The organism is Psychrobacter sp. KFRI-CH2-11, assembly GCF_038239325.1.
GTDB classification, from domain to species: domain Bacteria; phylum Pseudomonadota; class Gammaproteobacteria; order Pseudomonadales; family Moraxellaceae; genus Psychrobacter; species Psychrobacter celer.
In genome coordinates this window covers 1,268,771-1,326,441 of record NZ_CP151283.1, presented here as the reverse complement: position 1 = coordinate 1,326,441, position 57,671 = coordinate 1,268,771, and the positions used below count along the sequence as shown (strand labels likewise).

Here is a 57,671-nt window from a genome sequence, read left to right as displayed (position 1 = left end):
AAATGGGACATTATGAACCCTGACAACACCGAAGCACGGGCGCTATATGTTGCAGCACCGGGCGGTGTACGTACCACTCAAGCGTTTTCGCAGGCAAAAGAGTGGCCAAACCTTGATGTCAATCGCGAGTCAGGCTGTATCCGTAGTGTCAAGCACGCCTACTCAACAGATGGCGGCCTTGCGGTGCTTTATGGCAACATCGCCGAGCGTGGCTGTGTGGTCAAAACCGCAGGTGTTGATGAGAGTATTTTAACCTTTACAGGTCGCGCGCGTATTTTTGAGTCACAAGACGCGGCCGTCGCCGCCATATTGGCAGATGAAATCGTCGCAGGTGATGTGGTCATCATTCGCTATGAAGGACCAAAAGGCGGCCCTGGTATGCAGGAGATGCTATACCCTACTACGTATCTTAAATCTAAAGGCTTGGGCAAAGAGTGTGCGCTGCTGACTGACGGCCGCTTCTCTGGTGGTACCTCTGGCCTCTCTATTGGTCACGCCAGCCCAGAAGCGGCGGAAGGCGGCGCGATTGGTTTGGTTATGGAGGGCGACACCATTCATATCGATATCCCAAATCGCACCATCAACATGCAAGTCAGTGATGCCGAGCTGGCGGCGCGCTGCGAAGAAATGGAAGCACGTGGCCGTGATGCGTGGAAGCCTGTCAGCCGTGAGCGTTATGTGACACCAGCCTTACGCGCTTATGCTGCCATGACCACCAGTGCAGATACGGGGGCGATACGCGACGTGAGTCAAGTTGAGCGCTAACGACATCCCTACTCTCTAAAACATCAAGCTGTTGAGAAAAGCCTGCATCGTGCAGGCTTTTTTTTCACCAAAAAACAACGCAGCATGCGTTTTGATAACGATTTTTTGCGGTAATAATATATTTTTGGCGTCATCATAAGACTGACTCAGAGCAACACCGCTGACGACTTTTAGACAAACTGCCAGTCAGATAACTTAGGTGACAGATAACTGAGGTGAGCTGGTTATCGATTAGGCTGTCATACATTAAGTATTTTTAAATAGTTATCGATAAGAATTTTTATAACATAGTCGCGTGCACCCCTTTATGATTGAGAACTACAACGTCTTCTTATTGGTCTGCAGTATCGCCTTTTTGTTTGGGGCGCTGTTTCCTATCGTGTTTAAACGCACCCCGATCTCATTGCCGATGCTGCAGGTAAGCTTTGGGTCGCTGATGGGTTATTGGTGGACGACGTTATCGTTTTTGGATCCGATTGACAATGGCCTTGTCATCGAAAAACTCACAGAAATCGTGGTCTTGGTATCACTGGTTGGCGCGGGTATCAAGATTGATACCGAGCTTTCTTGGCGGCTGTGGCGACCGACGATCAGGCTGCTGCTCATCACCATGCCGATTGGTATTTTTGCCATGGCAGCGTTGGGCTACTATGCTTTTGGTTTGAGTTTGGGGGCGGCGATTTTGTTGGGTGCGGTGTTGGCACCGACCGATCCTGTCTTGGCGTCTAGCATTCAGGTCGGCCCACCAAACACTGGCGGTGAGGACACACCGCGCTTTACCTTGACTTCAGAAGCAGGGTTAAATGACGGATTGGCGTTTCCGTTTGTTTATTTGGCCATCAAGATGGCAGAAGCGTTGAGCGCAGGTCAGCGTTTCGATGGCGAGATGCTCTGGTCATGGTTTACCCATGATGTTTTGTGGAAGATAGGCGCAGGATTGGTGGTGGGTATCGTCGTTGGCAAAGCCATGGCCAAGCTTGTGTTTTCTAAATACAGTCAAGAAACGCCCATCTCGCAAGGCTATGTGGTGATCGCTCTGACGCTGGTTGCTTATGGACTGGCCGAGTATGTAGAGAGCTATGGTTTTATCGCGGTGTTTGTCGCAGCCTTTGCCTTTCGCCGCTCAGAGCACCAGCACAATTACCATCAAAAACTCCATGATTTCGCTGAGCAGTCAGAAGGCTTACTCATGTCGCTGGTACTGGTGGTATTTGGGATGCTGCTCGGTCAAGGCTTACAGTCAGGCATCGAGCTGACATGGCGAGTCTACATCGTCAGCTTTGTATTTTTACTTCTGATACGTCCTATCGGCGGGTTTATCGCCCTATCGGGGCTAGGCCTACCTCATTCCGAAAAATACGCAATCTCGGCCTTGGGCATTCGCGGTATCGGCACCTTGTATTACTTATCCTATGCGCTCAATCACGGCTACTTTGCAGACGATGATGCGCTCAAGTTATGGGTGGTCTGCTCTATTGTGATTTTGATATCTATCTTTATGCATGGCTTGAGTGCGCCAAAGCTGCTCAAAATAACACCCAGTAAGCCGCCTTCGACATAAGCATTATCGAACATGTTAGCAACTTATACACTAGCTACGTGCTACTAAGGCGCTATCAACGCGAGTACTGCTTCGGTCAAAGCAAACTGACGAACGTCATTGAGCATCGTAGTATCGAAGTTATGAATAAAAGCAAACGACAATTGCCGCGATGGATCACACCATGCCACTGAGCCGTTATAGCCCATGTGACCAAAACCCGCCGCAGTATCAGCACAGACACTAAACAGACGATGATAACCCAAGCGCCAATGCATAGGCGCTGGCATGACTGCGTCTAACCCTGTGACTTGGGGCGTGGATAACTGCTCAAAAGTAGCGCGATCGATTAGAGTCTGACCTTGCCATACCCCGCCATTGGCAAGCATGGCATATATCGTCGCCAGCGCCTCAGCCGATGCAACCCCATTAGCAGCAGGGATGACGGCTTGTAGCGTTTGTCGTTGATAGTAATCAATAGGCTGCTTGCCGGCTGGGATAAGCGCTGATTTGTAGTTTTTTAGATTGAGATGGCTGGTATCAAAATACAGACGACTGATACCTGCAGTGGTTAACGCCGGCTGGCGGTGATCTCCTTTATCCGTCCCAGAAGCAGCTACAGAGCGCTGCATCTGCAAGGCTTGCTGCTGCCAACACGCCGCACTTGGTAGATGATTATAGACAAATAAGGTATTTGCCGAGTCTGGTTTTAATGTGGGTTTTTGTCGTTTTTGCCGCAGCTTAGGGGTTGCCATCTCGTCTGTATCAAAGTCTTTGGCCAGCGTGGCGACAAGGTCGACTTTATCATCTGGCACCCCAAAATAGCAGCTATCGGCAATCCCTAATGGCGTTGTCAAATAATGGCTTAGCGCTTGCGCAAGCGGCATCTTGGTGACGATTTCTACCAAGCCGCCCAGCACCCAGCCGTAGATCAGCGCACTATAAGCGGAGTCGTAAGCGTCGGCTTGGTCAGGTTGAGTCATGGTCATGTCGGCAACTTTTTTGCGCATATACGACCAGTCTAGTACCGCCTCGCTATCTGCCTCAATACTGGTAATTGCAAAGAGATCAGCTTGGTGCGACATCACCTGCCGCAGCGTAACATGCGCTTTGCCATTAGCCGCAAATGCCGGCCAATACTGGGCAATGGAGACGTCATAAGCGAGTAGCTTTTTGGAGACCAATACATGAACCAGAGCCGCGAGCACCCCTTTGCCCGTCGAAAAGTTAATCGCTAGGGTTTGCGGTTGCCATGCCATCTCTGGACGCGCCAAGCCCACACTAGCACGAGCGATACACTCGCCTGCCTGATAGACTACTAGCGCCCCGCCAGCTGGCGCATCATCAAGCTGCAATTTTGTCAGCAATTGCTGTAGGCGCTGCTGCAGGGTAGTATTTATTTGAGCGTCATCGCGTTCGTTGGTTTTGTTCATTGTCTCAGTCATGGCAGCCTTACTCTATTATCATAAAAAGGCCACCGTCTGGTCGCCTTTTGTTCTATTAACCGATTACTCTAGGGTATGTCTTATTAGCGCGGGACCAACAAACGATTATACACCTCATCTTCTAGCTTGCTCAGACCGTGACTACGTCCCCGTGCCATGGCTGTATCCATTTTGCGGCCGCGCAGCCAGCCGGCGCGCAATGCCGTTACTGCACCCACTCTATTGCCAGAGCCACAGTGCAGGGCTACTTTTTTGCCATGATACTGGCGCAGGATATTATCAAACGCCAATACTTTTAGCTGCTTTAAATCAGCAGCGCCGCTGATAGGCAGCTGCTCATAATACATGCCTGCGCGCTTGACGGCGGCGGCTTCATCAAAGCTCAGCTCGTCATCAGGCTGCAAGTTGATGACCAGCTCGACGCCAGCCTTTGCCAATGCGTCAACTTTTTGTTCATCCAGAGCGCCGCATACGATGGTATTGGCATCAGGACGAAAATAAGGCTCAAAGATGGTCGAAAGCTCGATGCCATTGTCCACATTGTCCGCATCAGCTGTGGCGCTGTCGCCTGCTGCAGCGTCATTGGCAGCAGCGGTGTTAGTCGCTGCGACATCATTGATTTGATCTGGATTTGGGGTTGTTACTATAGTATGTGAGGTCATAATAATAAAAAGATTCGTTAGTCTGTCTACGTAGGATATATATAAAGACCAACGCGCTTTAGTTCTTAAACGCGTTTGATCCGTTCGCCATAACTTTCGATAGCAGTTACGCGAGAGCCCCAGCTGTATTTACTTAGCGGTCTTGAGCGTCACCAAACCCGCTAGATGAGGCTTGTCATTTTTGGCACTAAATAGACCAAACTCACAACCATCATCCGCGTTTTGTAGCTGTGATACCGGCTCGGCAATCAGCTCTACTTCAGCAGGCAAAAAGATAGGGAGCTTAAAGGACACATCGACAGTACAGGCATCAGGCAGCTCATCCATCAGCGCGAGACATTTGGCTTTCGACCACATACCATGAGCGATCGCTTTTGGAAAACCAAAGGCCCGTGCCGATAGTGGATGCAAGTGAATGAGGTTAAAATCCCCTGAGACAAACGCATAACGACGGCCAATATCTTCTGGTACTTCAAAAACACTGTGGGTCCCATTGTCATCGACAGTCGGTTTTACGGTAACCGGACGCGGTTTGCTTTTTTTGTCTTTACTGCTGCTGGGTTTTTTGCCACGTGATAGATAGGTTGATGTCCCCTCCCACACCACCTCGTCTTTTGATTTGACGGTTGTGACAAAATCAAACTGTTGACCTTGGGCATGGTCACGCAGATTATCAAAAGTCACAGACATCGCCACTGTTTCACGCTCACCGATAGGACGATACTGCGTCACACTGTTGTCTACGTGTACGAGACCGAGCATCGCAAAGGGAAACGGCTCTTTGACCATCATGTTCATTTGCAGCGTCTGCGACAACACAGAAAAATAAGTAATAGGCACTTTGCCATTATCTGCAAAACCACAAATCTTACGATAATCGTCTAAATTCTCTTGATCAATATGGAGGTCATCGACGTAGTAAGTCGCTTGTGGTAACTGATCTTTACTGACTTTGCCACTGTTGCCGATAGGTAATAGGCTTTTGACGATATTGGCATAAGTTGTATGCGCTTTTGGCAACGCATCATAGTGTTTGTCTGACATAAATAAATCCTAAGTGGGGCTGGAGCAAACCTTTTGGGGCATTGTTATCATGAATTCTACGTTTTTATCATAAAAAAGCCACCCTTGGGCAGCTTTATTACAATTTATCAGCAATTTTTTCGTAAGCATATGTTAGGCAATCAAGAAAAAACCTCACATTATGATGTGAGCACCGCTTTATTCTTTAGCGATACTTACCTTTGCCACAGTTTCGCTATGCACGGACAATTGCTTGTATTAAGCACCCAGTAAGCTTTGACCACAAACGCGAACGATGTTGCCATTTAAGCCACCCGATGCAGGAGAGGCAAACCAAGCGATGGTCTCGGCCACGTCTACTGGTAGACCGCCTTGGCTCATGGAGTTCATGCGGCGACCTGCTTCACGAATAGCAAAAGGGATGGCCTCTGTCATTTGCGTCTCGATAAAGCCTGGTGCCACAGCGTTGATGGTCATACCCTTGGCATTGTCTTCTAACTGTTTGGCGGTAGCATTGACCAGTCCGATGACGCCCGCTTTAGAAGTAGCATAGTTGGTTTGTCCCATGTTGCCTGCGATGCCTGAGATAGACGACACACATACGATACGTGCGTTGTCTTTTAATACATCGTTTTCTAATAGATAGCGGTTGAGTCGTGCGATGCTAGCTAGGTTGATATTGATGACCATATCCCACTTTTTTTCATCCATTTTTGCCAACGTCTTATCGCGCGTGACCCCAGCATTGTGAATGATTGAATCAAGCCCGCCGCGCTTTTGTGCCGCCTCTGCGATTTGTTTGCCTGCATCCTCGCTGGTGATATCGACTGTCAGCACAGAGCCGCTGATTTCGCTTGCGACTTTTTGTAGATCTGCCTGCTGCTGCGGCACATCTAGACAGATAACATGGGCGCCTTCACGAGCCAATACGCGCGCGATTGCTTCACCGATACCGCGGCTGGCACCTGTCACCAGCATGGTTTTGCCACCTAAAGGCTGTGTCCAATCGACATCCACTGTGTCACCTTTACTGACACGTACCACTTGTCCTGACACATACGCTGAGCGCGCTGAGGTAAAGAAACGCAGCGTTGAATCAAGATTTTGCTCAGCACCTTCTTCGACGTAGACCAACTGGGCGGTGATACCGCGCTTAAACTCTTTACCAACAGACTTCACAAAACCCTCAAGCGCACGCTGTGCCAAGGCAGCTTCGATGTCTGTGAGGTTCTCTGGCGTACGGCCAATGATGATGACACGGCCTGATTTTTCGACACGGCGCGCCACTGTATGAAAAAATGCATATACTGCTTTTAGCTGGTCGGCATTACTGATATTACTGGCATCAAATAGCAATACTTTAAACTTATCATCGCCGCCCGTATTGGCTTTTGCGTCTACACCAGCATCAGCCAGCGCATCTTTGATATCGTCGCTACTATTGACGTACACATCTGCATGGACCTCTGATAAGATGCGGGCTACTGCAGCGCTTACGCTTTTGTCGTCGCCATCAGCGCGACCGACCAACACACTGCCACGTACCAAAGGCTCGCCGCTCTCAAAACGATCTAACGTCACTGGCAGTGGTAGACCTAAATTTTTGGCCACTTTTTTACCAATAGACGACTGAACAAAATCACCATAACGGTCTGACATAATATAATCCCTATAATAAATGGTTAAAATAATTAAAAATGCAATGCGCCTATTATATAGACTCACCGGACGCATCATTATTGATATTTAGTAAATGCATTAAAATCTGGCTTAACTATACACTTCCGCTATAAACAAGTCCAAAAACTGACAAAGTCTACAACAATCTGTAAACAAGCCAGTATACAAGATGGCAACTTTTTTTCGCGTCACCGCGCCTGATACTGTGTTAAAATCAGACCCATAAGTTATGGAAAATGCAATTATCGATAACAATATATTATCAAATACATTATTATGCAATGGTAATAATCGAGACGCCTGAGTTTACAAAAATAGTCTGGGTTTTAAAGCTGTTTTTTTGCTTCTAAAAATCCTGACCAAGCGGCGACAAGTAAGCGTCACATCGTTTGCCAAAGACATACATTATGCTGGTAAAAACGTCTTATCATAGATGACCATAGTAAGTAATAAATAATGGCCAGCAGCCACCTTTTTTCTTTTGTACCCATACTCTTTAAGGATAATATTATGAGTAATAAAAACAATCACCCTGATAGTCCAGTCGTTGAAAGCACTGTCGTAAAATCTACCGATAGCAGCAAAAAAGACACTACAACCAAAGGCGCTGACAGCAAAAAAACCACTGAGTGCGCAGCCGTCGGCAAAACAGCAGCTGCTACCCAATCAAAAAAGGCCAAACCAGCCTCAAACCTAAACCGCGTCGCAATCTTGGGCGGCAACCGTATCCCCTTTGCCCGCTCAAACGGCACTTATGCTGACGTCAGCAATACGGACATGCTAACCGCTGCATTAGATGGTTTGGTCGAGCGTTATAACCTACAAGACGAAATCATCGGAGAAGTCGTCTCTGGTGCGGTCATGAAGCTGAGCCGCGACATCAACTTAACGCGCGAGGCGACGCTAAATACAGCTCTAAACCCTCATACGCCAACATACGATATCTCACAAGCCTGTGGTACTGGCTTACAAGCGACCTTTGCCTCTGCCAACAAAATCGCCCTTGGTTTGATTGACTCAGCCATCACAGGCGGTGTCGATACCACCTCTGATGCGCCTATCGCTATCGGTGATGGTCTACGCAAAGTCCTTATCAAACTCGGTGCGGCAAAAGACAACAAGCAGCGCCTAAAAGCACTAATGGGGCTAAACCCTAAAGATTTGATCGACACCCCACAAAACGGTGAGCCACGCACCGGCCTATCAATGGGTGAGCACCAAGCCATCACCGCGCTTGAGTGGAATATCAGCCGCGAAGCCCAAGACGAGCTGGCGTTTAACAGCCACAAAAACCTAGCACGTGCTTATGACGAAGGCTTCTTTGACGACCTTATCACGCCATATAAAGGCTTGACTCGTGACAACAACTTGCGCCCAGACACCACGCTCGAAAAGTTGGGCAAGCTAAAGCCAGTATTTGGTAAAAAGAACGCCAACCCAACCATGACAGCGGCCAACTCTACCCCACTCACTGATGGTGCCTCTTGCGTCCTACTCGGTACGGATGAGTGGGCAAAAGAACACGGCCTCAAGCCATTGGCGTACATCGCGCACCAAGAAACAGCAGCTGTTGATTTCATCGGCAAGTCAGGTACTACTGAAGGCTTGCTAATGGCACCTGCCTATGCGGTACCGCGTATGCTTGAGCGTGCTGGCCTAACGCTGCAAGACTTCGACTTTTATGAAATCCACGAAGCGTTTGCGTCACAAGTACTCTCAACGCTTGCAGCATGGGAAGATGAGACATTCTGTCAAGAACGTCTGGGTCTTGATGCGCCACTTGGCTCCATCGATCGCAGCAAGCTAAACGTAAATGGCTCATCATTGGCAGCAGGCCATCCATTTGCAGCGACAGGTGGCCGTATCCTAGCCACTGCAGCTAAGCTACTGGATCAAAAAGGCTCAGGCCGCGCTCTGATCTCTATCTGTGCAGCAGGTGGCCAAGGTGTCACGTGTATCCTAGAAAAATAATACCGCCATTGTCTGTTTAACAGACAGATAGCTTCGGTTGTCTAAAGCACCCGTTAATCACGCGATTAATGGGTGTTTTTTTGTGCATACAATCAGCCAATAAAACCGATGACCGTTGTCTTATCAAAGGCCACTTCACACAATAATCAAACGCACCTACCGCCTAGTCCCCCTGCCAGATGTGCTAAAGTAAAGACCACAACAAACAAAATCATAATAATATTTGGCAGGAGCTTTTTATGAGTAAAATTCCTTCGGCGATTGACCTAAGACTCTTAACCACACAAGAGCGTCAAAAGCTTAGCCCACCCGAGCAAAACAGCTTTATCAGTCGGATGGACAAGGAAGTGTTTGATGATGAGCTACGCCGTAAAATGCACGAAGACCTTATCGACACCTATGATGAAGAGCTAGAAAACGAAATAGATGATTATGTGCGTGATTTTCGTTTTGATGGGCGGGAGATGAGCGAACAAGAAAGGCTGGATCGCCGACTGTACTTTCAGGAGCTGGTGCGCCTGCAGCGCGAGCTTATCAAGCTACAAGACTGGGTGGTCGATCGCGGCGAGCGTATCGTCGTGATATTTGAAGGACGCGACTCGGCGGGCAAAGGCGGCGCGATCAAGCGCATCACCCAGCGTCTAAACCCACGGGTATGCCGCGTCGCTGCTCTGCCCGCACCGACAGAGCGTGAGCAGTCGCAGTGGTACTTTCAGCGTTATGTCGCTCACTTACCAGCGGCTGGCGAGATCGTCTTGTTTGATCGCAGCTGGTACAACCGCGTCGGGGTTGAGCGCGTCATGGGGTTTTGTACCGATGCTCAGTATGAGGAGTTTTTTCAGTCGGTGCCTGAGTTTGAACGCATGCTCGTGCGCTCGGGTATTCGCTTGGTCAAATACTGGTTTTCGATCACCGATGACGAGCAGCACTCACGCTTTATGAGCCGTATTCATGACCCACTCAAGCAGTGGAAGCTCTCCCCAATGGATTTGGAATCGCGGCGACGCTGGGAGGACTATACCAAAGCCAAAGAAACCATGTTTGAGCGCACTCATATTCCTGAAGCGCCGTGGTGGGTGGTAGAAGGCAATAACAAAAAACGCGCGCGTCTTAATTGTATCGCCCATTTGCTCGAGCAAATCCCTTATAAAGAAGTACCGCGTGATGAGGTCGAGCTACCAGAGCGCAAACGCGATGATGAATACTACCGCGAGCCTATCCCAGATGATATGTACGTGCCGCCGCGTTATTAACGACTTATGATTATCTTGCCCTACTCTGTCTTAAACAAAAAGGCCGCGGTATCTCATTTAAGATACCGCGGCCTTTTTTATACGCCTAGCATAGCGTGCCAGTCATCACCATAACGCGTCAGCTACATGGTATAAGTAGACTGCAAACTGTCGATTTTGCCAGCCAATAAACGCTCTACTTCGTTTTTGATTCTTTGCCCTGCGATATCGGTGCCGATTTGTACCGCAAAACCGGCTGGCCGGCCACTTTGGGTTTTAGAGTTGATCCATACCACCTTACCATTCATAGGTAAGCGCTCGCTGGAATTTGGCAACGTGATGGCAATAAACACTTCATCGCCCAACTGATGTGGATGACCAGACGGTACAAATAACGCTCCATTGGTCACAAAAGATAAGTAGCTGGCATATAGCGTTTCGATGTCTTCAATATGGCAGGTTAAGACCCCGCCGCGTCCTGGCATGGCCATAGTCAGCTTCCTTTAGTCATTGGGTTAAATGTTTATGAGTGAGCGCTCGTTTTAAATGTTGGTTTATAAACGCGCCAATTCTTGCATCAGCTTATCATAGGCAAATTTTTCTTGCACATTTTGTTGTAGCGCAACTTTGCTTTGCTGCAAGCGATGAAAAAATGCCTCTATAGCACTGTCGTCAGGGGTACGGCCATCAGCCTGATCGCTCGTAAGCGCTGTCCAATTGATGTCTTGCTGTAGCACTGCCAGACCTAAACAGACGCGGCGTATGTCGAGCAGCATCAGCTCAGAGAGCTGAATAAATTCTATAATACTAAGTTGTGATTGCCAATAGTCACTAGCCGCCACGCTACTACGTTTGCCACTTCGCAGCGCCAGCCAAGTCGTCATCCACAAGGCACGCTTGCTATACCATGGGGCGTTAGCCAAGGCGATCGCAGCAAGCGGCGCGCCATTGGCCAGTTGTATAAGCTGGCGAAGCGCGGCTGGGCTAACGGCTTCACGGTTGACCGTCGCCCCAAGTGCCTGCGTTACATAATCCATGGCGACTGCAGGCTCAATCGTCTGTAACGCCAATTGCTGGACGCGGCTTTTGATCGTGGGTAACAGTTGGGCTGGACTGTCGCTAATCAAAAACAAATGTACCTGCGCTTGCGGCTCCTCCAAGGTCTTGAGCAGCGCGTTGGCAGCAGCGACCGTCATTTGCTCTGCATGGTCTAACACACAGATGCGCAGGCCTTGGCCACCTTGATAAATAAAGGGCTGTAGCGCGCGGATGTCATCTACTTTTATTTTTAAGGCGCTATTGCTTGTGGTCTTGGTGTTTTTTTTACCGGCTTTTTCTGTAGCTTCTGTATTGTCGATACTGACTGGCATACTGATAAGTGGCAGCGTCTGCAAGCTTGGATGTGTACCAGATCTGAGCCACTGACAGCTTTCGCACGTGGCGCACGCCCCTTGCGGATGGGTTGCACGCTCGCGGCATAACAGCCACGCCACCAGACGCCAAACAAAAGCACGTTTGCCCATGCCTTGCATGCCTGCGGCCAGTAGAGCATGCGGCAAAGTCTGCTGCCGAGTGACGCGGTCAGTGAGCTGCGACCATAGTGCTTGCTGCCATGGCAATAATGGCGCAAAGTAAATATCATCTGCAGTCTTTGATGCACCTATATTTTCCATTGTATAACCTATCGCTCCAGCTTTATAAAATGACTTGAAAGCTTAATAGTAGTTTTGCTTAGGCTATTTTAGTTAGTCATGCTGCTCGGGCTCTGAAAGTCGGTGAACGCCATCGCATTGAGGCGATCCAAATCCTCTTGGGTATCGACCCCAGCCGGCAGATGACACGCTGCAGTCGCGATGGAAATATGACCACCGTTTTCTAGTACGCGTAGTTGTTCCAGACTCTCTAAGGTCTCAAGCGGGGTCTGTGGCCAATGTACAAACTGCTGTAGTAAGTTCACGCGGTACGCATAAAGCCCCAAATGCCGATAAGCGTTTTTGGGTGGTTGCTTGTTTGGCTCGTCTGCCAATACCACGTCACGGTCACAAGGAATAGGCGCGCGGCTAAAATATAGCGCGCGCTGCAGCGCATTGGTATATTGACTGACGACCTTGACCACTGAAGGACGCAAAAAAGTCTCATAATCATCGATCGGCTCACACAAGGTGGCCATGACGCTGGCTTTATCCGCGACCAATAGATCCTTTACTTGTTCTAATAATAAAGGCGGCACCAGCGGCTCATCGCCTTGCATGTTGATGACGATATCCTGATCGGCCCAGCCTTTGATGGCTGCAACTTCCGCTAAACGATCTGTACCCGAAGCATGCTCGCGGCTGGTCATCACCACCTCAAACCCTGCGTCCACACACACCTGAGCAATGCGCTCATCATCAGTTGCGATACACATGTCATCAGCAAAATGTGCCGCTTGCGCCTTTTCAGCGACCCACAAAATCATCGGTTTGCCATGAATAGCTAACAACGGCTTGCCAGGTAATCGAGTACTCTTAAAGCGGGCAGGAATCACAATGTGAGTTTTGGTAGCAGCCATAGATGCAGTAGCAGGGTCAATGACAGACTCAATGTTAGACATGGTTACTTCCTTAGCAGATTTGATGTGACGTACCGTCTTATATGTTTTTGATAATGACTATCTTTGATAATGACTGTTTTTAGAGCCGCTTTATTTTTTTGTTTATTTTAGGGCTTGATGAGATTTGATATCGATATCCAGTCTCTGTAATTGCTCTGTCAATAAGTGGTAGCAATCATCAGAGAGCACTGCGGTAACTGGCAATACCCAGAGCCTACTCACCAGCGCTTGGTAGTCATCATCTAGCGCATTATCAGCCATGGCCTTTGAGAGTAATGCTTTGATTTTTACAGCGTCTTTTGTGGTAACGACAATAGGATGCTGACGATACTGTAGCAGCTCCGCCAAAGTAAATTCATAGTGATCTGGATAAGGATGAGCGATGACCTCAAAGCCTAAATCTGTGAGCGTCTCAAAAAAACGCTGCGGATAACCGATGCCGCTGACTGCATGTACTTGACTGCCTGTCTTTGGCGCTACCAGAGGGTCTTGCTGCTCGCTCGTCTGTATATCGGCCTTCGCAGCGTTTGGTTTTTGGGTATTCGCCAATGCAGGTCTCCATAAAGGCTGCATGCTGTCCGCTTGCATATACATAAGCAGGCGCTGATTCGCCTGCTTTTGCTTGCTTGCGTGCTCGGGGGCTGGACTTATCTGTTGCTTGCTATGGTATACCACAGTAGCACCCTTAAGCCGAGACAATGGCTCACGTAAAAACCCTGTCGGTAGTAGCTGCTTATTACCAAAACCGCGAGCGGTGTCCACGACGATCCACTCTATATCACGCTGCAGTGCATAATGCTGCAAGCCATCATCGGCAATGATCAGTTGCAAGTCTGGGTGAGCGGCCAATAACGTTGTGATCGCTTGCTGCCGATTGGGACTGACCGCCATCGGTGCGCCTGTCATATTGACTATCAAACACGGCTCATCGCCGACCACGCTAGGGGTGCTGCTGGCATCGACCAGTGCTGGCATCTGACTGGTGTCGCCGCCATAGCCGCGACTAATCACCCCCACCTTGATACGATGTACCGCTTGTAGATGGCTCACCAACTCAATAATCAATGGCGTCTTGCCGCTACCGCCCACACTGATATTACCGATGACCATGACAGGTATGGGCGCCCGATAGCTGGCAAACACCCCCCATCGATAAGCCTGGCGGCGCAGCGTGATGATGAGACCATACAGCCAACTAATAGGCAACAGCAGCCATAGCCAAGCGGCTTTGCGTTGCCATGCACGCGTCACTGTCGTCTCAATACTCAAGGCTGATTGCTCACTTATTCGTTGATTTGAAGCTTTGCACGCACCAATGGCTACTCAAAATCGCGGGCATACATCTGGGCATAATGACCTTGCTTTTGCATCAGCTCATCATGGGTGCCCAGCTCTACAAGCTGACCACCATCTAAGACTGCGATACGATCAGCGGACTCAATGGTCGTCAATCGATGAGCAATGACCAATGTCGTCCGGTCTTTCATAACATTATCAAGTGCCTGCTGGATATAGTACTCTGACTCATTGTCCAGCGCGCTGGTCGCCTCATCTAGTATAAGAATCGGTGCGTCTTTTAGCAGTGCCCGAGCGATAGACAAACGCTGACGCTGACCACCTGACAGCTGCAGACCTTCCGCACCGATTTCGCTTTGATAGCCATTTGGTAGCTTCATAATAAAATCATGAGCAAACGCATCTTTGGCTGCTTTTTCTACCTCTGCTTGGCTTTTATTGGCCAAACTGCCATAAGCGATGTTATTAAAAACAGTGGTATTAAATAGCACCACCTGCTGATTGACCATCGCAATCTGCGCGCGCAGACTCTCAAGTTTGATATCCTCAATCGGCCGTCCATCCAAGGTAATCTGCCCCGAGGAGGTCGACAAGGTACGCGTCAACAAGTTGACCAATGAAGACTTACCAGCGCCGCTGCGCCCTACCAAGGCTACCGTCTCCCCTGCTCGCACATCCAGCGTAAAGTCGCGCAGCGCTACGGTCGAATCGGGATACACCAAACTGATATTGTCCAGAGATATCTCCCCAGACAACGCTGGGCTGACTGTGCCGGTGTCTTTTTCTTCTGGCTCATCAAGTAGCGCAAAGATGGACTCACCCGCGGCAATGCCTTTTTGCAATTTTTGATTGACATCGGTCAGGGATCGAACCGGCTTACTGAGCAGTCCTGCCGCGGCGATATACGAGATAAACTCACCGGCAGAGATATTGTCGATTACCGATGGTCTAAGGGCCAGCCAAACCACCACCGACATCGCCATGGCCATCAGCAGCTGTACCGCTGGGGTATTGATACTGTTGGTCACGACGACCTTCATACCTTGGCGCAGGTTCTTTTTGGAGGTTTTATCAAAACGCTCGGCTTCGTAAGCTTGGCCGCCGTAGTTTTTGACCACCTGATAGCCACCGATGACTTCATTGGTGATATGACTGACATCCCCCATGGTTTCTTGGATGCCTTTTGACAACTTGAGATAACGCTTGGATGCGATGCGAATCAGCCATAATATGGGCGGCAACACCACAAACAAAATCAAGGTCAAACGCCAATTACTATAAAGCAAAAACCCAATCAGACCAATCACAGTCAAACCATCTCGCAACACCGTTTTCATCGAGTCGGTACTGGCAGCGGTGACTTGCTCGACGTCAAATATCAGCTTTGAGGAGATAGTGCCAGCCGGATTGGCCAAATAAAACGCACTCGGCAAACGCAGCAGCTTATTAAACACCTCCACACGCAGCTCATACACCAAGTTGCGCGACACCAACGCGGAGTAATAGTTACCCAAAAAGCTACCCACACCGCGAACAAAGAACAGACCAATAATAAGCAGTGGAAACAAATCTTGCTTACTTTGGTCATTTTGATTGATGGCATCAGTGATGTATTGCAGCAGTTTGGCAATCCAAATCTCGGTTGCCGCATTGATCGCAAACCCCACAACCGTCAGCAGCAACGCCCACCAGTACGGCTTAAGATAGCGTAGCAGCCGCAGCAATGTCTGGTATTTTGGCGTACCTGAGGGCGCAGCCGACTGTTTTTTTGCAGACGGTTTTTTAGCGTTTGATGAATAAGCTTGGCTCATAAAAGCCTCAATTTGGGTGTCATAACATGAATGGACTGCATCTATACTGCACCTTCACAGAACTACAGCTGTACAGATAAGTGCGGCATCGAGCAGGCCATATATTATTGCGGTAACGATTGGCCAAGCGGCACAACCGTACTGATATTTAGGTTCAAAAACCCCATTTTGCCAGCGACATCCATCACACGCACGACTGATTGGTGCGTGGCATTGGCATCTGCCGCGATGACAAAGAGCATCTCACGATTGCTGCCGGCTTCTTGCTGAAGCATACTGGTCAGCTCCGCTTCATTGCTGCTCGCAAGTGTGATGCCATTGACAAGATAATTGCCATCTTCTTGCACTGCCACTTCGATGGTACTGTTTTGCTCTGTCAGCGCCACCCCTTCTGCCTCAGGGAGAATGATATTTAAACGGCTAAAATGATTGAACGAGGTGGCCAACAACAAAAACACGATTAGGAATAATAAACAATCAATCATCGGTGTCAGATTGATTTCAAGGGGCTCGACCGTCGGTTTTCTAAAGCGCATACCATTCTCTTTAATTGACTCAATACCACACTTGGTAGAATACTGATAACGTAGAATACTGATAACCACTGACGCAGATTATGAGGTCATGGCTGCTTCAGCATTGACCTCTAACCCATGCATAGCAGGCGCTGAGTCTGCCGCGCCCTCTACTGCAGCAGAAGGAAACTGACGCATATCCGCCAGATTACTATCTGCTAACAGGTGATAGTCGTATAGCTCTTGAATCATCAAACCCGCTTGGGTCTCAAACTGTGCATTGATATCAATGATACGGCGCTGAAAATAGCGATAGGCCACCAGTGCAGGGATGGCCACAATCATCCCTGCAGCTGTGGTTATCAGTGCTTGTGATACCCCAGCAGCTAGCATCGTCGGGTCCTGCATCGCGCCATCAGTAATCGCCAAAAACGATGAAATAATACCCAGTACAGTACCCAATAGCCCAAGCAGTGGGGCAATCGCGCCGATGGTGCCGAGCATATTGATGTTTTTTTCTAACTGATGGATTTGCACACTGGCACGGTTTTGCATGTGCATGGTCATCGAGTCTAGCCCATATTGGCGATAGAGCAGCCCTGTCGCTAGGATATCGCCTAATGGGGTTTTTTCTTTAACGTTCATCAGCTGAGTGCGGCCGATATCACCGTTTTCACGCAAGCGTGTGATTAGCTGCTCACGCAGCCTGCTTGGAACGATTTTGTTAAACTGTAAGGTATGACTACGCTCGATAATGATGACCAATGCCAAAATTGAGCACAACACAATCGGCGTCATCAACCAACCACCTGCCTTTACCAACTCCCACATATTGCTTCTCTTTTATATTTTTTTTAAATAGTTGTTATAAAGATGGCGCTTGTTAAGCCTGCGCTTCTATCTGTTTGATCAAAGCGGCCAGCTGGTCTTGACTATGAAAAAATATCTCGACACTGCCCTGCCCGTCTTTTTTGTGCTTAAGCTTTACTTCAGCGCCGAGCATATCTGTCAGGCGCTGGGTCAAACGCTCGACGTCACGTGATTGCACTTGCTCAGCGCGGCTGACTTTTGGCGCAGGCTGGAGGATAGATTTTACCAGTTTCTCAGCTTCGCGTACCGTCATGCCGCCATCGATGATCTTTTGGGCGATGATCGGCTGCTGCTCAGAAGAGAGCGCCAACAGGGTACGCGCATGCCCCATATCAAGCGCATTGTTGGCCAAATGATCTTTGACCGTGTCATGCAGCTGGTTGAGACGCAGCAAGTTTGACACAGTTGTACGCGCCTTACCGACTACCTCAGCGATCATCGCATGGCTCATACCAAACTCGGTATGAAAGCGCTGCAGTGCAGCGGCTTGTTCAATCACGGATAAGTCTTCACGCTGGATGTTTTCAATCAATGCTAGCGCAATCGCCAGCTCATCAGACAAAGCGCGTTCAATCGCTGGAATGACTGGCTTACCTGCCATCTTGGCCGCACGCCAGCGCCGCTCACCTGCGATGATTTCGTGCGTGACAAAATCCTCACTCTTATCTTCACTGGCCAGTAGTGGACGAATCACGATAGGCTGCATGACGCCATGCTGCTCGATAGACGATGCCAACTCTGCCAGCGCCGTTTCACTCATATCACGGCGCGGCTGGTATTTACCCGCTTGCAGGCGTTTGACATCGATCTGCACCAAGCTGATTTGATCTTCAAGCGCACTGTTGTCTGTACCTGTGGCACGCGGTTTGGCCGCTGCCTTGTTTGTAGCCCGTGATTTTCGGCCACTGCTATCAGCAGCGCGCGTTTGGGTTTTAGCAGCATTGGTACGCTCAGAGCGAGTCGCGACACTAGGCGCTTTTGCGTTCGTGTTTGATGGCGAGGTATCTGACGTGTCGACGGGCGCAGCATTGCCACGCGCAGCCATATCGTCTTGCAAGGCAGAGGCGGTAATTTGCTTTTCTTTTTTGATTGACCCTAATAAGGCATCTAAGCCTCGATTGGCCGCCAACCCTCTCTTTTTCGCCATGATTACCTATCCTCTAACACTAAAATAAAAGCCCATTTTTTACAAATGCGGCTTACTCATTACTTATAAATATGATAGTTACTGCTTATCTACTCTAACGCTGGCCACGCCGCGTTTTTAGGCACTTTGCTTAATCACTTCAGCGGCCAGTTTTTGGTAAGCGCGCGACCCTTTTGACCACCTCTCATACGCAATCACCGGCAGACCATGGGCAGGTGCCTCTGCCAGACGAATGTTTCTGGGAATGTGGGTTTTGTACATGATATCGCCAAAATGCGCCTCAAGCTCGGCTGAGACATCGCGTGCGAGTGTGTTACGTGCATCATATAGGGTTCTTACGACGCCGCGTATATAGAGATTTGGATTGAGCTCCGTTAAACGCTCAATAGTCTGCGACAAGTCGGCCAGCCCTTCTAGCGCATAGTATTCGCATTGCATCGGAATAATCACGCCATCAGTTGCCACCAAAGCATTGATTGTCAATAAATTCAAACTCGGCGCGCAATCGATAATCACATAATCATAAGACGGTGTGTTGGTAGCGGCTTGCTGCTCTACCAGCGCTGCCATGGCATTTTTAAACAGCTCATGACTGTCTGTTTTGTTCATCAAAGTGATGTCCATACCTGCCAAATCTCGGTTGGCACCAATCACGTCAAACCCAGCAGGACTTGAGACAATCACATCAGCCAGCGAGACGCCATCGAGCAGCACATCAGCGATGGTCAAGGACAGCTCGTTTTTATCGACACCTGTACCACTGGTCGCATTGCCTTGTGGGTCTAGGTCAATCAGCAGGACACGCTTGCGCTTAGCAGCCAAGCTGGCGGTCAAATTTACCGCCGTCGTGGTTTTACCCACGCCGCCTTTTTGATTGGCAATTGCTATGATTTCCATACACTCACTCAATTTTATTAGGATCTATTACTATTATTCTATGTTTTACTGATGCTTGCAGACATCGCTTGCAATCACAACACCCTGCAGCCTTGATACTCGTCAATATATGCTATTTGGATATCAAGGTAAACGATGTTTCACGACCGCACGGGCTCATAGCTTAGACATTTTTAGCAGACAATTCAATCAAATGACGACTATCATGTAAACGTGGCACTGTTAACTTTATGGTGTCGATACGCCAGTCGTGCTCGAGCGCTTGCAGCTCTTCATCGCTTGGCGCTTTGCCCTTCATCGCACACAAGCACCCCTCTGCGGCCAGTCTTGGCTGTGCCACGTGGACAAAATCAATCAGGCTGGCAAAGGCCCGCGAGGTCACCACCTCATAGCTGGCCTCATGCGCCTCGATACGAGAGGCAATAGGCTGCATATTATGTAGGCCAAGCTCACTACTGATTTGTTTGATAAAGCGAATTTTTTTCTGATTGCTGTCTAAGGCTGTGCAAGCGCGCTCAGGCTGGCAAATCGCGATAATAACGGCTGGCAGCCCTGCCCCTGTACCGATATCTAACAGTGACCCTGACGGCAAATGCGGTATAATAGCCAAACAATCAATCACATGCTTGATCAGTGCTTCTTTGGGATCAGTGATGGCGGTGAGATTATACGCCTTATTCCACAATAAAAGCTGATCTAAGTACAATAATAGCGTGCGCTGCTGCGTCTCACTCAAAGACAAACCCAGCTCATTGATCGCTTGTGCCAACGTATCGGCCAGTGCTGGCAGCTGTGTGCCAAGTTTAACAAAGCCGGCCGGATCGATAGCGGCATGATCCACGCTGGTAGATGGTGAGGTTTTTTTGGCAGAAGCTGACATAAGGCGCATTATCCAGTTTTGACATGTGAACCGTCTATTTTATCACGCACTCCGCGTATTGAATAGTTGCAGATTGCCCCAATGTGAGACATCTTATACTATCTGCGCAGTCTTTGAGGCTTATTGTTCTTTAATCATAGCAAACCGCTGGGGGTTTACTGCTATCATACGCAGCAAATACCGCGGCTTTATGATGAAATATACTAAAAAACCAATCGCTCATTTTTAAAGGCCGCATCCTAGACACCGATAATCAAACCGCCTCATAGCAACACTTCCCAATCATCAAAAACGCGACCAAACAAGACACTAATGATATGGTAACACCCTCGACTCAGCTGACCGACCCAGCAATAGACACCACCAAAGAACAGACAAAACACGCAAAAAAGGTAACGCAGCTGCATCCACGTTTTTTAGAAGTGAAGCAGCACTGCCACCTAAGCGCTGCGCAATTGAAGCGCTATAGCGATCCTGCGGCACTGCCAAGCGACACCCGATCTGCCCCTGATTTGGACGTGGGCTTTGGCCAGCAGCGAGCGCTAAAAGCATTGCAAACTGCCCTAGACATCAAAGCCAGTGGCTATCATGTGTTTGCCGCAGGCGAAAACGGTTTGGGCAAACGTACGGTCATCAGCCGTTTATTGACTCGCATCGCCGCCGATGCATCAACGCCTGATGACTGGGTCTATGTGCATAACTTCGCTGATCCCCGTACGCCGCAAGCATTATCCCTACCTGCTGGACAAGCAGAGATATTGCAGCAGCAGGTGAGTCAATTGTGGCAGCAAGCCAAAAAACGCCTCAGTCAGCGTTTTCGCAGTGATCAATACCAAAGCAAAATAGAAGCCATCAAAAACGCCACCCATCAAAAAGAAAGTCAGGCTTATGATGTGCTCAATGCCGAAGGCAAGCAATACGACTTGGCTTTGACGTTTCGCTCGTTTGATAACAAAGCGGTGTTTGTCCATCCGAGTCAGCTGCCAACGGAGAGTAGCAGCGCCGCCGATACCGCCGCTGAGCACACTCCCGCCAGCCCTAGATCCGATAATCCGCAATCCGCGGCCAAGCCCAATGAGACGGCGCATCGTCGTGGCAAGCAAGACGAAGACAGCTATGGCGATGACGAGTACGAAACCGAGCTCGACAACTTCGTACAAAAAAACCACATGCAAAAGCGCCTAAGTCAGCTCACCGTCGCACTAGAGCAATTAGAAGACGAAGCCAATGACGCCATCGAAGCGCTGCATCGTGACATTGCACGCCGTGCACTACAGCCGTTATTTGCCCCAGTTTATCAGCAGTTTGCAGCTCAGCCACAAGTCGTCGATTACCTAAAAGCCGTATCTGCAGATATGGTCACGCATGCCGAGCGCATCGTCAATGGCGATGATGAAGAGTTTGTCACAGCAGTGCTGGCCACCACTCCCAGTCGTTATGCGGTCAATGTCATCGTCAGTCACGCGCCAGACAGTGGTTCACCTGTGGTCTTTGAGGATTTGCCGACGCATCTAAACCTATTGGGACATGTCGAGCAAATCACCCAGTTGGGCACAGTCACCACTGACGTCAGTATGATTCGAGCGGGCGCTCTACACCGTGCCAATGGCGGTTATCTGTTGTTGGAGGCCAGTCATTTACTTGAGCATCCTTATGCTTGGCAAGGTCTCAAACGCGCTCTGCAATCACGCAAAATCAAACTCTCTAGCCTTGAGCAAATGCTGACTTTGACAGGTAGCCTATCGCTTGCACCGTCTCCCATTGACCTTGATGTCAAGGTGATTTTGCTGGGCGAAGCTGACCTATATTACGAGCTTTTGGAGCTCGAGCCTGAGTTTGATGCCGTCTTTAAGGTGCGTGCCGACTTCCACGACGATGTGACGCGCAGCCCTGAGCACGAGTTGGCATTGGTGGCAAAAATGGCTGATATCATCGATCATGCTAGCCTTTATCCATTTGATCGCAATGCACAGGCGGCGCTGCTTGAGCATTTGAGCTTACAAGCCGAAGACCAAGACCGCTTAAGCTTACACAGCGACTTATTGATCAAACTGCTGCACGAGTCTGATCGTCATGCGCGCCTAGATGGCCAGCATATCGTTGATGCCCATCATGTCATGCAAGCCATTGACGATATGGACGAGCGCTCAGGGTATCTGCGCGACTTATATTGGGATGAGCTAAAAAACGGCCAGCAGCTCATTCAAACCCAAGGTCATGCGGTCGGGCAAGTCAACGCCCTGACCGTGGTCAGTTATGCCGATAGCGAGTTTGGCATGCCAGCACGCCTCACCGCCGTCATTCAACCCAACATCGGCGCAGGTGAGATTCTCGATATCGAGCGCGATGTGGATTTGGGCGGTAGTCTGCATGCTAAGGGTATGCTGATTATGACCAGCTATTTGCGGGCGCTGTTTAGTCAACACCACGCCCTTAACTTTAGTGCCTCACTTGCTTTTGAGCAAAGCTACGCGCAGATCGATGGTGATAGCGCCACAGTCAGCGAAGGCTGCGCGCTGCTCTCAGCCTTAGCCGATGTGCCAATCGATCAGTCCTTAGCCATTACTGGTTCCATGAACCAATTAGGCGAGGTACAAGCTGTCGGTGGTATCAACGCTAAAATCGCTGGATTTTTTGATGCTTGCCGCGAGCAAGAACTGACAGGCCAGCAAGGCGTGGTCATCCCTATTGCCAACGTCCAGCAGCTGATGCTGCGTGACGACATCATCGCTGCGGTCAAAGCTGGTAAGTTTCATATCTATGGAGTGCAGAGCTTAAGTGAGGCGTTGACACTGATGACAGGACTGCCTATCGACACCATGAATAAAAAAGGCCGCTATCGTAAAGACACGTTGTTTGGCAAAGTATTAAATCGCTTACTGCTGTGGGACGAAAACCAAAACGTCGATGACGATATTGAGGACAAAGATGCCAAGCAAACCAGCCAAAAAAAGCGCAAGGCAAAAAAGAAAAAAGACAAGAAAAAAAGACGTCAACGTCAAGAGGATAAGGGCAAAAAAGGCAATGACGGCCACTCAAGCGCGGATATCACGACAGCTGATGAGTCGCCTGATATCGCCCAGCCCTGATGGTGACAGGCATCAGATCATGGACTGACGACCTGCTACCGTCGTTTATCATGCGCTGCTCATCAATGATAGACACAACATAGATGTCAAGATAGACGTCAAGCTGCTTTTCTGCCATGATAACCCGCGACGAACTCGTTAAAATACCAGCATTAAAATATCCATATCGATTGCGACATTGATTTACGACTTCATAAAGGTTATCTCTGAATGACTGTACATCATACCCACACAGATGAGCGAATAGACGAGCAGCGCACGAGCACCGATGCCCCTGCTGCAGAGACTCATCATAATAATCGTCATGGCGCGGCAACCACGGCGCGGCAGTGGCAAGTACTCTCACAGCTACAGCGCAATCGCTGGGTGGGAACGACGCACATTTACGAGCAGCTCAAACTTGCAGGATTTGACATCAGTCTGCGCACCGTACAGCGCGACCTAAACGCCTTGTCCAAACGCTTTCCCATCGAAAAAAACAACGCCAACCCGCAAGGCTGGCGCTGGCGTGACGATGCCCCGCTACACAGCCTACCGCATATGAATCTATCACAAGCGGTGGCTTTTAATATGGTAGAGGCCAATCTCACCCAGCTATTACCGCCCGTGATTTTAGACGAGCTGTTTCCTTGGTTTGATTTAGCAAGACGACAGCTAAAAAACAGTAAAGTCACGCACTCTTGGATCGACCGAGTACGCATTGAGCCTGCTACTCAGCCCTTAATCGCCCCGCACATTGACCTCGAGAGCAAAGACAATCTGTATCACGCGCTTTTTTATCAATTGCAGGTCAAAGCCTGCTACACCCGTAGCAACAAAAATGAGGCCAGCGAATATACGCTAAACCCCATTGCCATCATTCAGCGCGGCGTGATTATCTATTTATTAGCGACCCGTACCGATGACCCAGAAGCCATCATTCGCACCTTTGCTCTGCACCGGTTTGATAGCGTTGAGATTTTAGAGAGTCCGGCACAAACGCCAGAGGATTTTCAGCTTGATACCTATTTGGAGGCAGGCAGTATGGGCTTTAGTCATCCGTTGTTTGGCGAGCTACCTGAGCGTGGCAAAAACACGGCCATTGAGCTACAATTCACCAAACAAGCTGGCAAGAGTCTGACAGAAAGTAAGCTTAGTGACGATCAAGTCGTCACCGTCAATGATGACGACACCCTAACCATCAAAGCCACGGTCAACCTAACCTCACAGCTGGTTTGGTGGTTACGCGGCTTTGGTAGTGGCCTGCTCAATGCTCATCCCGAGCTGCTATATCGAGCCGTCTTGGATAACAGCGCCAATAACGCCACTGATAATAAGCCTGATTAACTGGTGTTATTTTGTCTTAAGCGTTACAGACTCAAACCACGATAACATCCTCGAACCATTGCAACTCGAACCATTGTAAAAGGAACACTATGTCGACCACAACCCCATCGCCACTACTTTCCGACAGCTTAAGAGGACTAGGCTTAGATGCGGGGACTTTGTTTTTTGCGCTAAACTACGAATTTACCAGAATTGAGCCAAAGGGACTGCTAAAACGTTTTAAAAAAAACCAAGGCGCGATAGATATCGACATCGCGTGCGCGTTATACGATGACAATTGTACCATCAGCGATATCGTTTGGTTTAAGCAGCTGCGAGACAAAGCGGAGTCGGTACGCCATCAAGGCGATAGCTTAAATGGCAAAGATCGCGGTGAGCAGGCCATGTATTTGGCACCGCTTGATCAAGAGCAGATCAGACTGTATTTAGACAAAATTCCTGCGCATATCACCCATATCGCCATGATGGCCAACTCTTATCACGGCCATCCTTTTTCTCGAGTCAAAAAAGGCGAGATACACCTGAGTGATGATGAAGGCAATCGCTGTTTTGAAGTCAATCTCAAACAGCTGCCACGCGACTGCCAAACACTTTGGGTCGCTCATTTGCGCCGAGAAGTAGATGACTGGCATCTAACTTTGCAAAACTTACCACTGGCAGCAGAGGATTTGGCCACAGCCGCGCAGCAAGTCGCCTATGAACTGGCGCGCGCCCTTCCTATCCCTCAAGGTCTATAAAAAGCCTATAAAGAGAAATCAGCCACAGCGTTTGACTGCAGCCATTAAAACCAGAAAATGAGACCATAAAAATGAAATCGCAGGAATGAAGCTGTCGAAATAAAGCTGTAAAAACCTCTCAAACACAAAACGGATAAAAAAGACTAGGGCGTGTTGAGTAGTGCACTGCTCTATAACGGCTCGCCGCAGTGCGGGCAGTAATTCTTTTGCCGCCTTTTCACCTCTCTTTCGCGGCGCTCAAGCTCTTGCTCACGCAGTACTTGTAAAACGATATTTTGCGCCTGCTCCTTATCCAGCCCGAGCTCACGGCGAATCTTGTCAATCATCATCTGGTTTTGCACCAAATCAAAATCACTGTCAATCAGCTGCTCACGAAAATGCTGCTCTAACTCCTCGCGGCGCTGAGCCAGCTCATTGGCCAAACCAGTCGCCAAAATACCAGCTGGCAATGCCGCCAGACCCACACCCAATATGGTAATGACGGCACCCAATATCTTGCCTGCATTGGTGATCGGTGTGACATCACCATAGCCGACAGTCGTCAGCGTCACCACCGCCCACCACATCGCCTTCGGTATCGACTCAAACTCATCTGGCTGTGCGTGATTTTCGACCAAATAAATCCCGCTAGAGGCGGTGACAATCATGATAATCAATATAAAGATAACCGCTTGAAACGAGCCTTTTTCTTTACTAATGACCACCAGCAAGATACGCATAGAGGCAAAGTAGCGGGTGAGTTTCAGAATCCGAAATAGACGCAAGATACGCAAGAAGCGTAAGTCAATAGAGACAAAGAAGTTTAAAAAGGCAGGGACGATTGCAATCAAATCGATCATCGCCGACGGGCTTTTGAGCCACTCCCAGCGCTGACGCCAAGTGGTATTATCTGGTTTGGCTTCGGCCACACTCCACAGACGCAACAAATACTCGATAGAAAAAATAACGATAGAGAAATTTTCAAACCAAATAAAATAGTCTTGATAAGGGTAATACCAGTTGTCTACAGACTCGGCAATCACAGCGGCGACATTGGTCATGATCAAAAAAATCAGGAAGTAGTCCACATAACGGCTAAACCGAGTGTCATGCTCATCGTTTTGCAAAATATCATAAACAAAAAAACGCAAGCGCCGTATAGATTGGAATAGCATGCTGACCTTATGCGGTAAAACCCGCGCGTGGATAAATAAAATAAATCGCCATTGCCGCAAAAAACATCACCGTGACCACCATAATGCCCAAGCTGACCTAAAAGGCGTCGATCGGCTGCTGCGTGTTATCCACAGCCAGCGTGTGCCCTCAGATTATACAAAATTTTTATAGTAAATATAGACAGTTATCAGCAGCGTAAAGGCAATTGCCAAGATGGCCAATCGTAAAAACCGTTCATCAACCTTTAACTGCCGGCTGATATTTTGAGCAGGCAACAAAAACAGATGGCACTCAGGACAACAGCCATCTACTTCATTTAATAGCTGCATCGTCCGTGCATTAGTACAACGCAGAGGAGAGTTACTACAATAACCAAGCATAATATGGCGCGCCTCCGTTTTTGACTTCCTCCCCTCCCTAAACGGAGGGGATTCCTACTAAAGACGGCCAAGCCCGACCGCGAGAATGTTTTTTGCTCCATTAACATCTCTGTTATGGGTCGTTTTACAAGAACGACAAAACCACTCTCTTATACCAAGCCCTGATCTACCTTTCGGACTGTCTTGGCGGGAGCCGCAACACGAGCAGGTTTGGGTGCTGTACGCTTCATTGACTTCGATATAGTGGCAACCTGCGTTCGCGCATTTGTAATCCAGTTGCCGTTTTATTTCAAACCAACCAGCATCATAGACGGATTTGGCCAGTTTGGATGAAGTGAATGATGTTGATTTAATCTTGCCAACAACGATTAGGCTGTTGGCTTTGACTAATTTATTGGTGAATTTATGGATTAAGTCTTGGCGGGTATTTTTGATCTTGGCGTGTATCGTCTTAACTCGTTTTTTGTTTTTAGCGCGTTGAGCAATGGCCAGTTTTTCAGCATATTGATGGGTTAGCTTAGTGGTTAGAACATCGCCATTACTACTGACCGCTGAATCCTTACAGCCTAGGTCAATACCGACTTGGCCAGTACCACACTTAATCTTTGGAAAATCTTTGACGGTGATACAGGCGTACCAGTGACCACGACTGTCTTGTACCAATTCGCACGTATTGATACGGTAGAGGGAGAGATTATAGCTATCCCACACATCAATGGTCAGCTTTTTACCCTTAGCAAGGCTTAGCTGAATGGTAGATTTAAGGCTTGTCTTGCCTGATTGACGAGTTGATAGGTGTTTTACGGCTGTCTTTTTAAAAGGAATCCAGCCCAAGCTTCTTCTCTTGGCCTTTGGGTTGTTGGTGCGCCAGTTGAGTTTGGCTTTTTTAAACTGTTTACGGGATTTAGCGTGAACCTCACTAATCGCTTGCAGGGTTTGGCTGTGCAAGTTTAAATACTCGCCACTGCCTTTGGTATAAGCGGCCAAATCATAGGCTGAAAAGAATTGACCTGTACGCTTAAGATGTTTAAAACTAAGCTCATTGACGTAATTCCAGACAAAGTTAACCGACCCAGCCAAGATATTGAGCTGAGTGGCATGTTTGTCTTTGATGCGTAGTTTGAGCGTTTTCATGGATTAATTATGATCTCAATGCGTTTGGTTATCAAGGTATTCACAATATTGTACGACAATGGCTGACGCCTGATATCCACGCCCTAGAAGGATGTGGTTTTACGGCGCTGGATGATAAAATAAAACCTTTATCCTTTACCTATGATCTACTTCTAAAAGTTCACAATACCTCGATATCGATAACTTTACGCAAAAGTCTTGGTTTAATACTGAGAATAACCATTTATTACCTTACAGAAATAGTGGTTTTGTATTATAATGGCGTTATAATGTTACAGATTAATCAATAATCATAATATTATGTATTGGTCACTACTGTCACCCCTCATTAGTTGGCTGATAATCCTCTATTACGTTAAGGAATCAAACGATGAAACTACAATCCCTAGTTTTAGCCGCTGCTACTGCACTTACTATGACTTCTGCTTTTGCCGTTCCTGCTGGTACGTGGACAGTGGCCGCTGGTGCACACTATGTTGACCCTAAAAGTGACAACGGTACTGTATCTACTGCTTTAGGCGATTTTGCAGTTGACGTTGATGGCGATGTGCGCCCAACCATCAGTGGCGAATACTTCATCGCTGATAACGTTGGTGTTGAGCTACTAGCAGCCATCCCATTCCATCATGACATTACGCTAACTGATGCAAATGGTAACGAAGTTGATGCCAAAACTCAGCATCTACCCCCTACTCTATCTGTACAGTATCACTTCGACGGCTATAACCTGCCTATGAATGTGAAGCCTTTCGTTGGTGTTGGTGTGAACTATACAACTTTCTTTAAAGAAAAAGTTTATATTCCATTAGCTGGCGATTATGACCTAGATCTTGATGATAGCGTTGGCGTTGCTGGCCATATCGGTCTTGACATCCCATATGCGCCTACTGAGTCTTTCCGTATTGACGCGCGCTACATGGACATCAAAACTGACGCTAGCCTAAACGGTGATAAAATTGGTGAAGTCGATATCAGCCCATGGGTATATGGCGTTGCGTTTGTAAAACAGTTCTAAGAAATCTATCATAGCAAATAAAGTACACTAGATAAGAAGCCAGCCGATGTGCTGGCTTTTTTGTCTGTATGATTTGCTGCAATCTATTTATTGTTATTTTTTTATAATCAACCCAATATCACGTTGGCGCACTTTATCTTATAAGCCTATAAAAAAAGACCATCCATGCGGACAGTCTTTTTATAATACATAACCATTGATGCAATCTATCAGCCAAACAGCACTCAAAAGCGCTGTCGATCAGAACTACAGCAAAATACGGCGCGGATCGGCTAATAAGGTAGCAATATAACGGGTAAACACTGCTGCATCAGCACCATTAATCACTCGGTGATCATAAGACAACGACAGCGGCAGCATCAAACGCGGCTCAAACGTCTGCTTGGTTTCGTTCCAGCGCGGCTGCATACTGGCCTCAGAGACCCCTAAGATACCCACTTGTGGCCAATTGACCAACGGCGTAAAGGCGGTGCCCCCTAGGTTGCCTTGGCTCGATATGGTAAAGCTTGCACCTTGTAAGTCTTTGGTACCGAGCTTTTTATCGCGAGCCTTTGCTGCCAGCTCACCTATTTCGATGGCGATCTGCTTAAGACCTTTGTCTTGAACGTTTTTGATAACGGGTACGATAAGCCCATCATCCGTCGCCACAGCGATACCCATGTTGACGCTTTTGCGTACGATAATCTGAGTATTGTCATCGCTCAAATGACTGTTAAAGCGTGGGTGCTGCGTCAAGGCATGAGCAGTCGCTTTTACCACAAAGGCTAGGATAGTAAAGCCAATACCTTCAGCTTTCATACCGCCTTTGAGCTCACCACGCAGTTTTTCAGTCTCGGTGATATCGGACAAATCAAACTGTGTGACTTGTGGCAGCAAGGTACTGTAGTTAAGCTGCGGTATAGAGACCTTTTGTAGGCGGCTTAGATCCTGAGTCTCAGTCTCTCCCCAAATCTCGGTATTACTCATATCGGGTAAGTTTGGCAGGCTTGCCTGAGCGCCAGCGCTGTTTGTCGGCGCCGCTTTTTGTTTGCTTAAGCTTTCTTTGACATGAGCAAACACATCTTCTTTTAAGATACGATCATTGAGTGCTGAGCCACTCACTTGAGTAATATCCACACCCATTTGGCGTGCCAGCTTACGTACGGCAGGACCTGCATACACATCGACAAGCTTTTCATTCACTTGACTTTCTGTCAGCTTGCCACCGCTTTTGCTGGCAGCACTAGCGCCTGTCGCTTGAGCGCTTTGTTTTGGCTTAGCGGTCGACTGTGTTTTAGCACTGGCTTGCTGCTTACTGCTGCCAGCCTCGCTATCTGCCTTGGCTGACGCGGCTTCTGTTGCAGATGACTCTGTTTCAGACCCCTGTGTCTCAGATGTGCTATTGGTCTCATCCTCACCAATAATGACAATAAAATCTTGACCGTTGGCGACCATGTCGCCTGCTTCGACCAGTATTTTTTCGACCTTACCAGCGATGGGGGCTGGTACTTCCACCGAGGCTTTGTCCGACTCAATCAACAAAATCGATTGCTCAGCACTGACGGTATCGCCGACGCTGACCATAATCTCGGCCACTTGCGCTTCTTCAACACCTAAATCTGGCAATGCATGTGTACTGGCTGTACCCGCGCTCGTCGCAGGCTGTTTGGACTCTGACGAGCTAGCATCGCCAGCTTGAGACTCAGTTGTGGTCTCAGACTGTGCGCCAGCATCCTTTTCATCCGCTTGATTGCGGGCGTCATCAGTGCTCTTTTCGCTGGCTGGTGCTTTTGCTTGTGTATCGGCCGCAGCGCTCTCAAGCTCAATGAGCACCATGCCTTCACTGACTTGGTCACCAACAGCAACGCTGATTTTGGTGACTTTACCAGCAGCAGAGCTTGGTACTTCCACTGATGCCTTGTCAGACTCTAATAAAATGATATTGTCGTCTTTTTCGATGACATCGCCAACTTCGACCATAATTTCGCTGACTTCGGCACTATCGACACCCAAATCGGGGGCTTTAATGTCCATGGTTTATCTCCTCGTCTTATCGTTATTATTCTTTGACATCATCGTCATTGAGCAGCGTCGCGTCAGCTTGATCTTCGGCGCGGCCTTCATTACTGATTTCATCATCCTCTTCACTGACAAACTCAGGCACAGGGCTTGGGTTGATGTTGTCAGGAGCTGGTGCATCTGGGAAATGATCGTAATAAGGCTGCTGCTGCCATGCTGGCGGCTGATCGGCCTCAATCTCAAAGCTTGAGATGGCATCTTTGACCAAGCGCATTTCTACTTCGCCTTCATCTGCCAAGCGCTTGAGCGTCGCCACCACGATATGAGCGGCATCTACATGGAAGAAGCTGCGTAGTTTTTCGCGGGTATCTGAGCGACCATAACCATCAGTACCCAATGTAGTATAAGGACGGCTATCAGGTAACCAGCCACGTATCTGCTCTGAGTAGTTACGCATATAGTCTGTTGCCGCGACCACCACCCCTTTATGCGGTGCCAATTGCTCTGTGACCCATGGCACTTTTTCTTCATCCATTGGGTGCAAGCGATTGTAGTCATCACATGCCATACCGTCACGCGTTAGCTCATTAAAGCTGGTGACGCTCCAAACGTTGGCAGTGATATTAAACTCTTCTTTTAAAATCTTCGCCGCTTTTTGTACTTCGCGTAAGATAACCCCAGAACCAAGCAGCTGTACTTGGCTTGAGCCATTGTCTTCTAGCAAATACATCCCGCGCTTGATGCCTTCTTCCGCACCCTCTGGCATGGCTGGCTGCTCGTAGTTTTCGTTCATGAGGGTCAAGTAATAATACACGCGCTCACCCTCACCATACATCCGGCGTAGGCCATCATGCATGATGACCGCCAGCTCATAACCATAGCAAGGGTCATAGCTCACGCAGTTCGGCACGGTGTTAAACAAAATCTGCGAATGGCCATCTTGATGCTGCAAGCCCTCGCCATTGAGCGTCGTACGGCCTGCTGTCGCACCAAGTAAGAAACCTTGTGCCTGACAGTCGCCTGCCGCCCATGCCAAGTCGCCCACACGCTGAAAGCCAAACATAGAATAGTAAATATACAGCGGTATCATTGGCAAAGCGTTGACCGAATAACTGGTCGCCAGCGCAATCCAGGTACTCATCGCTCCTGCTTCGTTGATGCCTTCTTCCAACATGTGACCGTCGATGGCTTCTTTATAGCCCATCAGCGCTTCACTATCTTCAGGCGTGTATTTTTGTCCTGACGCCGAGTAAATACCTAACTGACGGAACATGCCTTCCAGGCCAAAGGTACGCGCCTCATCAGGAACGATCGGCACGACGCGATCTTGAATGTCTTTGTTTTTTAGCATCGCTGATAACAGACGGACAAACACCATGGTCGTCGACTGCTCTTTGCCATTACTGCCCTTCAAGATACGATCAAAAATCGATAAATCAGGGATATTTAGAGGAATATGACCACTACGACGGTTTGGTAAATGACCGCCCAACGCTTCACGGCGACCTTTTAGATATTTCATCTCAAGCGAGTCTTCTTTTGGACGATAGAACGGCAGCGTCTCAAGCTCTTCATCATTGAATGGCAAATCAAAACGGTCGCGGAAATACTTCAATGACTCATGATCTAGCTTTTTGATTTGGTGCGATTTATTCACCGCTTGCGCTTGCGTCGATAGCCCATAACCTTTGACTGTTTTGACCAAGACAACTGTTGGTTGACCTTTGGTCTTCATGGCTTCACTAAAGGCAGCATAGACCTTCATTGGGTCATGACCACCACGGTTTAGACGCGAGATGTCATGGTCAGACAGCTCATTGGCCATCTCTTCAAGCTCTGGGTATTTACCAAAAAACTCTTTACGGGTAAATTCAGGAGTACGTGCCTCATATAGCTGGTACTCACCATCGACCACTTCTTCCATACGGTGCTTGAGCACACCTGTCACGTCTTTATCAAGCAGTGTATCCCAGTTACCACCCCAGATGACTTTAATCACGCGCCAGCCTGCACCGCGAAATACCGACTCTAGCTCTTGAATAATCTTGCCATTACCACGCACAGGGCCATCGAGGCGCTGCAAGTTACAGTTGATGACCCAAATTAGGTTGTCTAGTTTTTCGCGGCCAGCAAGCGAGATGGCACCCAAGCTCTCCGGCTCATCTGTCTCGCCATCACCTAAGAAAGTCCAAATTTTACGGCCTTCTTTTTCGAGCAAGCCACGGTTTTCCATATAGCGATGGACGTGCGCGTGATAAATCGACATGATCGGGCCAAGTCCCATAGAGACCGTTGGGAACTGCCAATAGTCCGGCATCAGATAGGGATGCGGATAACTTGATAGGCCTTTACCACCGACCTCACGGCGAAAATTATCCAACTGGTCTTCACTCAAGCGGCCTTCTAAATAAGAACGGGCATAGATACCTGGCGCGGAGTGACCTTGATAATAAACCATGTCACCACCGAAATGATCACTTGCGGCTCGAAAAAAATGGTTAAAGCCTGTCTCATACAGCGTGGCACTAGAGGCAAATGTCGCCAAATGGCCACCTAGATCGTCATCGTTTTTGTTGGCACGCATCACCATCGCCAGCGCGTTGTAGCGAATCAGCGCACGGATCTTACGCTCAATGGTCAAGTCGCCAGGATACATCGGCTCGTCCTCGACTGCGATGGTATTGATATAAGCAGTATCAAGGCGGTTGAATGGCAGGCCTTCTTGCACCGCCATATTGTATAAGGCTTTTAGTAAAAACTGCGCGCGATCTTTGTCTGCATGTTTGATCACAGACTCAAAGGCTTCAAGCCATTCTTGGGTTTCGGTGCTGTCAGCATCCTTATAATAGTTCATCGTTATGAATCCTTTTCTATCGTTCACCCCTACTCGGTGGCAGGGTATTATTAAATCAAAGTATTACTTCATACTGGCGTGTGGAAATGGTTTACTCAAGGACTTCCTTGTTAAATTTATCGGAGTGGTTCTGGCGTGTTTTAAGGGATCTATCGACTGCTATATTTGATCATCAAATGATAATAACTCTCCATTATAGGCGCTTATGGGAAAGTTGTTTATAGCGATAAAAAAATGGCGATATGAGATGTATTTTTTAAATAAATAATGATTAGTGATTGGGTGAATGGTTTGTTTATTATTTGAAGCTAGATAGGCAATAAAAACACTGTAATAAAAATACATACAGATCTAAGGCACAATCCATGAGGCGAGAAGCTGTTATTCATGTAAAAACCATCTAAAGCGTTACTTTGACTACGTCCTATCATAATAAATATGCCGCTTATCGACTCCTTACGACAAACTTTCATACTTTATAGTAAGGTATCAAATTACATAACCTATACATGTGGTTATTAAGTCAGCAGTGTATAGATTTCGCCCGTGGTTTAGGTGTCGATATGAATAGATAGGGATACTATTATGTATATGGCTAAGCACTATACAGAATCTCAACATGTAGATTCATACCAAAGATACAAACTATTATTCTTAGCTTTTGTAGGAGCTATAGGTTTACTTTCTATCAATCACTCGTCCTATGCGATTGCGCCTAACCCAGGAGCCAACTGCCAAGGTGTGACTGGTGCTTCTCAAAGCAGCCTGACAAACGCAGACTACACTAACCTAGTCTCAGCAGTGAATACTGATAATTATGTCAACATCGCAGGCAACGCATCAGGCAGTATTCCCTTACAGATTAAGATGAATACTACAGAGTCGAGCTCGAACACCATATTGGGTAACTTTGGTGTTATTGAGGCTCAAGGAGTCAGAGCCATCAATGTCAGAAGAACGTTCCCTAACACCACGGCCTTTACAGATATCCGTCTAGATTTTCGTAATAGCATTACCATGCAACCAATCTACTTGACCAACGTTGCGTTAAGTGCGTTTGATATTGATTATGCAAATAGTAGCGGTAATAGCTTTGATGACTTTATACAAAACCAAAGCGCCGAGCAGCAGGCATTGAGCTGTATGCTCGCACAGGTAAAACCCTATCAGCAAGCGGATAAGACAGCACGCCAGCGCTACTGGGCCTATAAAGCGCAAGCCTGGCTGAATTACGCCATTCATCAAAACAGTATCAATAGCCGCTCTACCGCTGGTGCCTACGCTGCCCAAGCGACAGAGTCCATCTTACAAGCCCTACAAGAGGGTACAGAGCAGCGCATCGATCTGTATCAGGACATCCCTGCGATGTCTGCCTTGATGCGGCCAGACCTATGGGCAACTATAAGCGCCCTCAAAGACAGTGACGGCATCGCTGTCGCCCCGCGTGAGATGGCGTTTAGTGAAGTAGCGCTGATTTGGGCGGCCACCAATCAATGCGCGCGCGGCTGGCGAGAGTCAGGGATTCATTTTCGTATGGCCGATCGCTGGCTTGAGCAAGCACGCCAAGCCTACGTCAATGCTCACGACTCACAGACCAATGTTGCCCTGCAAGCACGTATCGTTCGCTATTATGAGGCGTACGCCCGTTCCAAAAATCTTACTCAAACCTAGCCAATATTGACTATTAGATAGGTTTGACGTTTTCTTTCTGCTTCATTGTCACGCGCTATTTCTCATTTGAGATTTAGACTGACCACGACTCCACAGACTTTTTTAATTGGCGATGGAACTCACCGTCCAATAAACAGGATTATGCAGCTGTTAAAATAACAGTCGCGTTATTTAAAATATTGATGCTGGCGTTGAGGTCACGGTCATGAGAAACCTGACAGTTAGGGCACAACCACTCACGCATTTTCAATATTAGCTCATCTTTACCAAGGATATGATTGCAGTTTGAACAGGTTTTTGAGCTTGGGTAGAAGGGTCCGACTGATTTCACAACCTTGCCTTGCTCAGTGGCTTTGTAGATAAGCTGTCGCTTAAACTCAAAGAAACCCAAGTCACTGATAGCTCTTGATAGCCGCCTGTTCTTAACCATACCTTTGACATTCAAATCCTCAATCGCAATCACATCGAACTCATTAACCAGACTTGTTGTGATTTGATGGAGAGAATCTTGCCTAATACACCTGATCTTATAGTGCAAACGAGAGAGCTTGGTTTTCGCTTTTTCTCTGTTTTTACTGCCTTTTTTAGTGCGACTGAGCGCTTTGTTTAGCGTTCTTAGTTTTTTAAGGTTTGCTTGAAGTGGTTTTGGCGCTTTAATTTTAGTGCCGTCTGATAAAACCAGTAAGTCGGTAATACCAAGATCAACACCAACGCTTTTACCTGTCTTTTTAGTAGGAATTACAGCTTTTTGTATTTCAACAGCCACACTAACAAACCACTTACCGCCACGTTTAGAGATGGTAGCTGACATGATCTTGCCGTCAAAACGTAAAGCTTCTTTTAAGCGAACCCAGCCCAAGTTTGGGATACGAATGGATTTACCTTTAATGGCAAATTGGTCGTTGGATAAACTGAATCTATCGTCACGGCCTTTTTTACGAGCGGTTGGGTATTTCGCTAAGCCTTTAAAGAAGTTGTTATAAGCATCACCCAACTGCATGATTGCCGCCTGCGGAGCGCATTTGGTCACTTCCAGCATATAGGGGAATAATTCACGCTTAATGGCGTTCAATTCGCGTCTGAGCTTCGCCTGTGAGGGCTTGTTTAGATTTTTAGTATCAACCTCAACGCCTGCGGCCAAACACGCATCACGGTACGCTTTGTCAAGCGCATACTGCCGCTGCCACTCATGCAAAGCCCAGTTGTAGGCTTTTCTCGCCACGCCACAAGCACGAGCAAGGTGATTTGCCTGTACGTTGTTTGGCTTGAGTTCGATAATGTGTCCACGGATCATAATGCTTTTTTAACCGCCTCTATTAATTGTTGGTTTTTCTTGCTGCGAGAGCCGTATAGCCTCGCTGAAAATACGGTGATAATCTCCAATAAATCTTGGGCTAATTCTTGCTCAAAACTCAACTCTTCACCTTGATTGATTATTACCACTTCAACGTCACGAGCCTCACACAACATGAAAACCAGTTCTGCACCAAATCGTAAAAGCCTGTCTTTATGGGTAATTACCAGCCGTTCAACTTTATTGCTCAGTATGTCATCAAGCAGGTTTTTTAAGCCTTCCTTTTTATAATTCATTCCACTACCAAGATCGGTAATCGTCTCAAAAGTCCAGCCTTGCCTGGCACAATAAAGTTCCAAAACTTGAGACTGGCGAAGTAAGTCGTCTTTTTGATCACGACTCGACACACGAGCATAAGCAATGGTTTTTCGGTCTAATTTAGGTGGTGTATTCAAGGAATGCGGTCTGATTTCACTTAAATCATATCGCCTATGCCCGTTTTCGGTTCGCTTGGCGACTAACGTACCATCCTCATCCCAACGTCTTAATGTGGATTGAGCAACCCCGAAATATTTGGCAGCCTCCCCAATACTAACCAGTTTCCCCATAACTTGCTCTTTATATTATAGATATAATCTATCTATTATAGTAATAAATAGGTAGGTTTGTATATGTTTTATTTAACTGTTTGCAACCCTCTTGACTCAGGCGAAGACACATGTCATGGGCAAGCGCTCTCTCCTATCTAAGCCACCTACCCTGCTAACTAATCATCAAGCACCAAGCACTAAACACCAAGCACTAAACACTAAACACTAAACACTAAACACTAAACACTAAACACTAAACACTAAGCACTAAACACTAAGCACTAAACACTAAGCACTAAACACTAAGCACTAAACACTAAGCACTAAACACTAAGCATAAGTACAGGCATAAAAAAGCCGACTATGCAGTGAGCATGTCGGCTTTTTCGTTGCTATTCAACCAGTAGCATACTGTCAACTAACGGTTTTTACGCGGTAGCTTTTCTGGCAAATAACAGCGCAAATAAGCGATAAATGCCGTATTTGCTTCTTGAATATAGTCATCCGTAATGGTCTGGTGGCGACGATAAGACAAAGTAAAGATCGCATTGACGATGCTATAAGCAATCAATAACGTGTCTTGAATATCATCAAAATTCGGCATCTCATAGCGTTCTGATAAGCGCTTATACACCAAGTCTACGATTTGATGATCGATATCTTCACCGAAACTGTCTCCTTCAAAGTCTGGAGTATTGGTATCATAGATCAGCTTGGCTTTGGTTTCATCATTATGAAAAATTGTCACACACTTATCGATCAACGCGGTCAAATACCCCTGCCATCTGTCGTAATTGCCGATATCGACCGTCTCTACCATCTCTAATATCTCGATGGCGTTCAAAAAACGCAACGCTAAAAATATCGCTTCGATATTAGGGAAGAAATGATAAGCAGATGCGCGCGGAATACCTGCCTCTTCGCACACCGCTGCAAGGGTAATATCGTTAATAGCATGGGTTTCGCTTAGCTTTTTGGCACCAGCCAATAGCTTTTGACGGCGTGCACGACCCTGCTGACTGGTAAACTTAAACTTATTTGGCACCAGCTTTTTTGCCAGCTCCGAATCTACCAATACGTCTTCAATCTTTTCGTCTTTATTTTCGCTCATTGTAAGTCTCTTAATGTTACGCCCTATTTTATAAATACGGTCTTTATTGAAAGTTTGGTCTTAAATAAAAAACAACGATGATTGACTAACAATAATTCATTGCTATCATCGCCACCCCTTTCAATAAGGAGGCATCATAAACGCTTGTATACTATCAAGCAAGGCAGTTTAGTGGGTTAAAAATAATATATGAGTCAACAACATAACAATGTCGATATAACTGTATGATACTGCTAATTATTTAGTTTGATTTTCGCTCTTATAATACCATGATCGATGACCCTATCTGCATAATCCCATTTTAAATGATCATTAAAATAGTCCACCCGCTCTACCTGACCGAGCGAAAACTTGCTATCAGGTAAGAACTCTTCTGACACAAATAATTGATCGATGACCTCTGGCATACCTTGGTAAATATGAGTATAAGCCACATCTTTCATCCAGCCATAACGCGCTTGAATACGGGCAGCATCAAATAGTGCAACATCGCGCATGCTTTTATCATAATTGACCTCGCCCGTCTCCGTCATCAGCTGCGTGGTGACGCTATTCGTCACATCATTCATGTCACCCAACAAAATCAGCGGCTCACGGGTATTCTGCAAACGCTCAATGATAGACATACGAATCGAAGCCGCCTCGGCCGCACGCATACAAAGACTTCGCAGCTTGGCACGGACCCTGATATTAGGGTCATCCATATCTTCTAGCAAGTTACCGGCCTCATCACGCAAGAAAAAAGCACGTTTGCTTTTTAGATGCGCGGTGACGATGGTGATTGGCTGACCATAAGCATCAACTCGCACCATCAGCGGCGGCCGATTAAAGCGCTGATAGAGGCCTACATCAGGGACATCAAGCACTGCCTTCGATGCCACCTCCTGTAACAAACTGACCTCTAACGGCTCAAAACGACTGATCATGCCTACCGCTGGTGTCTTTTGGGCACCCTGCCCTTGGGTATAAGGGCTGGCCGCATCATTACTTGCCAGCGGTGCGATGACGTGCTTTGCCTCAAAACCTAAAGACGCCGCCAGCGCTACTAAAGCAGCACTATCCCAAACTTCTTGTACAGCGATGATATCGGCATGAGCCTTCGCCAACAATTCGCTGATACCGCGTAGCTTATGATTGTATTCAGTATCATTATAAGCAGGGGCATTGTCATAATAAATGCGGTTGGGATTTGCAAAGTTCAATAAGTTTGCGGTCGCGATATAAAATTGATGATTATCAGCCTTATTATTCATATATTCCCTATTATTTTTATAATGTCTGATATATTCATTAACACCCATAAATAATAAACTTTTTTCATAAAAAAAGCTTCCAAAGATGCCTTCGGAAGCCTCAAAATAACATAAATAATATAAATAAAAGCGATTGAAAGAAACTAATGTACAATTAAACTCTCTGCTGTAACGTCATAGTAAGCTCTTATAATACTGCTTAGCTTTTAGACAGTTACGCTTTTTTATTTATATTTTTTGATAAGTTTTTATAAGACTTTTAGTGCCTTATAAAGAAGCCAGTTAAGAAACACGATTCCACGCATCGCGTGAGGCTCGGCGAGCATCATTCCACTCTAGGCGAGACTCGCCTTTTACTTCATGCCATGAGCGCTCTAAGTCAGCTTCGTGGTCTTCAAAACGCGCATCGGCTGGATAGCGCGCACGATTGGCGTAGCCTACTGCATATGCTGGGTGCAAATCACGATCAAAATCTAGGCCATCGCGATAGTAGTCTGCATTGGCATACTCAGCGCGCCAGTATGCTTCTTCACGTGTCGGATCAATCGCTTCTGCAGCTGCATGACCCGCTCCGCCACCGACGACCGCACCAATCGCGCCGCCAATTAGTGTTCCTAGCGGCCCTGCCATTGTACCGATAGCCGCGCCCGCTGCGGCACCACCAACACCGCCAACGCCTGTGCCGATAGGATGCGAGCCTGGCTCACCGGTGATGATGTCTGCGTTTAGGTCTTTTTTAGACTCTTTTGACATGTGTTTTACTTCACTGCGATCGATACCGTCATGGTTACTCATAATATTATCCTTGAATTATTTGTTATATTTTAACTATTCAGACCGCTAAGCGTGCGGACTTGTGAATACCATTAAAGTATAGGAATTTATGAATAAGCTTCGATAGACGCGTTATGTAAACTCTGTCCCACTTCAGATTGCCTTACGTTACAGCCTGTATCTTTCTCACGGTCGTGTACGGCCGTTTCAGGTTTTCAGTAATACTCCTTTATTGATTTTATCGTCTCCTTAATTTTCTATATCATTATTTATCGCGTTGTTTTATAGCGGCATTAAGGATCGTTTGATGGCTTGCTGCCATTTACTCAGATGCTGCTCACGCATATCTGCCGACATGCTCGGCTCAAATATACGCTCTACTTGCCAAGACGCTTGCATCGTGGTGTCATCATACAGCCCTGTTTTTAGACCCGCGAGCATTGCTGCACCTTTTGCGGTGATTTCTGTGTCCCTAGGACGCAGCACCGGCACATCCAGTAGATCTGCCTGAAACTGCATCAGCAAATCATTATTGGCCGCGCCGCCATCTACCCTAAGCTCTGTAAGCGGATGCGGGCTGTCTTTTTGCATTGCAATCAGCACATCATAGGTTTGATAAGCGACCGCTTCTAGCGCTGCACGAGCAATATGCGCCTTAGTAGTGCCGCGGCTCATCCCAGTGATACTGGCGCTGATATCAGAGCGCCAATAAGGCGCGCCAAGTCCTGTAAAAGCTGGCAATAGTACCACCTCTTCACTACTGTCTACTTGCCGTGCCAAATCCTCTACTTCACCACTTGTCTTAATCATACCCAAATTATCTCGTAGCCACTGGATAATGGCACCTGCCATAAACACACTACCTTCCAAGGCATAGGTCACTTCTTTTTTTGGTGGCTGTAATAGGCGCATACCTGACTGAACGATTTGGTCAAATGATAAGTTATCTGGGCGCGTTGGGCTGGTTTTTCGCTGCCACGCGATGGTGGTCAGCAGTTTATGGTCGCTGATTTTTGGTTGTTTGCCTATGTTCATCAGCATAAAGCACCCAGTCCCGTAGGTGTTTTTGGCCATACCCGCGTCCAGACAGCCTTGGCCAAAGAGCGCCGCTTGCTGATCGCCCAATACCGACTGAATAGGTATTTGCTTGGCAAACAGGCCTTTTTTGGTCTTGCCAAAATCTCCGTCAGACGGCAAAACGGTGGGTAGGATGCTCATGGGTATCGAAAAACGGGCACACAGCGCCTCTGACCATGCCAGCTTATGAATATCAAACAATAACGTCCGAGATGCATTGGTCACATCGATGACATGCTCGCCACCAGTCAGTTTGTATATCAACCAGCTATCGATGGTGCCCACCGCTATCTCACCTCTACTGGCGCGCACGCTCAGCTTAGGGTTGTTTTCGAGCAGCCAAGCGATTTTGCTGGCGCTAAAATATGGATCGAGGCGCAGGCCAGTCAGGCGCTGCACCTCTTCTGCCATGCTATGCTGCGCGCCGCTATTGAGACCCGTGTCGCTACCTGCAATCTTGCTCAATGCGCTTTTGCCCTGTACACCGCTGTCAGACTCGCCGCGACTTGCAGGCTCAGCGGCCAGAGTTTTGCAATAGCTGGCCGTACGCCTGTCTTGCCAAATAATCGCTGGCGCTAATGGCTTGCCGGTTTGTTTGTCCCACATCACAATAGATTCGCGCTGGTTGGTGATGGCAATGCTGCTGACATCGGTGGCCAGCAGGCCTGCGAGGTTGATCACATCGTGCGCACAGCTAATCTGCGTCTGCCAAATTTGCTGGGCATCTTGCTCTACAAAACCTGCCTTAGGTGTCTGCAAGGTCGTCGGTTGCTGCGCCATCTTAATGGGGCGGGCGTGATCGTCGTAGAGTATCGCTCGGCTCGATGTCGTGCCTTGGTCCAAGGCCAATATATATCCTGCCATTACCTGTCCCTTTTTGCTGATATGCTAAATAATCGTCAGCTCAGTTTACAATATGTCCTGAGTCTGTCCTATTCTGAGTATAGTCGATGTACTCTAAAAAGAGCATAGCGCTACTGGGATGCTCTTTTTAAACGTCGGTTGCGCAGCCTTTGGGAATGCAGCACGCAAGTAAAATTTATACCAGTAGTGCGTTTAAGTTTATATAACCGTTTCATTTTCAACTGACTATATGTCCTATATAACGCTAAGTCTTCTATTTTTGATGTTTGGCTTGTGATACCGATTATAGCGCGGTATTTTGCCGGCACTGCTTGCCATATGTATAGCCATCTTTTGCGCGGTTTGATGTCTATTTATTTACTGTAGCTGATTGTCTATCATAGCGCTATTTAATACACAATAGAAAAAGTCAAAATACTGAGCATTGACCCGTCACGATTGAGGCTCTACAGTGTGCTCATAATAGGGCACATCCTCACTTATTTGCGTTGGATGAATAGTCTATAATAAATGTACAATGCTATCTGCTGCCAGCTTGCGATACGCAGTCATACCCGTAGCAACCTGTATACCAGTGTACTTTTTTATTCAGGTCTGATGGTCTTGAATCATACCTTGCACTCTCATTAACGGCTTATGTGACTTATGAAATTTGCTTTATCGGCTCTCTCTATTGCTATGATGACGGTGACTCTAATGAGTGCATCGATAGTTACCCATGCAAACACAGACACTCATGTAGACCCCACGGCAGCGCCTAGCCACGCCGGCTTTCAAGATGAGATGCCAGCCGTCGCCGTCACACAAATCGTTGAGGCAGAAGATAGCGCGGCGCGTATTCAGGCAACCGACGACATCCGCATCGCACACAGTGCGATGAGTCATGACCATAAGCGTACGACAAAGCCCTTAAGTACGCTTATCGACCCCATCACGCACAAGACAGTGGACAACAGCTATGCGCTGGATGTGTCTAGTTTTTTGAGCCTTGAGCAAGCACAAGACATCTTATTGCAAGTCTCACCCAAGATCGCGGCCAATGATGCAGCCATCGCCGCCAGTGAATACCAAACCGACGCTCTCAAAACCTTAGACAATCCACTGGTGTTTGCGCGCGTCTCAGCCAGTGCCTACCACCTCGATGAGGATATCGATTTGTCTTCACTCAGAAGCGGCATTGTCAATGAGATTAATAACAGCGTCGATGGCATTGTCCCGCCGCCTGTCCCAGATTTGCCAAACTTCGGTGAGCTCGTCGGCGAACGCCTGCCGGACTCTTATGATTTTAAGCGATCAGGCGAGACGACCAGCGCTGGCCTAGGCGTGGCGTGGCCCATCTATACCGCCGGACGCACCGCAGCTCTAACGGGAGCCTCCCGCGCCCGTACCCAAGAGACACTCGCAGACAGCATACTGGATAAAAATGCACTATATAACACATTAATCGAGCGGTATTTTAAAGCGCAGCTTGCCATCATTGCCGCCTATTTACGCGATGATGCTTATGACACGTTAAAACAGACCGACCATATGGCCGAGCGCTTGTATGAAGAAGGCTTTATCTCTCATGTCGATAGACTAGAGGCACAGTCGGCGCTGGCAGATGCCAAAAGCGAAGCTGTCAAAGCCAACAACGATGCTCGCCTTGCGATGATTGCACTACAAAGACTGCTGCGCACTGACTACCGTATCAAGCCCACTACGCCACTGTTTGTCTCCAGCCGCCCGTTGCCTGATGTCAGCTACTTTCAGGACTTGGCGCTCAACAATCACCCAGGGCTACAAAAAGTTGCAGCCAAGCGCGCGCAGGCGCAGCAGCTACATGCCTTGTCCGATACAGGCTACAAGCCGACGGTCATGCTTTATGGCTACGGGCAAGTTGAAAAAGACCCAAGCTGGGTCGCTGGTTTCTCTGCCAGCTGGAAACTGTGGGGCGGGCTCGACAAAACCGCATCACTGGCCTCTAGTAGCGCGCAGATTCGTCAAGCCGACTTGTCTGAGATCGAGGTCAGTGACAACTTACTCCTGCTGGTCGAAAAAAACTGGCATGATGTCAATAATGCCCAAGCACGCTATCAAGCCCTGCAGAGCAATGTAGATCTGGCCGCAGAGGTGCTGCGCTTACGCCGTTTGGGATTACAAGAAGGTGTCAATACCACGATAGAGGTGGTACAAGCACAAACGCAAGCGCTCAAAGCTCGTACCGAGCAGGCACAAGCAGCACATGACTATGTACAAGCACTGGCCGCCTTGATGCAAAGCTGCGGCACACCGTTGGCATTCAATGCTTACCTCAATGCTGCTGACATTCAATTGCCGACTTTATATACTCAGTAATAAAAAACACAGCGAAAAACAAATCACAATGATTTAAGCAAGCTACCGTCATTTACTTAACATGGCTGATAGAGACACCTAACCTTAACCTTTAGTGTGAATGATTGTTTTATGAAAAATCTGACTGCTACCTCGACCCGCAATTGGCGACAGACGTTACTAGAGACGTGGCGTATTGCCAATACCTCAAATGTTTGGGCACACTGCGCAAGCGTCAGTTATTTTAGTTTTTTGTCGATTTTTCCGGTCATGGCTGTGTTTGTGCTGCTGTACGGCTTGGCGTTTTCGCCCGCCGAGATGCAAGAGCAGATATCACTGCTACGCCCCTTTATACCTGATACGGTATATGACGTCTTAGATTCGCGTCTAAGCGATCTGGTCTCTAACACCGCCTCTACCCTCACTTTTGGCCTGACTGTTTCAGCCTTACTTGCTTTATATGCAGGCTCCAAAGGGATTAAATCATTAATCATTCTTATCAATCTGGCCTTTCATATCAGCCAAGAGCGCGGTTTTATTCAAGGCACCATACGCGCCCTTGGTTTGACCTTGGCGGCAGTGGTGGTTTTGATTATAGCCATATCCTCTATCGCGATTATTCCTGTCGCCGCCGCTTATCTGCCCTTCCCGCAAGTCGCCAAGACAGTGGCGCTTTGGAGCAGATGGCCGATACTGGCAGGCATTATATTTTTATGCTTTTTGGGTTTATACCGATTAGCGCCCAATCGGGACGCGGTCGCGCTAAAAAAACTGGTGCCAGGTGCGCTGGTAGCGACCGTCCTTTGGATTGTGCTGTCGATATTGTTTTCGCTGTATGTACAAAACTTTAATAATTATAGCGCTGAGTTTGGCGTGCTTTCGGCTGCTGTGGTCATTATGCTATGGCTGTATTATTCAGCGTTTATCGTCGCCTTTGGTGCTATTTTTAACGCTGAGACGATCGAAAACGCCAAGCCTTATGCGATTCGTGTGTATTAATATCCTCTTTGTTTTCAACTTTGTTGCTTTAGGACTCTCACCGTCATGACTGAATTTCCAAACGAATCAGACGACTCACGCAAACTCCCTGATTCTGATGAATCAGCGCGGCCTCATGATGCACAGACGCCAACGGAGTCTGTAAAAGAGACGCCTGATGACAGCCCAGCACCAGCCGTGGCCGATTATTATCGCGGCACGCCAAAGTCAGATAATGCAGCCATGCGAAAAAAAGCCCTACTGGCTGGCGTGGCACTCATCATCATTGCTGTCATTGCCTATGGCCTATACAAAAGCACCGCGCAAAGTGAGCCGCCGCTTGTGACGCTGCAAGGACAGATGCAAATGCAGCAAACGTCTATCGCCGCAAAGGTACCAGGGCGCATCGCTCAAATATTAGTTACCGAAGGTGATGACGTCACACCCGGCCAGCAGCTGATTGAAATGGACTCGCCTGAAATCAACGCCAAGATCGCTCAAGCGCGGGCAGGCAAACAAATGGCCCAAAGCCAATTGGATAAAGCCGAAAACGGCGCACGCCCGCAAGAGATTGCGCAGGCAAAAGCGGCATGGCAGGCCAACAAAGCCGCCTCTGATTTGGCAAAAAACACCTATCAGCGTGTCAACCGCCTTTATAAAGAAGGGTTGATGGCACGGCAAAAACGCGATGAGGCTTATGCGCAGTATCTGGCCACCCAAGATCAGACCGAAGCGGCGCGGCTACAGTATGACTTGGCACTAGAAGGTGCGCGCAGTGAGGATAAATCAGCGGCCACCGCACAAGTGGCGCAGGTTGATGCCCAGCTTGATGAGGCTTTGGTCGCAAAAGAAGAAGCCAATCTTAAAAGTCCGATTGCTGGTATCGTTGATAATGTCATCGTAAGCGCAGGCGAAGTCGTCGGTCAAGGAGTGCCAATCTTGACGCTGGTCAATACCGACGATCAGTGGGTGGTGCTCAATGTCACCGAGTCGCATCTCAATCAATTTGCCATCGGTCAAGTGTTTACAGGCACCATCCCAGCGCTATCTTCTGCCGGCAAGCCCTACAAAAAACAATTTACCGTTTATGCCACCTCGACCCTCTCCGACTTTGCCACATGGCGACCGACCAATAACGATGATGGTTTTGATGTGCGCACCTTTGAGGTCAAGGCTCGCCCGACTGTGCCCGATGCCCGTATCCGCTCCGGTATGAGCGTCATCGTACCTATCGACCCAACCACCATGAGCCAAGAGTAAGCCATGCGCCTAACTCAGCTAAGTAAGGCCTTTATACGTAGCGCCGCCTATGAGCGGCGGTTTTTGCGCAAAAACCCATGGGATTTGACCATGGTGGTATGGATTCCCTTGCTCACCGTCTTGCTGATTTGGTGGATATTTTCGCAGACTCAGATTACCAACCTGCCTATTGGGGTCATTGATCAAGACAATGGCCCAGTGGCCAATACCGCCGTGCGCTATCTTGATGCCAGCCCAACGCTGAGCGTCAGACAGATGTATTATTCAGCCGCAGAGGCAGAATCGGCTATTTTGCAGCGTGATATCTACGCTGTTGTCATCATCCCTGAAGACTTCTCGCGCAATATCTTATCGAGCAAATCCGCACCGCTTATTTTACAAGTAAATGCCCAGTATGGCACGCACTCAGGTATTATTCAGACTGGTGTGCAGGCGGTCGCAGGTACTCTGTCGGCAGGCGTTGAGATTCAGCGCTTGATCAAACAAGGCATGGCACCATCACAAGCGGCAATCGCCTATTCGCCAATCAGTATACAACGCATCAGTCTGTTTAATGCCGCCACCGACTATCAGCAGTTTTTGGCCTCTACCGTGATACCGGCGCTATTACACATACTGGCCATGGTCATCGGTGCCACGACCATCGGCCGTGAGCTACGAGATAGGCAGCTTGGCCGTTGGTATGGTTTTATCGCCTCTGCTCAGGCTTATGACAATCTTAGTGGCAGTATTAGTGATAGTGTTAGTGCCAATATTAGTGCCAATGTGAATAATAATGTAGCTGATAACACTGTGCAAAAGATGGCCGCGCTCAGTCAACCTGCAGCTAAACTGCCAAATAGTGCCGCTAAGGACAATACCAATCAAAAACCTGTATCTACGCTGCCGAGCGTGCACATGGGTGTTTTGCTTTTTGGGTTGTTGGGTAAGTACTTTTGGCCGATGCTGGCTTATGGTCTCTGGTCTATCTTGGCGCTGTGGCTGGCCACGCCGCAGGAGTCCGTAGCGAGCAGCGCTGTTTTTGCCACATATCTTGGCTTGCTGCTTTTGATGATGCTATCGTTTTGGCTGGGCGCTATTTTTACTTTAGGCTCTTTTTCATTACGTATGGGTTTGTCTGCCACTGGTTTTATCTCCGCGCCTTCGTATGCCTTTGCTGGCGTGACCTTTCCTTATATTGCCATCAGTGACAGCGCCAAGCATTGGTCAGATGCCCTGCCACTTACCCATTATCTTAAGCTGCATATCGCGCAGATGCAGATGCAAGCGCCTGTCGCCATTTCCCTGCCGATACTCTATGGCCTTGCCATCGCCACTGTCGTCGCTATGATGCTGACTACCCTACTCACCAAACGCGCACTGGCACATCCTGAGCGCTGGGGAGCACGCTAATGCCGCCATTATCAACAGATCATAACGCTAAAGGCACCCAGCCGCAGCCGCCAGCGCAAGGCTTTTTTGCAAGCTTTTTTCAGACCCTAACAGACGTCTTTACGGACAAAGGCATTGTATTGATGCTGATTGTTGCCCCCATTATCTATGGCTTTTTTTATCCGTGGCCATACTCATCGGAGGTCGTCAATCATGTGCCAGTCGGCATCATTGATAAAGACAACAGCGATTTATCACGCACCATCGTTCGTTATGCCAGCGCCAGCCCGCAGCTCGACACCAGACGGTTTTTAGACGAACAAAGCGCTAAGGAAGCCATTTGGGCAGATGAAATTGCAGGCTATATGGTGATCCCAAGTGGGCTTGAGCAAAACGTGCTGTCGGGTAAAGCAGCTAGTGTCAGCGTTCTTGGTAATGGCGGTTATTTTTTGCTCAACAAAAACGTGCAGATGGGGTTTTTAAAAGCGGTTAGTACGGTCTCCGCTGGGGTCAAAATTAAAAAGAGTGTCGCGCAAGGTGCCTATGCCCCGACAGCTGCCCAAAACGCACAGGCCGTACCGCTACAAATTGTCCCGCTATACAACCAGACAGAAGGCTATGGCGCTTATGTGGTGCCCGCCGTTTCTATTATCATCTTGCAGCAAACACTACTTATGGCCACTGCCATGCTCATTGGTACTTGGTATGAGCAGCGGCGGCATCAGACCAGCATCAACGGCTGGCTTGGACGTATCACAGCGCTTAGTGGACTGAGCTTTTTGATCGGCTGCTTTTATTATGGCTGGGCGTTTGAGCTACATCACTACCCACGCGGGCAAAATATGCTCGGCAGCCTGCTATTTCTTTTACTGTTTTGTCCGGCGGTGGCGACACTTGGCTGCCTACTTGGGCTTTGGTTTCGTCAGCGTGAACGTAGCATGCAGATTTTGATTTTTAGCTCATTGCCGATGTTTTTTGTCAGCGGCTACCCATGGCCTGCCGACCAGTTGCCTACTTTCTTACAAATAGTGCGCTGGTTTATTCCGACCACGCCCGCCATCAATACCTCAGTCCAGCTAAACCAAATGGGTGCGAGTATCTCTCAGGTCGCGACTGGGTTTTATGCGCTAGCGGCCTTATGGGCGCTGTATTTTGCGCTACTCATGTGGCTTCGCTGGTACAATGCGCCAAAGCGTACGCAAGTCTCTTAGCGGCTCGGCTCGTTTAAAAGCTTTCTAGTCTAAAAGACAGCTCATCTAAAAATGCCATAAAAAAAGCGCCTGCTAATCATAAGCAGGCGCTTTTTTATTTGGCTGAACGTCGCGCGTCATTTTTAAAAAACGCGGTTTAGTCCATTTAATGCAGCCACGCGATACGCTTCAGCCATCGTTGGATAGTTGAAGGTGGTATTTACAAAGTACTCAAGGGTATTGTTGCTCTTGCACTTCATCACCGCCTGACCGATATGGATAATCTCTGAGGCGTGATTGCCGTAGCAATGAATACCCAAAATCTCCAGCGTGTCACGGTGGAATAATATCTTTAATACACCAGAGCGCTCGCCGATGATCTGTGCCCGCGCCAGATGTTTAAAGAATGCTTGGCCTACTTCATAAGGGACTTTTTCGTCCGTCAGCTCTTGCTCTGTCTTACCGATACAAGAGATTTCAGGAATGGTATAGATACCAGTCGGTACACTTGATACAGGCTCTGCATCACTATCACCGACCATAAAGGCTGCCGCACAGCGCCCTTGGTCATAGGCGGCAGAAGCCAGAGACGGCCAGCCGATCACATCGCCGGCTGCATAGATATTGTCGATTTCGGTACAGTAAGTATCATCGACTTTTAGCTGGCCTCGGCTATTGGCTTCAAGACCGATGGCCTCTAGGTTTAGGCCTTCTGTGTTGCCTGAACGGCCATTGGACCACAAGATCGCGTCCGACTTGATGCGTTTGCCACTCTTTAGGTGCAAGACCACATAATCGTCATGGGTTTCTAAATAGTCAATCTCTTCATTACTACGAATCAGAACGCCAAACTGCCTAAAGTCATGAGCAATCGCATCGCTAATTTCACTATCTAAATAGCTCAGTAGCTGGTTTTGGTTATTGATTAAGTCAACTTTGTAGCCAAGGCCGGTAAAGATAGAAGCATACTCACAGCCGATAACCCCTGCGCCATAGATGATGATTTTTTTGACAACATAGTCCATCTGCAAGATTTTGTCAGAGTCAAATACCCGTGGATGATCAAAGTCAAGAATATCTGGGCGATAAGGGCGGCTACCGACGGTGATGATGGCTTTGTTAAACGTGACGGTCTCAAAGATATTGTCATCGGTTTCGACGCGCAGAGTATGGGCATCGACGAAGCTTGCCCAGCCATGAATCACGTCGATACGGTTGCGCTCATAAAAACGCGTGTGGGTATTAACTTGCCGGCGAATCACTTGACGCGCTTTGGCCAGCACTTCATTGAGCGGGACTTGCTTGTATTCCATCGCTTTGGTAAACATGGGATCACGGCGAAAGTTGATCAAGTTAAACACCGATTGACGCAGCGCTTTACTCGGTATGGTGCCGACGTGCGTTGAGTTACCACCGACCTGCTCACGCGGATCAATCACCGCCACCTTTTTGCCCGCTTTGGTCAGCTTCATGGCCGCCGCTTCACCAGCAGGACCCGCCCCTAAGACTACTACATCATACTCATACTGATGCTTATCGCCCTTTAGACGACGCGAGTCTTTGGTAAAACCAGTTTGGATATCGATACGAGTATCATCGAGCGGATTGACCAAGTCAGGATGATGCATGATGTCTTCGGTGACTTGCTCGTGGGTTTGCTCTATTTTCTCTTTTTTATCTTTACCTTTGGTGTGTTCAGGGTTTGGTATAGGCGCGCTTTGTTTGTTAGATACTTCGGTATGGGTATCTTCACCAACATCGTTGGTCGCATCGCTTGGTTTTTTACTTCCCATTATGTCCTCTTTATATATTAATGTATGTATCGTATCGCCCATGAAACAGCGTCATGGATCTTCTCATTATCATAGCTTTAATCATAGCTCTAAGGGGTGCCTACCATACGTTGAGATAGGATATTTTGCAACGTCCAATGACCCGTCAGACGTTGTTGCCCCTCGTCGATCTGTGGCCGTACACTGATGACGTATTCGGTGCCAAGGCTTGGCGCAAAGTCATCAATCCAGTCATAAGGAATCTGAAACACACTGCCATCTTTGCTAGATTTGGCCAGCAAGCATTGCATCGGTAGCGCAGAGGCGCAGGCGACACGATTGGGCATAATGGTGAGCGTTTGAGCGTCACCGAGCACAATACTCGGAATATAACGCGGCTCAGGCACAGGCTCACGAGCAAATAGCGACGTCTGGCAGGCACTCAATAGCGTCGCGGCGCTAATGACGCTTGCCAATAATAAAGGCGTTTTTTTGGCTTGATAAAGTGAACGCATAATCTTCTCTATATAAAATGACCGTTTAATAAAGACAGTTTGATAAATTTGGAGGTATAAAATGTGAGCGCTCAGCATTCTAACCGATGCGGCGTTTTAGCCCCGTCATCTGCAAGATACGCGTGGCAATCTCTTCTACCGACATCTCAGAGACATCGAGGCTTGGGATACCATGAGTGATATAAATACCTTGTATGGCGCGCTGCTCTTGCTGGCACTGCTGATAGCTCGAATAACGGCTGCCCGCGCGGCGCTCTTGGCGAATCTTGACCAAGCGATCGGTATCAATCAGTAAACCAAACAGCTTGTCTTTGTGTTCGCGCAGGGCTTTTGGTAATTGATTGTCATACAGATCATCTTCGGTCAATGGATAATTGGCGGCGCGAATACCGAATTGTAATGCAAGATATAGTGACGTCGGTGTTTTGCCCGAGCGTGATACCCCCACCAAGATAATATCGGCAGCATTATAATGACGGGTGCGCGCCCCATCATCATTGTCTAATGCAAAGTGCACCGCGTCGATACGCTCTTTATACGTCTCGGAGTCGACATCATCATGAGCGTGGCCTGAATGACCGTCTGGCTCTACCCCAGTCTCTTCTGCGACGCGGCCGATTAGCCCCTCATACATATCCAAGTTACAGCTGTGCGCTGAGTTGATTGTTTCGCGAATCTCGGGGCTCACGATGGTATCAAACACCAATGGCAGCAAACCATCACGCTGATAAGCCATATTGATTTGCTCAACCGCATCCTCAGCACGCTCTAGGCTATCGACATAAGGCAACACTCTGGTCTCAAAAGGAACCGAGGCAAACTGACTTAAGATCGCGCGTCCCAGCGTCTCCGCCGTAATCGCCGTACCATCTGAGATAAAAAACGCGGTTCTGATGGCCTGAGAGCTGTCCAAGTTTAGCGCGTGGCGGTTTTGAATGGTGGGCTTGACTTGTTCAGCTGGATTGCTTGAGTACATGCGTGGATACCTCGGTTGAAAACTCATCGATTGAAAACTCAATAGGAGTCTTCATCTAGTTTTTGTCTATTATATGGCGTTATCTGATATGTTGTCTGATATATAGCATCTGGGTCTTTATTATACATACCGTGCACGGCTGAGCGCCCTGTTTTTCTGCTGTATATTATACGCATAATAAAAGTCTAATAGAAATCAATGTTACAGGCGTACACTTATCACCAACATCCATGCCGGCACAAAGGCTGTGCGCTGCAACGGCGATCAAATAGCCGCGCCACACCTCTCAAAAACCAGCCATGTTATGTGGTTTTTGAGGCGACGGGCTTTATAAAACATCCATCGATGGTTTTAGTGGTTATCATTGCTGGTAGTTTTGGTAAAATCAGTCAAAATGGTGGGCGCTTGGAGATATCAACAAACGGATTTTTTTCTGAGCTTTTTTGGACACAGATAGCCCTTTATAATTGCTGTTTTCATAGAGTCATCATAAATTATGTAACAAACCCGACAATTTGTATCTTTTTCACAAGTTTTTTGGGTCAACCCCTCGAAATTCTGCAAATATAGCGGTATAATTCACCGTTATAATCTTTACTAAATAACCTTATTTTCTGGAGTTATCATGGCAGCGCAATCTACAGCACTTGTAATCAATCTAGATCAGTTAGGAAAAGACGACATCGATATGGTCGGTGGTAAAAACGCCTCACTCGGCGAGATGATCAGCCACCTATCTGATTTAGGCGTTAGTGTTCCAGGCGGTTTTGCGACGACTTCCAATGCGTTCAATCGTTTTTTGACCGAAACAGGCTTGCTCGATAAGATCAACAACGAGCTAAAAACCTTAGACGTCAACGATGTCAACAAACTTGCTGCCACTGGTAAAAAAATCCGTACTTGGATCATTGAGCAAGCGCTGCCAAGCGACCTTGAGCAAGAAGTACGCAAGTCATTTGAAGCCATGAGCGGCGGCGAAGACATCGCGGTTGCGGTACGCTCTTCTGCGACTGCCGAAGATTTGCCAGATGCGTCATTTGCTGGTCAACAAGAGACTTTCTTGAATATTCGCGGTATTGATAACGTCCTAATCGCTATTAAAGAAGTATTTGCCTCTTTGTATAACGACCGTGCCATCTCTTATCGCGTGCACAAAGGTTTTGAACACGAAGGCGTGGCACTATCGGCTGCTGTACAGCGTATGGTACGCTCAGAAACAGGCGCCGCGGGCGTGATGTTTACCCTTGATACCGAAAGTGGCTTTGATCAAGTGGTCTTTATCACCTCAAGCTATGGCCTAGGTGAAATGGTCGTACAGGGCGCGGTGAACCCAGACGAATTCTACATCTCTAAAAAATTACTCGCCAATGGCAAGCCTGCCGTTATTCGCCGTAACCTCGGTAGCAAGCATAAGAAGATGGTGTATGGAGATGAAGGCAGCACGTCAAAATCAGTGAAAACCGTTGATGTTGAAAAACAAGATCGCATGCAGTTCTCACTCACCACAGAAGAGCTAACCTCACTTGCCAAGCAAGCGGTCACTATCGAGCAGCATTATGGCCAAGCGATGGATATCGAGTGGGCGAAAGACGGTGACAGCGGTGAAATCTTCATCGTACAGGCGCGCCCTGAGACCGTCAAAAGCCGCCAAGACAGCAATGTCATGGAACGTTATGTCATCGATACCACTGATGCCAAAGTACTGTGCGAAGGTCGTTCAATCGGTCAGCGTATCGGCTCAGGTAAAGTACGCATCGTCACCAACCTAAACGAGATGGACAAAGTAGAAGAAGGCGACATATTAGTCTCTGATATGACGGATCCAGATTGGGAACCGGTCATGAAACGCGCCTCTGCGATCATCACCAACCGCGGTGGCCGTACCTGTCACGCGGCTATCATTGCTCGTGAGCTAGGTGTACCAGCGATTGTTGGTTGTGGTAACGCCACTGAGCTATTGGTCGACGGTCAAGACGTCACCGCCTCTTGTGCCGAAGGCGACACAGGCTTTATCTACGAAGGTCAGATCGACTTTGAAGTACAAACCAACTCTGTCGAGACCATGCCAGAGCTAGCATTTAAAGTAATGATGAACGTCGGCAACCCAGATCGCGCCTTCTCATTTACCCAAATGCCAAATGAAGGTATCGGCCTTGCCCGTCTTGAGTTTATTATCAACCGTATGATTGGTGTGCATCCAAAAGCGCTACTAAACATGAATAGCTTGCCACGCGAAATCTCACAAGCCATTCATGAGCGTATCGCAGGCTATGCCTCACCTGTCGATTTTTATGTTGATAAATTGGTCGAAGGTATCTCAACCCTAGCGGTTGCCTTTATGGACCAGCCTGTCATCGTTCGTATGTCTGACTTTAAATCAAACGAATATGCCAACCTATTGGGTGGTAAGCTATACGAGCCATCAGAAGAAAACCCAATGCTAGGCTTCCGTGGTGCCAGCCGTTATGTGTCTGACAACTTCCGCGACTGCTTTGAGCTTGAGTGTAAAGCACTAAAACGTGTCCGCGACGAGATGGGCTTGACCAACGTTGAGATCATGATTCCATTCGTTCGTACCACTGACGAAGCACGTCAAGTCATCGAACTGCTTGAGAAAAATGGCCTAAAACGCGGCGAGAATGGTCTACGCGTCATCATGATGTGTGAGCTACCGACCAACGCTCTATTGGCAGAAGAATTCCTTGAGCATTTCGATGGTTTCTCAATCGGCTCTAATGACTTGACTCAGCTAACGCTCGGTCTTGACCGTGACTCAGGTATCGTCTCTCACTTATTTGATGAGCGCGACCCTGCGGTTAAGAAACTGTTGACCATGGCTATCGAAGCTTGCCGTAAGCAAAACAAGTACGTCGGCATCTGTGGTCAAGGTCCATCTGACCATCCAGATCTAGCGTTCTGGCTCATGGAACAAGGCATCAGCTCTGTGTCATTGAACCCTGACTCAGTGCTAGACACTTGGTTCTTCTTAGCTGGTGAAGACAAAAAATAAGCCGTTACATTAAGTCACAACGGTGATTGACACCGTCATTACAAGTACTACTTTTAGGGTCTATTTGATTTTTTCAAATAGACCCTAATATAATGTGAGACAAGTAGTGGCTTAAAAACAGTGACTTAATATTTGACTAACTATGCAGGCAATTATGCAAATTTTTCTTGCTCGAAATAACGTACAAGCTGGTCCATACAATTTGGAGCAGCTCAATATCATGTTGGCATCTGGCGAAGTGGTGCTAGATGACCTGATGTGGCATGAAGGCTTGGAGCAATGGCAACGTGTCGGCACCTTAACCAACAACCAAACGGTCTATACACCCGCTCCGGTTAATGGCGCTGAGGTCAATGACTCTATCATTAACAACGTCACTATCTTTCCAGAAGACAATGCCTCAGGTAAGCAAACCGACAAGCCTGTGTCTTTAGATAGACTGTACGGCAAGCCTGAGCGTAAAGATACGGCGAATAATACCAAGGTCGACATGACGACCAATCGTCACCACACCCCGCATCACAACGTCTCATTAAACAAAACCCAGCTGAATAAAGCTGCCACCAACCAAGACAAAGTCGTTGGCGACGTCGTACTAGCGCCAATTATGTCGCGAGTATTGGCGACTGTTATCAATGGGCTGCTATATCTGCTGGCGATATTTCCGCTGGTGATGGCACTGACCAAAATGGATGTCGACTATAGTAAGTTTCAAAACATCCAAGATATGGACGCCGCGTACCAGTACTCTATGACACTGATGGAGAGCTTACCTAGTAGCACATTGATGATGTCGCAAATCATGGTGTTTGGCCTATTTGCATTGCAACTGGTATTTATCGCATTACGCGGGCAGTCACTGGGTAAGCTAATCACTGGTATTCGTGTGGTCGATCAAACCACTCATCGCCTGCCCTCATTTACCAAGCTCATCGGTATGCGTACGTTACTGCTGTTTATTATTTATAATTTGCTATTTTCGTTTACCAGCTTTTTAGGATTTGTCGTTGTCGCCGTTCATTATTATATGGCCTCCAAAAGCCCTGAAAACATCGGTTGGCATGACAAACTGGCTAAGACGTTGGTGGTCAAAGCCGACAGCAGTCAGCTGACAAAAAAGCCAACTCTGAAATAATCAACCGATAAATGACAAGCTCGATCTCTAAATTTATCCTTAAATACCTCTTTAAATACTGAAAAAGCCGCGTATGATCGTGGCTTTTTTAGTATTACCGGCAATGCGTGAGTGATTAACCTTTGTATTAGCCACTCACTACTGTTATAATACGGCGCTTTATAAACTAAGCTTATCTCCAAGATTTTATAAGAACTATTTTTATAAATAGGATTTTATAAAACTGGGCGTTGGGTTTACCTTATAAATCTCCTTGCTATTGACATAGGGTCAATAGCTACTAATCCGTAAGGAGTCATAATGCGACATTACGAACTGGTGTTACTTGTACACCCAGACCAAAGCGACCAAGTGGTCGGCATGGTTGAACGCTATATCAAGTTGGTTCAAGACAACGGTGGTGCTATCCATCGCCTTGAAGATTGGGGCCGCCGTCAATTGGCTTATCCAATCAACAAGATTCACAAAGCTCACTACGTTCTTTTCAACATCGAAACTG

Annotated in this window: 44 protein-coding genes (2 of these 44 running past the window's edge); 17 read left to right on the top strand and 27 right to left on the bottom strand. The window is 47.8% G+C overall.

All coding sequences use genetic code 11. The features are described from left to right. On the top strand, positions 1–765 hold the final stretch of the coding sequence (ilvD, locus tag AADH33_RS05555; protein ID WP_348549832.1) for a dihydroxy-acid dehydratase. 1,146 nt of this gene lie to the left of the window's left edge; only the last 765 of its 1,911 coding nucleotides appear in the window; the start codon falls outside the window, past its left edge; it ends in the stop codon at positions 763–765. Between the two features lie 307 nt (positions 766–1,072). Then, positions 1,073–2,326: a cation:proton antiporter gene (locus AADH33_RS05550; protein ID WP_348549831.1), complete on the top strand. Its 1,254-nt coding sequence runs from the start codon at positions 1,073–1,075 to the stop codon at positions 2,324–2,326. A gap of 44 nt (positions 2,327–2,370) precedes the next feature. On the opposite strand, the gene AADH33_RS05545 is transcribed toward AADH33_RS05550, so the two are convergent. From AADH33_RS05545 to AADH33_RS05530, 4 genes are all read right to left on the bottom strand, one after another. Continuing rightward, entirely contained in the window at positions 2,371–3,750 is a 1,380-nt protein-coding gene (locus AADH33_RS05545; protein WP_348549830.1) for a serine hydrolase domain-containing protein, read from the bottom strand. Between the two features lie 83 nt (positions 3,751–3,833). Further along, entirely contained in the window at positions 3,834–4,412 is a 579-nt protein-coding gene (locus AADH33_RS05540; protein WP_348549829.1) for a beta-lactamase hydrolase domain-containing protein, read from the bottom strand. 129 nt (positions 4,413–4,541) lie between these two features. Beyond that, the gene (locus tag AADH33_RS05535; RefSeq protein WP_100749425.1) at positions 4,542–5,456 is read right to left on the bottom strand and encodes a MaoC family dehydratase; all 915 of its coding nucleotides are present in this window, start codon (positions 5,454–5,456) and stop codon (positions 4,542–4,544) included. A gap of 237 nt (positions 5,457–5,693) precedes the next feature. After that, positions 5,694–7,094: a 3-oxoacyl-ACP reductase gene (locus tag AADH33_RS05530; RefSeq protein WP_348549828.1), complete on the bottom strand. Its 1,401-nt coding sequence runs from the start codon at positions 7,092–7,094 to the stop codon at positions 5,694–5,696. A 531-nt stretch (positions 7,095–7,625) separates the two neighbouring features. Here AADH33_RS05530 and AADH33_RS05525 point away from each other — a divergent pair. Beyond that, positions 7,626–9,086: an acetyl-CoA C-acetyltransferase gene (locus tag AADH33_RS05525; protein WP_348549827.1), complete on the top strand. Its 1,461-nt coding sequence runs from the start codon at positions 7,626–7,628 to the stop codon at positions 9,084–9,086. Positions 9,087–9,325: 239 nt separating this feature from the next. Then, positions 9,326–10,339 carry a polyphosphate kinase 2 gene (gene ppk2, locus AADH33_RS05520; RefSeq protein WP_348549826.1) on the top strand — a complete coding sequence of 338 codons (1,014 nt, stop codon included), beginning with the start codon at positions 9,326–9,328 and terminating at the stop codon, positions 10,337–10,339. Positions 10,340–10,461: 122 nt separating this feature from the next. Here the strand turns inward: ppk2 and AADH33_RS05515 are convergent, their stop codons facing one another. The 10 genes from AADH33_RS05515 to rsmG all read right to left on the bottom strand — a co-directional run bounded on the left by AADH33_RS05515 (position 10,462) and on the right by rsmG (position 20,327). Continuing rightward, on the bottom strand, positions 10,462–10,809 hold the full coding sequence (locus AADH33_RS05515) for a PilZ domain-containing protein (protein WP_348549825.1): 348 nt from the start codon (positions 10,807–10,809) through the stop codon (positions 10,462–10,464). Positions 10,810–10,872: 63 nt separating this feature from the next. Then, entirely contained in the window at positions 10,873–11,991 is a 1,119-nt protein-coding gene (locus AADH33_RS05510) for a DNA polymerase III subunit delta' (RefSeq protein ID WP_348549824.1), read from the bottom strand. A gap of 68 nt (positions 11,992–12,059) precedes the next feature. Beyond that, the gene (kdsB, locus tag AADH33_RS05505; RefSeq protein ID WP_348549823.1) at positions 12,060–12,911 is read right to left on the bottom strand and encodes a 3-deoxy-manno-octulosonate cytidylyltransferase; all 852 of its coding nucleotides are present in this window, start codon (positions 12,909–12,911) and stop codon (positions 12,060–12,062) included. 102 nt (positions 12,912–13,013) lie between these two features. Next, complete coding sequence (gene lpxK / locus AADH33_RS05500) at positions 13,014–14,180, bottom strand: tetraacyldisaccharide 4'-kinase (protein WP_348549822.1); 1,167 nt, start codon at positions 14,178–14,180, stop codon at positions 13,014–13,016. 50 nt (positions 14,181–14,230) lie between these two features. Further along, a complete protein-coding gene (gene msbA / locus AADH33_RS05495; protein ID WP_100749419.1) occupies positions 14,231–16,018 on the bottom strand; it encodes a lipid A export permease/ATP-binding protein MsbA in 1,788 nt (595 codons plus the stop codon). A gap of 104 nt (positions 16,019–16,122) precedes the next feature. After that, entirely contained in the window at positions 16,123–16,554 is a 432-nt protein-coding gene (locus AADH33_RS05490; RefSeq protein ID WP_100749418.1) for an ExbD/TolR family protein, read from the bottom strand. 78 nt (positions 16,555–16,632) lie between these two features. Continuing rightward, positions 16,633–17,364: a MotA/TolQ/ExbB proton channel family protein gene (locus tag AADH33_RS05485; protein ID WP_241900677.1), complete on the bottom strand. Its 732-nt coding sequence runs from the start codon at positions 17,362–17,364 to the stop codon at positions 16,633–16,635. 52 nt (positions 17,365–17,416) lie between these two features. Further along, complete coding sequence (locus tag AADH33_RS05480) at positions 17,417–18,550, bottom strand: ParB/RepB/Spo0J family partition protein (protein WP_075102124.1); 1,134 nt, start codon at positions 18,548–18,550, stop codon at positions 17,417–17,419. A gap of 117 nt (positions 18,551–18,667) precedes the next feature. Further along, a complete protein-coding gene (locus AADH33_RS05475; RefSeq protein WP_100749417.1) occupies positions 18,668–19,447 on the bottom strand; it encodes a ParA family protein in 780 nt (259 codons plus the stop codon). 163 nt (positions 19,448–19,610) lie between these two features. Next, positions 19,611–20,327, bottom strand: coding sequence for a 16S rRNA (guanine(527)-N(7))-methyltransferase RsmG (rsmG, locus tag AADH33_RS05470; RefSeq protein ID WP_100749416.1), 717 nt, complete (start codon positions 20,325–20,327; stop codon positions 19,611–19,613). 317 nt (positions 20,328–20,644) lie between these two features. On the opposite strand from rsmG, the gene AADH33_RS05465 reads away from it, so the two are divergent. The 3 genes from AADH33_RS05465 (at position 20,645) to AADH33_RS05455 (ending at position 25,479) form a co-directional block, all read left to right on the top strand. Next, positions 20,645–23,416, top strand: a complete 2,772-nt coding sequence (locus AADH33_RS05465) for an ATP-binding protein (RefSeq protein WP_348549821.1) — start codon at positions 20,645–20,647, stop codon at positions 23,414–23,416. A gap of 210 nt (positions 23,417–23,626) precedes the next feature. Beyond that, positions 23,627–24,742 carry a helix-turn-helix transcriptional regulator gene (locus tag AADH33_RS05460; RefSeq protein ID WP_100749414.1) on the top strand — a complete coding sequence of 372 codons (1,116 nt, stop codon included), beginning with the start codon at positions 23,627–23,629 and terminating at the stop codon, positions 24,740–24,742. Between the two features lie 89 nt (positions 24,743–24,831). Beyond that, entirely contained in the window at positions 24,832–25,479 is a 648-nt protein-coding gene (locus tag AADH33_RS05455; protein WP_075102129.1) for a TerD family protein, read from the top strand. 170 nt (positions 25,480–25,649) lie between these two features. Here the strand turns inward: AADH33_RS05455 and AADH33_RS05450 are convergent, their stop codons facing one another. Then, positions 25,650–26,633: an ion transporter gene (locus tag AADH33_RS05450; RefSeq protein ID WP_100749413.1), complete on the bottom strand. Its 984-nt coding sequence runs from the start codon at positions 26,631–26,633 to the stop codon at positions 25,650–25,652. Between the two features lie 438 nt (positions 26,634–27,071). Next, complete coding sequence (locus tag AADH33_RS05445) at positions 27,072–28,148, bottom strand: RNA-guided endonuclease InsQ/TnpB family protein (protein ID WP_348549820.1); 1,077 nt, start codon at positions 28,146–28,148, stop codon at positions 27,072–27,074. Positions 28,149–28,518: 370 nt separating this feature from the next. Between AADH33_RS05445 and AADH33_RS05440 the strand changes: the two genes are divergently transcribed. After that, entirely contained in the window at positions 28,519–29,163 is a 645-nt protein-coding gene (locus AADH33_RS05440; RefSeq protein ID WP_100749525.1) for an OmpW/AlkL family protein, read from the top strand. A 246-nt stretch (positions 29,164–29,409) separates the two neighbouring features. Here AADH33_RS05440 and AADH33_RS05435 read toward each other — a convergent pair whose 3' ends face one another. Together AADH33_RS05435 and aceE are read right to left on the bottom strand one after the other, a co-directional pair. After that, complete coding sequence (locus AADH33_RS05435; RefSeq protein WP_100749526.1) at positions 29,410–31,176, bottom strand: 2-oxo acid dehydrogenase subunit E2; 1,767 nt, start codon at positions 31,174–31,176, stop codon at positions 29,410–29,412. Positions 31,177–31,201: 25 nt separating this feature from the next. Next, entirely contained in the window at positions 31,202–34,015 is a 2,814-nt protein-coding gene (aceE, locus tag AADH33_RS05430) for a pyruvate dehydrogenase (acetyl-transferring), homodimeric type (protein WP_075102133.1), read from the bottom strand. 741 nt (positions 34,016–34,756) lie between these two features. Here aceE and AADH33_RS05425 point away from each other — a divergent pair. Beyond that, positions 34,757–35,686, top strand: coding sequence for a hypothetical protein (locus tag AADH33_RS05425; protein ID WP_348549819.1), 930 nt, complete (start codon positions 34,757–34,759; stop codon positions 35,684–35,686). Positions 35,687–35,825: 139 nt separating this feature from the next. On the opposite strand, the gene AADH33_RS05420 is transcribed toward AADH33_RS05425, so the two are convergent. The 6 genes from AADH33_RS05420 to AADH33_RS05395 form a co-directional block, all read right to left on the bottom strand. Continuing rightward, positions 35,826–36,980, bottom strand: a complete 1,155-nt coding sequence (locus AADH33_RS05420) for an RNA-guided endonuclease InsQ/TnpB family protein (RefSeq protein WP_100749529.1) — start codon at positions 36,978–36,980, stop codon at positions 35,826–35,828. Then, on the bottom strand, positions 36,977–37,588 hold the full coding sequence (locus AADH33_RS05415) for an IS607 family transposase (RefSeq protein WP_348549818.1): 612 nt from the start codon (positions 37,586–37,588) through the stop codon (positions 36,977–36,979). Before AADH33_RS05415 ends, AADH33_RS05420 begins: the two co-directional genes overlap by 4 nt. Before the next feature lie 400 nt (positions 37,589–37,988). Further along, positions 37,989–38,681: a TetR/AcrR family transcriptional regulator gene (locus tag AADH33_RS05410; RefSeq protein ID WP_100749531.1), complete on the bottom strand. Its 693-nt coding sequence runs from the start codon at positions 38,679–38,681 to the stop codon at positions 37,989–37,991. Positions 38,682–38,914: 233 nt separating this feature from the next. Continuing rightward, positions 38,915–39,934: an endonuclease/exonuclease/phosphatase family protein gene (locus AADH33_RS05405; protein WP_105246219.1), complete on the bottom strand. Its 1,020-nt coding sequence runs from the start codon at positions 39,932–39,934 to the stop codon at positions 38,915–38,917. A gap of 282 nt (positions 39,935–40,216) precedes the next feature. Beyond that, entirely contained in the window at positions 40,217–40,729 is a 513-nt protein-coding gene (locus AADH33_RS05400) for a hypothetical protein (protein WP_198336338.1), read from the bottom strand. 261 nt (positions 40,730–40,990) lie between these two features. Then, positions 40,991–42,649 carry an FGGY family carbohydrate kinase gene (locus AADH33_RS05395; protein WP_348549817.1) on the bottom strand — a complete coding sequence of 553 codons (1,659 nt, stop codon included), beginning with the start codon at positions 42,647–42,649 and terminating at the stop codon, positions 40,991–40,993. A 696-nt stretch (positions 42,650–43,345) separates the two neighbouring features. Between AADH33_RS05395 and AADH33_RS05390 the strand changes: the two genes are divergently transcribed. The 5 genes from AADH33_RS05390 to AADH33_RS05370 all read left to right on the top strand — a co-directional run bounded on the left by AADH33_RS05390 (position 43,346) and on the right by AADH33_RS05370 (position 49,785). Then, on the top strand, positions 43,346–44,986 hold the full coding sequence (locus AADH33_RS05390) for a TolC family protein (protein ID WP_348549816.1): 1,641 nt from the start codon (positions 43,346–43,348) through the stop codon (positions 44,984–44,986). Between the two features lie 111 nt (positions 44,987–45,097). Continuing rightward, positions 45,098–45,964, top strand: coding sequence for a YihY/virulence factor BrkB family protein (locus AADH33_RS05385; RefSeq protein WP_348549815.1), 867 nt, complete (start codon positions 45,098–45,100; stop codon positions 45,962–45,964). Between the two features lie 45 nt (positions 45,965–46,009). Then, on the top strand, positions 46,010–47,203 hold the full coding sequence (locus AADH33_RS05380) for an HlyD family secretion protein (RefSeq protein WP_348549814.1): 1,194 nt from the start codon (positions 46,010–46,012) through the stop codon (positions 47,201–47,203). A 3-nt stretch (positions 47,204–47,206) separates the two neighbouring features. Continuing rightward, entirely contained in the window at positions 47,207–48,595 is a 1,389-nt protein-coding gene (locus tag AADH33_RS05375; protein ID WP_348549813.1) for an ABC transporter permease, read from the top strand. Next, complete coding sequence (locus AADH33_RS05370; protein WP_348549812.1) at positions 48,595–49,785, top strand: ABC transporter permease; 1,191 nt, start codon at positions 48,595–48,597, stop codon at positions 49,783–49,785. The genes AADH33_RS05375 and AADH33_RS05370 overlap by 1 nt, the downstream gene beginning before the upstream one ends. Positions 49,786–49,907: 122 nt before the next feature. On the opposite strand, the gene sthA is transcribed toward AADH33_RS05370, so the two are convergent. The 3 genes from sthA to AADH33_RS05355 all read right to left on the bottom strand — a co-directional run bounded on the left by sthA (position 49,908) and on the right by AADH33_RS05355 (position 53,027). Beyond that, positions 49,908–51,557, bottom strand: a complete 1,650-nt coding sequence (sthA, locus tag AADH33_RS05365; protein WP_075102149.1) for a Si-specific NAD(P)(+) transhydrogenase — start codon at positions 51,555–51,557, stop codon at positions 49,908–49,910. Between the two features lie 89 nt (positions 51,558–51,646). Next, positions 51,647–52,051, bottom strand: a complete 405-nt coding sequence (locus tag AADH33_RS05360) for a DUF4377 domain-containing protein (protein WP_348549811.1) — start codon at positions 52,049–52,051, stop codon at positions 51,647–51,649. A 79-nt stretch (positions 52,052–52,130) separates the two neighbouring features. Next, entirely contained in the window at positions 52,131–53,027 is an 897-nt protein-coding gene (locus AADH33_RS05355) for a posphoenolpyruvate synthetase regulatory kinase/phosphorylase PpsR (RefSeq protein ID WP_075102151.1), read from the bottom strand. Between the two features lie 625 nt (positions 53,028–53,652). On the opposite strand from AADH33_RS05355, the gene ppsA reads away from it, so the two are divergent. From ppsA to rpsF, 3 genes are all read left to right on the top strand, one after another. Continuing rightward, on the top strand, positions 53,653–56,037 hold the full coding sequence (gene ppsA / locus AADH33_RS05350; protein WP_198336331.1) for a phosphoenolpyruvate synthase: 2,385 nt from the start codon (positions 53,653–53,655) through the stop codon (positions 56,035–56,037). A gap of 154 nt (positions 56,038–56,191) precedes the next feature. After that, a complete protein-coding gene (locus tag AADH33_RS05345) occupies positions 56,192–57,172 on the top strand; it encodes an RDD family protein (RefSeq protein WP_348549810.1) in 981 nt (326 codons plus the stop codon). A 300-nt stretch (positions 57,173–57,472) separates the two neighbouring features. Next, a protein-coding gene (gene rpsF / locus AADH33_RS05340; protein ID WP_075102154.1) for a 30S ribosomal protein S6 crosses the window boundary here: on the top strand, positions 57,473–57,671 show its start. The gene runs 200 nt beyond the window's last position; only the first 199 of its 399 coding nucleotides appear in the window; the start codon lies at positions 57,473–57,475; its stop codon lies off the right edge, out of view.

Coding starts and splice junctions, on each gene's coding strand:
- rsmG (WP_100749416.1), bottom strand. CDS start 20,327: ATGTCAGCTTCTGCCAAAAAAACCTCACCATCTACCAGCGTGGATCAT.
- AADH33_RS05440 (WP_100749525.1), top strand. CDS start 28,519: ATGAAACTACAATCCCTAGTTTTAGCCGCTGCTACTGCACTTACTATG.
- AADH33_RS05445 (WP_348549820.1), bottom strand. CDS start 28,148: ATGAAAACGCTCAAACTACGCATCAAAGACAAACATGCCACTCAGCTC.
- AADH33_RS05480 (WP_075102124.1), bottom strand. CDS start 18,550: ATGGCGAAAAAGAGAGGGTTGGCGGCCAATCGAGGCTTAGATGCCTTA.
- aceE (WP_075102133.1), bottom strand. CDS start 34,015: ATGAACTATTATAAGGATGCTGACAGCACCGAAACCCAAGAATGGCTT.
- AADH33_RS05420 (WP_100749529.1), bottom strand. CDS start 36,980: ATGATCCGTGGACACATTATCGAACTCAAGCCAAACAACGTACAGGCA.
- AADH33_RS05435 (WP_100749526.1), bottom strand. CDS start 31,176: ATGGACATTAAAGCCCCCGATTTGGGTGTCGATAGTGCCGAAGTCAGC.
- AADH33_RS05545 (WP_348549830.1), bottom strand. CDS start 3,750: ATGACTGAGACAATGAACAAAACCAACGAACGCGATGACGCTCAAATA.
- ppsA (WP_198336331.1), top strand. CDS start 53,653: ATGGCAGCGCAATCTACAGCACTTGTAATCAATCTAGATCAGTTAGGA.
- AADH33_RS05525 (WP_348549827.1), top strand. CDS start 7,626: ATGAGTAATAAAAACAATCACCCTGATAGTCCAGTCGTTGAAAGCACT.
- AADH33_RS05515 (WP_348549825.1), bottom strand. CDS start 10,809: ATGGCCATGCCAGGACGCGGCGGGGTCTTAACCTGCCATATTGAAGAC.
- AADH33_RS05375 (WP_348549813.1), top strand. CDS start 47,207: ATGCGCCTAACTCAGCTAAGTAAGGCCTTTATACGTAGCGCCGCCTAT.
- sthA (WP_075102149.1), bottom strand. CDS start 51,557: ATGGGAAGTAAAAAACCAAGCGATGCGACCAACGATGTTGGTGAAGAT.
- AADH33_RS05550 (WP_348549831.1), top strand. CDS start 1,073: ATGATTGAGAACTACAACGTCTTCTTATTGGTCTGCAGTATCGCCTTT.
- AADH33_RS05370 (WP_348549812.1), top strand. CDS start 48,595: ATGCCGCCATTATCAACAGATCATAACGCTAAAGGCACCCAGCCGCAG.
- AADH33_RS05390 (WP_348549816.1), top strand. CDS start 43,346: ATGAGTGCATCGATAGTTACCCATGCAAACACAGACACTCATGTAGAC.
- AADH33_RS05395 (WP_348549817.1), bottom strand. CDS start 42,649: ATGGCAGGATATATATTGGCCTTGGACCAAGGCACGACATCGAGCCGA.
- AADH33_RS05475 (WP_100749417.1), bottom strand. CDS start 19,447: ATGGAAATCATAGCAATTGCCAATCAAAAAGGCGGCGTGGGTAAAACC.
- AADH33_RS05405 (WP_105246219.1), bottom strand. CDS start 39,934: ATGAATAATAAGGCTGATAATCATCAATTTTATATCGCGACCGCAAAC.
- AADH33_RS05400 (WP_198336338.1), bottom strand. CDS start 40,729: ATGAGTAACCATGACGGTATCGATCGCAGTGAAGTAAAACACATGTCA.
- AADH33_RS05510 (WP_348549824.1), bottom strand. CDS start 11,991: ATGGAAAATATAGGTGCATCAAAGACTGCAGATGATATTTACTTTGCG.
- kdsB (WP_348549823.1), bottom strand. CDS start 12,911: ATGTCTAACATTGAGTCTGTCATTGACCCTGCTACTGCATCTATGGCT.
- AADH33_RS05490 (WP_100749418.1), bottom strand. CDS start 16,554: ATGCGCTTTAGAAAACCGACGGTCGAGCCCCTTGAAATCAATCTGACA.
- AADH33_RS05415 (WP_348549818.1), bottom strand. CDS start 37,588: ATGGGGAAACTGGTTAGTATTGGGGAGGCTGCCAAATATTTCGGGGTT.
- AADH33_RS05355 (WP_075102151.1), bottom strand. CDS start 53,027: ATGTACTCAAGCAATCCAGCTGAACAAGTCAAGCCCACCATTCAAAAC.
- AADH33_RS05530 (WP_348549828.1), bottom strand. CDS start 7,094: ATGTCAGACCGTTATGGTGATTTTGTTCAGTCGTCTATTGGTAAAAAA.
- AADH33_RS05460 (WP_100749414.1), top strand. CDS start 23,627: ATGACTGTACATCATACCCACACAGATGAGCGAATAGACGAGCAGCGC.
- AADH33_RS05385 (WP_348549815.1), top strand. CDS start 45,098: ATGAAAAATCTGACTGCTACCTCGACCCGCAATTGGCGACAGACGTTA.
- AADH33_RS05410 (WP_100749531.1), bottom strand. CDS start 38,681: ATGAGCGAAAATAAAGACGAAAAGATTGAAGACGTATTGGTAGATTCG.
- AADH33_RS05380 (WP_348549814.1), top strand. CDS start 46,010: ATGACTGAATTTCCAAACGAATCAGACGACTCACGCAAACTCCCTGAT.
- ppk2 (WP_348549826.1), top strand. CDS start 9,326: ATGAGTAAAATTCCTTCGGCGATTGACCTAAGACTCTTAACCACACAA.
- msbA (WP_100749419.1), bottom strand. CDS start 16,018: ATGAGCCAAGCTTATTCATCAAACGCTAAAAAACCGTCTGCAAAAAAA.
- AADH33_RS05535 (WP_100749425.1), bottom strand. CDS start 5,456: ATGTCAGACAAACACTATGATGCGTTGCCAAAAGCGCATACAACTTAT.
- AADH33_RS05485 (WP_241900677.1), bottom strand. CDS start 17,364: ATGTGGGAGTTGGTAAAGGCAGGTGGTTGGTTGATGACGCCGATTGTG.
- AADH33_RS05540 (WP_348549829.1), bottom strand. CDS start 4,412: ATGACCTCACATACTATAGTAACAACCCCAAATCCAGATCAAATCAAT.
- AADH33_RS05360 (WP_348549811.1), bottom strand. CDS start 52,051: ATGCGTTCACTTTATCAAGCCAAAAAAACGCCTTTATTATTGGCAAGC.
- AADH33_RS05345 (WP_348549810.1), top strand. CDS start 56,192: ATGCAAATTTTTCTTGCTCGAAATAACGTACAAGCTGGTCCATACAAT.
- AADH33_RS05455 (WP_075102129.1), top strand. CDS start 24,832: ATGTCGACCACAACCCCATCGCCACTACTTTCCGACAGCTTAAGAGGA.
- AADH33_RS05450 (WP_100749413.1), bottom strand. CDS start 26,633: ATGCTATTCCAATCTATACGGCGCTTGCGTTTTTTTGTTTATGATATT.
- AADH33_RS05465 (WP_348549821.1), top strand. CDS start 20,645: ATGGTAACACCCTCGACTCAGCTGACCGACCCAGCAATAGACACCACC.